Source organism: Bacillus nitratireducens (assembly GCF_036320425.1).
Taxonomy (GTDB): domain Bacteria; phylum Bacillota; class Bacilli; order Bacillales; family Bacillaceae_G; genus Bacillus_A; species Bacillus_A nitratireducens.
On record NZ_JAUMJO010000001.1, the window covers coordinates 1052941 to 1110611 of the forward strand.

Annotated in this window: 61 protein-coding genes and 2 pseudogenes (2 of these 63 only partly in view); 17 read left to right on the forward strand and 46 right to left on the reverse strand. The window is 35.0% G+C overall.

Annotated elements, in window-relative coordinates; genetic code table 11:
• Both rocD and Q3V31_RS05575 read left to right on the forward strand, forming a co-directional pair.
• Positions 1-943, forward strand: the 3' portion of a protein-coding gene (rocD, locus tag Q3V31_RS05570; protein WP_000616664.1) for an ornithine aminotransferase. The gene continues 248 nt to the left of window position 1, outside the view; 943 of the gene's 1191 nt are visible here — the last part of the coding sequence; its start codon lies beyond the left edge, outside the window; it ends in the stop codon at positions 941-943.
• 106 nt (positions 944-1049) lie between these two features.
• The gene (locus Q3V31_RS05575) at positions 1050-1334 is read left to right on the forward strand and encodes a hypothetical protein (RefSeq protein ID WP_000925334.1); all 285 of its coding nucleotides are present in this window, start codon (positions 1050-1052) and stop codon (positions 1332-1334) included.
• Between the two features lie 34 nt (positions 1335-1368).
• Here Q3V31_RS05575 and Q3V31_RS05580 read toward each other — a convergent pair whose 3' ends face one another.
• Positions 1369-2268, reverse strand: coding sequence for a fumarylacetoacetate hydrolase family protein (locus Q3V31_RS05580; protein ID WP_001213088.1), 900 nt, complete (start codon positions 2266-2268; stop codon positions 1369-1371).
• A 246-nt stretch (positions 2269-2514) separates the two neighbouring features.
• Between Q3V31_RS05580 and Q3V31_RS05585 the strand changes: the two genes are divergently transcribed.
• The 7 genes from Q3V31_RS05585 to gerPF all read left to right on the forward strand — a co-directional run bounded on the left by Q3V31_RS05585 (position 2515) and on the right by gerPF (position 4772).
• Positions 2515-2694, forward strand: coding sequence for an aspartyl-phosphate phosphatase Spo0E family protein (locus Q3V31_RS05585; protein ID WP_000462854.1), 180 nt, complete (start codon positions 2515-2517; stop codon positions 2692-2694).
• 96 nt (positions 2695-2790) lie between these two features.
• Positions 2791-3012: a spore germination protein GerPA gene (gerPA, locus tag Q3V31_RS05590; RefSeq protein ID WP_001111190.1), complete on the forward strand. Its 222-nt coding sequence runs from the start codon at positions 2791-2793 to the stop codon at positions 3010-3012.
• Positions 3013-3026: 14 nt separating this feature from the next.
• A complete protein-coding gene (gene gerPB, locus Q3V31_RS05595) occupies positions 3027-3233 on the forward strand; it encodes a spore germination protein GerPB (protein WP_001012507.1) in 207 nt (68 codons plus the stop codon).
• Between the two features lie 64 nt (positions 3234-3297).
• Positions 3298-3912, forward strand: a complete 615-nt coding sequence (gene gerPC / locus Q3V31_RS05600; protein WP_001070768.1) for a spore germination protein GerPC — start codon at positions 3298-3300, stop codon at positions 3910-3912.
• A 6-nt stretch (positions 3913-3918) separates the two neighbouring features.
• Positions 3919-4113, forward strand: coding sequence for a spore germination protein GerPD (gene gerPD, locus Q3V31_RS05605; RefSeq protein WP_001052805.1), 195 nt, complete (start codon positions 3919-3921; stop codon positions 4111-4113).
• Between the two features lie 14 nt (positions 4114-4127).
• Positions 4128-4514, forward strand: a complete 387-nt coding sequence (locus Q3V31_RS05610; protein WP_000944043.1) for a spore germination protein GerPE — start codon at positions 4128-4130, stop codon at positions 4512-4514.
• A gap of 42 nt (positions 4515-4556) precedes the next feature.
• On the forward strand, positions 4557-4772 hold the full coding sequence (gene gerPF / locus Q3V31_RS05615) for a spore germination protein GerPF (protein WP_001141566.1): 216 nt from the start codon (positions 4557-4559) through the stop codon (positions 4770-4772).
• Between the two features lie 55 nt (positions 4773-4827).
• On the opposite strand, the gene Q3V31_RS05620 is transcribed toward gerPF, so the two are convergent.
• The 8 genes and pseudogenes from Q3V31_RS05620 to Q3V31_RS05655 all read right to left on the reverse strand — a co-directional run bounded on the left by Q3V31_RS05620 (position 4828) and on the right by Q3V31_RS05655 (position 16468).
• Positions 4828-5535 (reverse strand): DNA alkylation repair protein, encoded by a 708-nt coding sequence (locus tag Q3V31_RS05620; protein WP_000345251.1) that lies wholly within the window; start codon positions 5533-5535, stop codon positions 4828-4830.
• A gap of 150 nt (positions 5536-5685) precedes the next feature.
• A pseudogene (locus Q3V31_RS05625) lies at positions 5686-5964 on the reverse strand (RNA polymerase alpha subunit C-terminal domain-containing protein).
• Positions 5965-5987: 23 nt separating this feature from the next.
• Positions 5988-9713 carry a helicase-exonuclease AddAB subunit AddA gene (gene addA, locus Q3V31_RS05630; RefSeq protein WP_329762722.1) on the reverse strand — a complete coding sequence of 1242 codons (3726 nt, stop codon included), beginning with the start codon at positions 9711-9713 and terminating at the stop codon, positions 5988-5990.
• Positions 9710-13225 (reverse strand): helicase-exonuclease AddAB subunit AddB, encoded by a 3516-nt coding sequence (gene addB / locus Q3V31_RS05635; protein ID WP_329762724.1) that lies wholly within the window; start codon positions 13223-13225, stop codon positions 9710-9712. The genes addA and addB overlap by 4 nt, the downstream gene beginning before the upstream one ends.
• Positions 13226-13341: 116 nt before the next feature.
• A complete protein-coding gene (gene lepB, locus Q3V31_RS05640; protein ID WP_000751912.1) occupies positions 13342-13905 on the reverse strand; it encodes a signal peptidase I in 564 nt (187 codons plus the stop codon).
• Positions 13906-14113: 208 nt separating this feature from the next.
• Positions 14114-14707, reverse strand: coding sequence for a TVP38/TMEM64 family protein (locus Q3V31_RS05645; RefSeq protein ID WP_000347513.1), 594 nt, complete (start codon positions 14705-14707; stop codon positions 14114-14116).
• A 338-nt stretch (positions 14708-15045) separates the two neighbouring features.
• On the reverse strand, positions 15046-15642 hold the full coding sequence (locus Q3V31_RS05650) for a DUF4306 domain-containing protein (RefSeq protein WP_329762725.1): 597 nt from the start codon (positions 15640-15642) through the stop codon (positions 15046-15048).
• Between the two features lie 244 nt (positions 15643-15886).
• Positions 15887-16468 carry a competence protein ComK gene (locus Q3V31_RS05655; protein WP_000444433.1) on the reverse strand — a complete coding sequence of 194 codons (582 nt, stop codon included), beginning with the start codon at positions 16466-16468 and terminating at the stop codon, positions 15887-15889.
• A gap of 282 nt (positions 16469-16750) precedes the next feature.
• On the opposite strand from Q3V31_RS05655, the gene Q3V31_RS05660 reads away from it, so the two are divergent.
• A complete protein-coding gene (locus Q3V31_RS05660) occupies positions 16751-16936 on the forward strand; it encodes a hypothetical protein (protein WP_000391586.1) in 186 nt (61 codons plus the stop codon).
• A gap of 26 nt (positions 16937-16962) precedes the next feature.
• Here the strand turns inward: Q3V31_RS05660 and Q3V31_RS05665 are convergent, their stop codons facing one another.
• Complete coding sequence (locus Q3V31_RS05665; RefSeq protein ID WP_329762726.1) at positions 16963-17238, reverse strand: hypothetical protein; 276 nt, start codon at positions 17236-17238, stop codon at positions 16963-16965.
• Between the two features lie 104 nt (positions 17239-17342).
• Entirely contained in the window at positions 17343-17546 is a 204-nt protein-coding gene (cspA, locus tag Q3V31_RS05670; RefSeq protein ID WP_000218989.1) for an RNA chaperone/antiterminator CspA, read from the reverse strand.
• A gap of 280 nt (positions 17547-17826) precedes the next feature.
• Between cspA and Q3V31_RS05675 the strand changes: the two genes are divergently transcribed.
• Positions 17827-18321, forward strand: a complete 495-nt coding sequence (locus Q3V31_RS05675; RefSeq protein ID WP_098425784.1) for a DUF6584 family protein — start codon at positions 17827-17829, stop codon at positions 18319-18321.
• A 39-nt stretch (positions 18322-18360) separates the two neighbouring features.
• On the opposite strand, the gene aceA is transcribed toward Q3V31_RS05675, so the two are convergent.
• The 10 genes and pseudogenes from aceA to Q3V31_RS05725 all read right to left on the reverse strand — a co-directional run bounded on the left by aceA (position 18361) and on the right by Q3V31_RS05725 (position 28274).
• Complete coding sequence (aceA, locus tag Q3V31_RS05680; RefSeq protein WP_000787339.1) at positions 18361-19638, reverse strand: isocitrate lyase; 1278 nt, start codon at positions 19636-19638, stop codon at positions 18361-18363.
• 25 nt (positions 19639-19663) lie between these two features.
• Positions 19664-21253 carry a malate synthase A gene (gene aceB / locus Q3V31_RS05685; RefSeq protein ID WP_000107312.1) on the reverse strand — a complete coding sequence of 530 codons (1590 nt, stop codon included), beginning with the start codon at positions 21251-21253 and terminating at the stop codon, positions 19664-19666.
• Positions 21254-21439: 186 nt separating this feature from the next.
• The gene (locus Q3V31_RS05690; protein WP_329762727.1) at positions 21440-22099 is read right to left on the reverse strand and encodes an S-layer homology domain-containing protein; all 660 of its coding nucleotides are present in this window, start codon (positions 22097-22099) and stop codon (positions 21440-21442) included.
• A gap of 325 nt (positions 22100-22424) precedes the next feature.
• On the reverse strand, positions 22425-23075 hold the full coding sequence (locus Q3V31_RS05695) for an S-layer homology domain-containing protein (RefSeq protein WP_000728371.1): 651 nt from the start codon (positions 23073-23075) through the stop codon (positions 22425-22427).
• A 489-nt stretch (positions 23076-23564) separates the two neighbouring features.
• Entirely contained in the window at positions 23565-24236 is a 672-nt protein-coding gene (locus tag Q3V31_RS05700) for an S-layer homology domain-containing protein (RefSeq protein WP_033656532.1), read from the reverse strand.
• 83 nt (positions 24237-24319) lie between these two features.
• Entirely contained in the window at positions 24320-25216 is an 897-nt protein-coding gene (locus Q3V31_RS05705; RefSeq protein ID WP_000469101.1) for a DMT family transporter, read from the reverse strand.
• Positions 25217-25312: 96 nt separating this feature from the next.
• Positions 25313-26578 (reverse strand): M48 family metallopeptidase, encoded by a 1266-nt coding sequence (locus Q3V31_RS05710; protein ID WP_329762728.1) that lies wholly within the window; start codon positions 26576-26578, stop codon positions 25313-25315.
• Positions 26579-26839: 261 nt separating this feature from the next.
• A complete protein-coding gene (locus tag Q3V31_RS05715; RefSeq protein WP_001006056.1) occupies positions 26840-27139 on the reverse strand; it encodes a hypothetical protein in 300 nt (99 codons plus the stop codon).
• A pseudogene (locus tag Q3V31_RS05720) lies at positions 27136-27335 on the reverse strand (hypothetical protein); the annotation flags it as partial. The pseudogene Q3V31_RS05720 and the gene Q3V31_RS05715, both read right to left, overlap by 4 nt.
• Before the next feature lie 90 nt (positions 27336-27425).
• Positions 27426-28274 carry a CPBP family intramembrane glutamic endopeptidase gene (locus tag Q3V31_RS05725; RefSeq protein WP_329762729.1) on the reverse strand — a complete coding sequence of 283 codons (849 nt, stop codon included), beginning with the start codon at positions 28272-28274 and terminating at the stop codon, positions 27426-27428.
• Between the two features lie 143 nt (positions 28275-28417).
• Between Q3V31_RS05725 and Q3V31_RS05730 the strand changes: the two genes are divergently transcribed.
• Both Q3V31_RS05730 and Q3V31_RS05735 read left to right on the forward strand, forming a co-directional pair.
• Positions 28418-29119: a response regulator transcription factor gene (locus tag Q3V31_RS05730; protein ID WP_000274573.1), complete on the forward strand. Its 702-nt coding sequence runs from the start codon at positions 28418-28420 to the stop codon at positions 29117-29119.
• Between the two features lie 9 nt (positions 29120-29128).
• Positions 29129-30865: an ATP-binding response regulator gene (locus tag Q3V31_RS05735; protein ID WP_329762730.1), complete on the forward strand. Its 1737-nt coding sequence runs from the start codon at positions 29129-29131 to the stop codon at positions 30863-30865.
• 132 nt (positions 30866-30997) lie between these two features.
• Here Q3V31_RS05735 and Q3V31_RS05740 read toward each other — a convergent pair whose 3' ends face one another.
• On the reverse strand, positions 30998-31900 hold the full coding sequence (locus Q3V31_RS05740) for an AraC family transcriptional regulator (protein ID WP_000446859.1): 903 nt from the start codon (positions 31898-31900) through the stop codon (positions 30998-31000).
• 137 nt (positions 31901-32037) lie between these two features.
• On the opposite strand from Q3V31_RS05740, the gene Q3V31_RS05745 reads away from it, so the two are divergent.
• Together Q3V31_RS05745 and Q3V31_RS05750 are read left to right on the forward strand one after the other, a co-directional pair.
• Complete coding sequence (locus Q3V31_RS05745) at positions 32038-32523, forward strand: RNA polymerase sigma factor (protein ID WP_329762731.1); 486 nt, start codon at positions 32038-32040, stop codon at positions 32521-32523.
• 5 nt (positions 32524-32528) lie between these two features.
• Positions 32529-33653: an anti-sigma factor gene (locus tag Q3V31_RS05750; RefSeq protein WP_329762732.1), complete on the forward strand. Its 1125-nt coding sequence runs from the start codon at positions 32529-32531 to the stop codon at positions 33651-33653.
• 42 nt (positions 33654-33695) lie between these two features.
• Here Q3V31_RS05750 and Q3V31_RS05755 read toward each other — a convergent pair whose 3' ends face one another.
• The 4 genes from Q3V31_RS05755 to Q3V31_RS05770 all read right to left on the reverse strand — a co-directional run bounded on the left by Q3V31_RS05755 (position 33696) and on the right by Q3V31_RS05770 (position 36389).
• Positions 33696-34673 (reverse strand): HD domain-containing protein, encoded by a 978-nt coding sequence (locus Q3V31_RS05755; RefSeq protein ID WP_329762733.1) that lies wholly within the window; start codon positions 34671-34673, stop codon positions 33696-33698.
• Positions 34674-35041: 368 nt separating this feature from the next.
• Positions 35042-35458 (reverse strand): YvaD family protein, encoded by a 417-nt coding sequence (locus Q3V31_RS05760; RefSeq protein ID WP_016093106.1) that lies wholly within the window; start codon positions 35456-35458, stop codon positions 35042-35044.
• Entirely contained in the window at positions 35455-35817 is a 363-nt protein-coding gene (locus Q3V31_RS05765) for a DMT family transporter (protein ID WP_329762734.1), read from the reverse strand. Before Q3V31_RS05765 ends, Q3V31_RS05760 begins: the two co-directional genes overlap by 4 nt.
• A gap of 14 nt (positions 35818-35831) precedes the next feature.
• Positions 35832-36389: a TetR/AcrR family transcriptional regulator gene (locus tag Q3V31_RS05770; protein WP_329762735.1), complete on the reverse strand. Its 558-nt coding sequence runs from the start codon at positions 36387-36389 to the stop codon at positions 35832-35834.
• A gap of 577 nt (positions 36390-36966) precedes the next feature.
• Between Q3V31_RS05770 and Q3V31_RS05775 the strand changes: the two genes are divergently transcribed.
• On the forward strand, positions 36967-37857 hold the full coding sequence (locus tag Q3V31_RS05775; protein ID WP_329762736.1) for a CPBP family intramembrane glutamic endopeptidase: 891 nt from the start codon (positions 36967-36969) through the stop codon (positions 37855-37857).
• Between the two features lie 74 nt (positions 37858-37931).
• Here Q3V31_RS05775 and Q3V31_RS05780 read toward each other — a convergent pair whose 3' ends face one another.
• A complete protein-coding gene (locus Q3V31_RS05780) occupies positions 37932-39038 on the reverse strand; it encodes a metallophosphoesterase (protein ID WP_329762737.1) in 1107 nt (368 codons plus the stop codon).
• A gap of 297 nt (positions 39039-39335) precedes the next feature.
• On the opposite strand from Q3V31_RS05780, the gene Q3V31_RS05785 reads away from it, so the two are divergent.
• Entirely contained in the window at positions 39336-39881 is a 546-nt protein-coding gene (locus Q3V31_RS05785; protein WP_329762738.1) for a TetR/AcrR family transcriptional regulator, read from the forward strand.
• 46 nt (positions 39882-39927) lie between these two features.
• Here the strand turns inward: Q3V31_RS05785 and Q3V31_RS05790 are convergent, their stop codons facing one another.
• The 19 genes from Q3V31_RS05790 to lplA form a co-directional block, all read right to left on the reverse strand.
• Positions 39928-40773 (reverse strand): hypothetical protein, encoded by an 846-nt coding sequence (locus Q3V31_RS05790; protein WP_000676008.1) that lies wholly within the window; start codon positions 40771-40773, stop codon positions 39928-39930.
• 98 nt (positions 40774-40871) lie between these two features.
• Complete coding sequence (locus Q3V31_RS05795; RefSeq protein ID WP_329762739.1) at positions 40872-41801, reverse strand: hypothetical protein; 930 nt, start codon at positions 41799-41801, stop codon at positions 40872-40874.
• 341 nt (positions 41802-42142) lie between these two features.
• Positions 42143-42580, reverse strand: coding sequence for a hypothetical protein (locus tag Q3V31_RS05800; protein WP_090812997.1), 438 nt, complete (start codon positions 42578-42580; stop codon positions 42143-42145).
• A gap of 280 nt (positions 42581-42860) precedes the next feature.
• The gene (locus Q3V31_RS05805) at positions 42861-43022 is read right to left on the reverse strand and encodes a hypothetical protein (protein WP_170959280.1); all 162 of its coding nucleotides are present in this window, start codon (positions 43020-43022) and stop codon (positions 42861-42863) included.
• A gap of 352 nt (positions 43023-43374) precedes the next feature.
• Positions 43375-43794: an Imm44 family immunity protein gene (locus Q3V31_RS05810; RefSeq protein WP_090812996.1), complete on the reverse strand. Its 420-nt coding sequence runs from the start codon at positions 43792-43794 to the stop codon at positions 43375-43377.
• A gap of 564 nt (positions 43795-44358) precedes the next feature.
• Positions 44359-44823 (reverse strand): DUF6882 domain-containing protein, encoded by a 465-nt coding sequence (locus Q3V31_RS05815; protein WP_329762740.1) that lies wholly within the window; start codon positions 44821-44823, stop codon positions 44359-44361.
• A gap of 260 nt (positions 44824-45083) precedes the next feature.
• Positions 45084-45362 (reverse strand): ribonuclease E inhibitor RraB, encoded by a 279-nt coding sequence (locus Q3V31_RS05820; RefSeq protein WP_329762741.1) that lies wholly within the window; start codon positions 45360-45362, stop codon positions 45084-45086.
• 53 nt (positions 45363-45415) lie between these two features.
• Positions 45416-46267 (reverse strand): leucine-rich repeat domain-containing protein, encoded by an 852-nt coding sequence (locus Q3V31_RS05825; protein WP_329762742.1) that lies wholly within the window; start codon positions 46265-46267, stop codon positions 45416-45418.
• A gap of 438 nt (positions 46268-46705) precedes the next feature.
• Entirely contained in the window at positions 46706-48373 is a 1668-nt protein-coding gene (locus Q3V31_RS05830) for an outer membrane protein assembly factor BamB family protein (protein WP_329762743.1), read from the reverse strand.
• On the reverse strand, positions 48361-48618 hold the full coding sequence (locus Q3V31_RS05835; protein ID WP_329762744.1) for an HNH endonuclease: 258 nt from the start codon (positions 48616-48618) through the stop codon (positions 48361-48363). The genes Q3V31_RS05830 and Q3V31_RS05835 overlap by 13 nt, the downstream gene beginning before the upstream one ends.
• Before the next feature lie 446 nt (positions 48619-49064).
• Complete coding sequence (locus Q3V31_RS05840; RefSeq protein WP_329762745.1) at positions 49065-50138, reverse strand: sulfate/molybdate ABC transporter ATP-binding protein; 1074 nt, start codon at positions 50136-50138, stop codon at positions 49065-49067.
• 12 nt (positions 50139-50150) lie between these two features.
• A complete protein-coding gene (gene cysW / locus Q3V31_RS05845; protein WP_000433836.1) occupies positions 50151-51008 on the reverse strand; it encodes a sulfate ABC transporter permease subunit CysW in 858 nt (285 codons plus the stop codon).
• Positions 51009-51019: 11 nt separating this feature from the next.
• Positions 51020-51847 (reverse strand): sulfate ABC transporter permease subunit CysT, encoded by an 828-nt coding sequence (gene cysT, locus Q3V31_RS05850; protein WP_329762746.1) that lies wholly within the window; start codon positions 51845-51847, stop codon positions 51020-51022.
• A 21-nt stretch (positions 51848-51868) separates the two neighbouring features.
• Positions 51869-52924: a sulfate ABC transporter substrate-binding protein gene (locus Q3V31_RS05855; protein WP_000816070.1), complete on the reverse strand. Its 1056-nt coding sequence runs from the start codon at positions 52922-52924 to the stop codon at positions 51869-51871.
• Between the two features lie 219 nt (positions 52925-53143).
• Complete coding sequence (locus Q3V31_RS05860) at positions 53144-54169, reverse strand: S-layer homology domain-containing protein (RefSeq protein ID WP_097810045.1); 1026 nt, start codon at positions 54167-54169, stop codon at positions 53144-53146.
• Between the two features lie 89 nt (positions 54170-54258).
• Entirely contained in the window at positions 54259-54510 is a 252-nt protein-coding gene (locus Q3V31_RS05865) for a hypothetical protein (protein WP_000435462.1), read from the reverse strand.
• Positions 54511-54694: 184 nt separating this feature from the next.
• A complete protein-coding gene (locus Q3V31_RS05870; RefSeq protein WP_001055205.1) occupies positions 54695-56227 on the reverse strand; it encodes a fatty acid--CoA ligase family protein in 1533 nt (510 codons plus the stop codon).
• A 164-nt stretch (positions 56228-56391) separates the two neighbouring features.
• Entirely contained in the window at positions 56392-56817 is a 426-nt protein-coding gene (locus tag Q3V31_RS05875; protein ID WP_000832595.1) for a hypothetical protein, read from the reverse strand.
• A gap of 170 nt (positions 56818-56987) precedes the next feature.
• Positions 56988-57671 carry the 3' portion of a lipoate--protein ligase gene (gene lplA, locus Q3V31_RS05880; RefSeq protein WP_000897293.1) on the reverse strand. Its footprint extends 306 nt past the window's final position, so 684 of the gene's 990 nt are visible here — the last part of the coding sequence; its start codon lies beyond the right edge, outside the window; it ends in the stop codon at positions 56988-56990.

The window sequence follows — 57671 nt, forward strand, 5'->3', positions numbered from 1 at the left end:
ATTAGGTCCTTGGTACGAAAAAGTTGCGAAACTAACAAATAAAAATATGGTACTTCCTATGAATACAGGCGCAGAAGCTGTTGAAACTGCAATTAAAACAGCTCGTCGCTGGGCTTACGATGTGAAAAAAGTAGAGGCAAACCGTGCAGAAATCATCGTTTGTGAAGATAACTTCCACGGACGTACAATGGGTGCTGTTTCTATGTCATCAAACGAAGAGTACAAGCGTGGCTTCGGTCCGATGCTTCCTGGCATTATTGTAATTCCTTACGGTGATTTAGAAGCGTTAAAAGCTGCGATTACACCAAATACAGCTGCATTCATTTTAGAGCCGATCCAAGGTGAAGCAGGAATTAACATTCCACCAGCTGGTTTCTTAAAAGAAGCTTTTGAAGTATGTAAAAAAGAAAACGTTTTATTCGTAGCAGATGAAATCCAAACAGGCTTAGGCCGTACTGGTAAAGTATTTGCTTGCGACTGGGACAATGTAACTCCTGACATGTACATACTTGGTAAAGCACTTGGCGGCGGCGTATTCCCAATCTCTTGTGTTGCAGCAAACAGCGATATTTTAGGCGTATTCGAGCCAGGTTCTCACGGTTCTACATTCGGTGGTAACCCACTTGCATGTGCTGTTTCTATCGCAGCTCTTGAAGTATTAGAAGAAGAAAAATTAACAGAGCGTTCTCTTCAATTAGGAGAAAAATTAGTTGGGCAATTAAAAGAAATTGATAACCCAATGATTACTGATATTCGTGGTAAAGGTTTATTCATCGGTATCGAATTAAACGAGCCAGCTCGTCCTTACTGTGAACAACTAAAAGCAGCTGGTCTATTATGTAAAGAAACACACGAAAATGTAATTCGTATTGCACCACCTCTAGTAATCTCTGAAGAAGATTTAGAGTGGGCGTTCCAAAAAATTAAAGCTGTACTATCTTAATCATAGTGGGGTTGTCCTAAAATATAGGACAACCCCTTTCTTTTTTTAGTAATTTACCGTAAAATAAAATTGAATATTCCGTCTTCTTAAAAAAGGGGGTAACTGTATGCTGTTGAAATACGGTAAACATATTAACTATTTAGCTACAATTTTTATTTCTATGACATTCATCGGCTTCATATTATCTACAACTTTACTCAGTCATTATTCAACTCCTAATACATTCACACTACTTAAAACATTATTTTGGACTGCTGTTTTCCTTACAATTATCGGTTTTGGCCGTGAGAGAAGCGCACTTGCAGTTATGCTAATTGGAATTTGTACTCTAGCATTGATTGGATTGTATATTTTCGCTATTATAGATTACTCTATTAATCCGCGACCATAGGAAAGAGCTACCTTTTCACAAGATAGCTCTTTTTTCATTTCACAATATTTCTAAGCGTACCAATTCCCTCTACTGTAATAACAACTTCATCACCAGCGTGCAAAAACTTCGGCGGTGTAAAACCTTTACCAACACCAGCTGGTGTCCCTGTTGCAATGATATCTCCCGGCTCTAATGTCATGCCTTTACTTATAGTTGAAATAATTTCTTCTACTGAAAAAATCATTTCTCTCGTATTTGAAGTTTGCCTTACTTCTCCATTTACCACCGTTTCAATGTGTAATTCATTCGGCGTTCTAACCATCGATTTATGAATTAAATACGGTCCCATTGGACAAAATGTATCGAAACTTTTCCCTAGGAAAAATTGTTTATGTTTCCTTTGAATATCCCGAGCAGTTACATCATTTATAACTGTATATCCAAAAACATGGTCAAGAGCTTTTTCTATTTTTATTTGTTTCCCTCGCTTACCAATAATGATTGCTAGTTCCCCTTCATAGTCCAGTTCATTCGTTGCATGAGGGTGACCATTAATTTGCTCATCAATTCCGATCACTGTTGTTGGCGCTTTTGTAAAGATCATTATATTTTCAGGGATAGACTCTACTCCGCCCATTTCCACCGCATGCTCACGATAGTTCTTTCCGACACAAAGAATATTTTTTCTCGGCCTTGGAATCGGTGCTAATATTTTCACTTCTGCTAACGGATAATACGCCGCTTCCGCATTTTCCTTCGCCCAATTTACAATATCGTACACCTTCTCAAGGCATTCACTTCCTCTTTCAATACACTCTAACATAGTAATCGGGATCGTAACCTTTTCCCCTTTTTGTCTTTGCGCTTCTCTTAAATGTAAGACTCTATCTTCCTCTTCAACCACAATACCTACAAATACCTTTTCTTCTTTCTTAGCCGTTACAAAACGCAATATTTCCACTCTCCATCCTAAAACTCATACCCTTTAATTGTATTCGCATCCTTAAGAAAAAAACCTTCTTATACACGCCAATTTTTACAATATTCACCCATAATTATATTTGTTCCTCATCCGTTATTTGACATAAAATGTAGAAATTATACTTTTTTTAGCGAAGACGTTTCTTTTTTATGGGATTTTTGTATAATATGTACTACATATATACATAAAATTTATGGAGAGATGGAGCCGATTTCAATGTTTGAGCAAGCTATCGAAAAAAAACGCGAAAAAATGATCTATTTTGCTGAACGCTACGGAATGACTTCTCAAAAAACAGTGGATTGTAGCCAAGAACTGGACAGGCTCTTAAATGTTGTTTGGCATATACACACAGATTGCACACACACTCAAATGTTCGAAACACATACGCAATAACGTATGTGTTTCTTTTATTTCAAAAAAATACACATTTTATTGAAAACGCCCATACAATAGTAGAAAAGAAAATTTTAAAAACGAAAGGTGTTTTGTATGCCAGCTATGGTCGGACATATTCGTATCGTTAATATTGGATCAAGTGGTATTTTTCATATTGGAGATGTATTTGCGATTAGGCCTATTAGTTATTCACGCGCTTTTGCTGGGGCCGGCTCCTTTAATGTTGGGGATAACGTCTCTGTCTACAATTATCAAAGTTCAACGACTGTCAATGATTCAGATGTAATCGATCAAGCAATAATTGGTTCGAACTAAAGGAGGCGATTGCTTTGAATTTTTATGTGAACCAAAGTATCATCATTAACAGCATTAAAATCGATAGCATTACGACCTCTTCCGTTTTTCAAATTGGAACTGCAGGTAGTATTAAGGCTCTTTCTAAATTCTCAAATACTGGCGGATTTACAGAACCTCTTCGCCCTTTACATGCGAAAGGACAAATTATTTCCATTAAGCCTTCAACTAGTTCTTCTTAGACCAGCATTATCATAAATATATAGCAGTAATATACCCTCCCTATTGAAAAGGAGGTTTCACAAAATGAATCAAGATATATATACTTATCTAAACCAACTTCAGCAAGCTCTTCAAATACAGCAGCAAACTATTCTAAATCTTGAAGAACAAGTTCGCCTACTACAAGAAGAGCTTAATGAGTTAAAAAGTCGTCCCTCCTCTTCTATAGGAAAAGTGGAATATAAATTCGATCAATTAAAAGTAGAAAATTTAAACGGTACTTTAAATATTGGCTTGAATCCATTTTCAACAAAAGGACAACAAATTGAAGATTTTCAAGTGGATACAGAAACATTAAAAGTAAATCCTGAAACAGAAACAAATCCAGACTTTTATCAAGGTATCCTTCAAGAAATGCATCGCTATTTAGATGAAGAAGCATATAGTCGAATTCTCCATTTTGAACAAGAAGAGAGAACGCCGCTTGATGAGATGTATCGACAAATGATGGTGGATGACATAAAAAAACAGATGGAACATAGACTTCCGTACTATTTATCACAAGTTCAATCGTATGAGGGTATTTCCACAGATCCCGATTATTTACGAGACATCATTATTCAAGCGATGAAACAAGATATTGACAAGGCGTTCCTTTCCTTTATTCAACACATACCGGGCAATTTCCGAAAGGAGTGAGTATGTATGAATTTAAATGTTGTAAACCGCGAGTTAAAAGTAGGCCAGATTAAAATGAACGGGGTTTCTTCTTCTGCATTATTTTTAATTGGAGATGCAAACCTTCTCATCCTTTCTTCTATTCTTGATACGCCATTCGAATCCGTTACAGAGGGACCATTTGTACCATTAGTAACAGATGTCCCTCCGACTCCAGGTTGAGGAGAGGAAAAATTATGCTCCGTCATACTTCAATTGTACAAAATGTTTCTATCATTTCTATGGGGGTTGCAGCTGTCTTCCAGGCCGGGGATGCTAATCAAATAGAATTAAAAAATAGAGCGCTTATCGTTCATCGAGAAATCCCTTGTTATATAAAAGGTGAAGGTCGTTTTAATGCGTTTGAAATCTTTACAGATGAACACATTACAATTCCAAAGCGAACAACAGATGTAAAAATGAATATTGTAAATGAGTGCCCTTTCATTGAAGTAAATGATGTTCACTTGCGAACAATTTTAAATTCCGCGTGCTTCCAAATTGGCAATGTTGACTATGTTTTTAATAATTCTCGTACGCTACAAATCCGCCAATTTATTACTGATGAACCTTCCTCTAAATAATTCATATAGTAATTAAAAAGCTTAGTAAAGTAGGTGGATGGTATGCCCTCGGTTGTAGGAAATCTCGTCGTTCAAAACAGTAACGGTTCTTTCAACTTAGGAGATTTTTATAACGTGTCTCCGAAAGAAAATACGAAAGCTTATAACGGGTCTGGAGCTTCCAATGTCGGATTTGTCGTCAACACTTTTAACGGCGTTAGTGCAACAAATACATTCGATTCGGACGTTGCAGACCAAGATCAAATTGGAACAGCGTAAAAAAGAAACAGCTTTAGCTCTATTTTGTGTAGAGCTAGGGCTGTTTCTTCTATTTTTAGCATCTTACATATTTACGTTTGAATCCGAGTCTTCCTCTATCAAGTTCTTTATGAATACTTTCGTAAGCATTTAGAAAGCTGCTTTTCTTGTTGTCCCGTTTTAGCTCCACTATGCCTACTTCCTTTGCCGTTTCAACTGCCTTTTCATGTAGCGGCACATATGAAATCCCCACGGTGTTTAGAAAATTATTCATAGCGGATTTCGTACGTTCTGGCGCATCGTGAATTGTATTTTTCACAACTTCTAGCATATTGGCAATCTTACTTTCGGAAAATTCATGGTCTTTTCGATTCCCTAAAAGCCAGCAGTAGCAACTCCAACCCGCTGACATTCTTAGTTCGTCACCACTTGCAATCCATTTATCAGCCACGTCTTGTGCAAACTCTGACTCTGATAAAGTTACTGCCACCACATAATCGGATAGCATATAAAAGTACGCCCCATCCATCCAACGATCAAAATCCGATTCGTTCATAGTTTTTGGATCTGCAATAATGCCTGCAAAGTACATCGCATCATAGTTACCTGTAGCATAAAGCTCTTCAGCTAAACTTTGATTGATTTTTATTTTCTTCGCAATTGGTTTCATAGCACCTGTTGCTACACCAAAAAGTGGCTCCTTTGCACCATTGGATATGTATATTTTTTTAGTCCGCTCCTTGCCGAGAGTTTCAAGCTCTTGCATTACTGTTTCGAAATCCATAGTATTGCACTTCCTTTCTTACTATTATAATCAATTCACTTATATTCTTTATCAAGTTCTCTACACTTCATAAATTCATCTGTTAAAGCGTTTTGTCCATCGATTTAAGATTTTCAAAATGAGATTTCGTTATATGAGTTTAGTTTTTCTTTATTTAAATGATAATCCCTTATCTGCTAAAGCCGCTCTCAATTTAGGTAAAGATGCTGGCCCTATACCGTGCAGTTTCAAAATTTATTTTTCACTATACTTTGAAAGTTCTGCTTCAGTCGTTATTCCATGGTGCTCTAACGCTCGCCTTGCTGGTGCTGAAAGCAGAGAAAGAAAGCCTTCTTTTGGCTTTCTCTCTTTCTCACAGGTTGGGCAAGTTGGACAATCGCTACTTTTGTAGTACTCGTGTCCTTGATCACAGGTTCTTAACGTCGCCATAATCCATAACCCCTCTCTAAGCTCTATTCCTCAATATTTACAACATGATTCCCATCAAAGAAGTATAAACACTTCTCTTTCACAGGATGTTTTAAGCTTTTCTCTAGTGCTTTTGCATATAGTGAAAGCTGTACTTTGTATCGGTCTTCTAAAGTTGGTTTCGCTTGATCAAATCCGCCTGGAAACTTTCCTTCAATCGTATCTGTTTTAAAGTCGATTAAAGTAATTCCGTTTTCCTCTTCGATCATACAGTCGATAACCCCTTGGACAAGTATTGATTCGCCTTTCTTCCCTTGCCAATCTTGGTACGCTTCTTCTGCTGAAAGCATCATCGTAAATGGTACTTCGCGCTCAACACTTTTTGCTGCTAATACCCTTTTACCTAAGTCACTGTCAAAGAATGAAATTACCTTTTCAATCGCTATTTCTTCAGCTTGTTCAAATGTTAATAGTTCTTTATTTACCATTCTTGCAATTTGTTCTTGAAGAACTTCAATCGTAATTGGTTTCTTCAAATCTACATGCTGCATAACGGCATGGACTGCTGTCCCTCGCTCTGCGTACGTTAATCCTTTTTTCTCCATAAAGCGCGGACGTGTTTTAATTGGTGCACGAAGTTTTTTAATAAAGGCATTATCGCTACCTTCTTCAGATTGATAATTTCTCTTTATTTCTGTAACAGATTGTTTCGCACGGTGCGATGTTGCGTCCTCATGCCCGTATTCCCACATTAATCTATCGTACACTTCTTCTTTCCGTTCACTTTCTAATGGAACAGCCTTTTTCTCACGAAGCGCTTCTAACAATTCTTTTTTCTCTTCTTGAACTGGTTCTGGTGCAAGCAAATCTTTTCCGTCAACAACTTCTACTTTCCAGCTAGTGTCATACTCATAAATGTCGACTGGAATATTTCCTTGTCCTAATTCAAGAAGCATTTCACTATCACGATGTCTATATAATGAAGGTGCAATCCAGTCTAAATAGCAAGACGCTCCGGCACGTATATGGTCTGGTAATAACCATTCACCATGCTCTCTTGCATCGAGCCATTTTTCCATTTCCTTATTTGCATCTTTAACTGTTCCGATTAAAATTAACTTCTCTTTTGCACGCGTTAACGCTACGTATAGTACGCGCATTTCTTCCGCAATTAATTCCATCTTCATTTTACGCTTAATCGCTAGTTGTGATAATGTCGTATATTTAATTCGTTTACGAGGATCGATAAATTGTGAACCGAAACCGAAATCTTTATGAAGTAAAAAACGCTTCATTAAATCTTGTGTATTAAAACGGCGACCAAGTCCAGCTACAAATACGACTGGGAACTCTAGCCCTTTACTTTTATGAATCGTCATAATGCGAACAACGTCTTCTTGTTCACCGAGAGCTCTCGCCGTTCCCATATCATCTCCGCGTTCTAAAATACGCTCAATAAAACGTAAGAAGCGGAATAATCCTCTAAACGATGTTGCTTCATATTGTCTTGCGCGGTCATATAGTACGCGTAAGTTTGCCTGCCTTTGCTTTCCGGCTGGTAAACCGCCGACAAAGTCGTAATAGCCTGTCTCACCGTACACTTTCCAAATTAAATCGGAAAGGGATTGTTGTCGCGCAAATTCACGCCACCCTTGCAGTAAGTTATAAAACCACTCTAATTTATCATGCAGTTCTTGTTCTTCTTCAAGCGGTGCTCCTTTTAAGAATGAACTCATCACTTCATAAAATGAACCTTTCTTTCCATGAGCACGAAGCGTTGCAAGTTCTTCGTCGTTTAGTCCAACGATCGGTGAACGAAGTACAGCTGCAAGCGGAATATCTTGCATCGGATTATCAATAACACGGAATACGTTCATCATAATATTTACTTCTGTCGCTTCAAAGTAACCAGTCGCAAGGTCAGCATATACCGGAATTCCTTGTAATTTTAACTCTTCCATAATTTGCGGCGCCCACGGCATGGAGCGAAGTAAAATAACGAAATCACGGTATTGTACTTGGCGCATACTATCAGTTTTACGATCATACACTTCATAACCTGAATCGACCATTGCTTTAATACGCTGCGCCATAAGACGAGCTTCAAGCTGTGCTTTTTCTACTTCGGCACCTTCTTCTCCGTCTTGCACTTCTTCTTCTGTTTGCTGAATACATAATAGCTCTGCCGCTACATCTTCACCTTCTGGATAGCTAGCACCTAGCTTTAATTCAGCGTCAGCATCATAATCAATTTCTCCGACTTCTTCGCCCATAATTTGTTTGAAGATAAAGTTCGTACCAGCCAGTACTTCATGACGGCTACGGAAGTTTTTCGCTAAGTCAATCTTCATTCCGCCGCCCGATCCTTCTTGTGTGAATCGTTTGTATTTCCCTAAAAACAGTCCTGGTTCTGCTAGTCGGAAACGATAAATTGACTGTTTCACGTCACCTACCATGAACAAGTTACCTTCACTCTCAGAATCTTTCGTTACGAATTTAATAATTGATTCCTGTACGAAGTTCGTATCTTGATATTCGTCGACTAGTACTTCAGCAAATTTATTACGATATTGAAGTGCTACTGCTGATGGCTTCATTTCACCGTCTTCACTTTGCTCACTTAAAATTTGCAAACAGAAATGCTCTAAATCTGTGAAATCGACCATTCCTTTATCTCGCTTAATCGCTTGGAAACGCTCTGTAAATACTTTTACAAGCTTCACGAGTTTTTCTAATACAGGATGCATATCTTGAAAATCTCGTAAGAAACTTTCAGGTCTGCGGCTAAATAGCTCTTCTTGTAATTTCTTCACTTCATCTTTCGCTTTATTACGAAGAGAATCTACTTGTTTTACAACATCTTCGTTGTAATCACTTTTCTTAATACGCTTTAGCGTTTGCCACGATACGTTTTGCATCGCTTCATACACACTTGTCCACGACTCACAAGCAGCCGATGACAACGTTCCAAGTAAAACTGCATCTGCTTGCAGGGTTTCAACGCGGGGCGCCGGACCGTCAGGAAGCATTGCGAGTTCAGTCGCTTTACGAATATGCTCTTCCGCTGTTTCCAGCTGGAATTTCACATCTTCTAATAAGTAAGAAGCGTACACTAAATCTTCAATCGTCTTTCCTTCAACATCGTATGCTTCTACTAATTTATCAAGCCATTTTTCCGGGTTTGGATGTGCTCTTGATTCTGTATGAAGCGCTAAAATCATTCGTTGTAAGTCATCGTCACTACGGTCACTCGTATAACGATCAACTAATTCAAAGAAAATACTATTATCTTCGATTCCATACTCTTCTTCTAATATGTCATCTAGCACTTCTTCTTTTAACAATTCATTTTCTGTTTGGTTCGCAATACGGAAACGAGGATCGACATCAAGCATGTAGTAGTATCCTCTAATCACTTGTAAACAAAATGAATGAATGGTAGAAATGGAAGCTTTATTTAATAAGCTAAGCTGCTTTCTTATATGCTGCGATCCTGGTCCATCAATTAATACTTTTTCTAACGCTTCCCCAATTCTGTTTTTCATCTCTTGCGCTGCTGCATTCGTAAATGTTACAACGAGCAGGCGGTCGACATCGACTGGATTTTCCTCACTTATAATCTTTTTAATAATCCGTTCAACTAATACTGCTGTTTTCCCTGATCCAGCTGCTGCTGCGACTAAAATATCACGTCCGTTCGCTACAACTGCTTTCCACTGGTCATCTGTCCATTGACTACCTTCTGGTTTTTTAGGCCAATTTTCTATCATTCTCCGCCAACCTCCTCTCTAATTTTCTCCATTGCTTCGCTATCTTTCATATCTTTTAACGTACGGAATTGATTATCTTCAAGTGATTCATCAAACTGACAAACAGATTTAAAGTTACAGAACGTACAAGCCGCTTTATTCCCCTTTTTGTAAGGAGCAATATCGATAACACCTTCTGTGATGTCTTTTCCGATATTTTCAAACGAGTGGTGTACATATTTTTGAAGTACGTTAAATTCTTGTTCACTTGCAATGCTAGAACGCGCACTAAAACTACCATCTTTTTTCAGACCAGCAGAAATAATATCAGAGCTTCCTGTTGAAAGTTTATTATCCATTAAACGAACAACGTCAGCATCTCCTAGTACGAGCCCTTTCATTTTAAATTTCTTTAAAATTTCTTTCTCAATTTCTTCTTCAGATGCATCGCCTTTCATCTCAACAATCGGGTTATGAATATGGAAATACAATACACCCGCCGGTGATGCAGTGCCACCCTTTTTCATCCACGTATGTGCATTTGAAGTAACAACATCTAAATACGTTAACATTTGAAGCGCTAGTCCGTAATACACTTCTGTTAAATCTAACGCTTTCGAACTTGATTTATAGTCAATAATACGAAGGAACGTACCACTCTCATCTTCCGCCTTATCAACACGGTCAATACGGCCCACTACTTCCATCTTCACACCATTTGGCAACGCAAATTCCATTGGCGGAAGCGATCCAGTCCCGCCCATACCGAACGGTACCTCTAAATCAACTGGTACAAAACCACTAGACTTCGCATGTTCACGAAGAATAAGTGATGTACGGAAAATGATTTGTTGTAGTTTTTGTTTTAAATAGAAATGACGGTTTGAACTTAATAAAATTTGTCTTTGTAATAATGGTGCAATTTCTTCTATTACTAAAGTAGAAAGATGCTCACACTCTTTTATTGATAAATCTGCCCAAGTACGGTTTTCACGTAATAGCCTGTCTGCAATTCTTTTCAGCGCTGCATGGAATAGTTCACCGATATCTGGCGCATCAAGTTTGAAAATATCACGCTCTCTTAGCGATAAACCGTGCTGCGCGAAATGAGCGTACGCACAACGGTTAAATAATTCCATACGAGAAACGCTTCCCTTAATTGTATCTCCATATAAATCCCTACTTACAGCTGTACTTAATTTCTGTGCACGATTTCGGTAGAATAAACTTGATAACACGCGGCTACTTTTTTGCTTCCATTCATCGGAAGTAACGTAGAAATTATATACATCCCACCAAAAGTCTAAATTACCTTCAAATCCGTATCGCTTCCATGTTTGCAGCTGCTGCATGACATAAGACAATGTCACTTCTGGCGTTGCTACGTATGAAATTTGTTCCGAACGTGATAAGTCATTTACGTCATTTGTAATAAATGATTCTTTTACATCAGGGAACATTCTTTTTATTTTCTTAATAAAGCTAGACGCAAGTAATGTCTTCCCTTCCTCATCTGCAAGCGGACAAGAAATGTATAACTTCTCAGATGCTCTCGTCACCATTTGATACATAACGAACTGTTCTTCTAATAAAGTTTGTCTCGTCGTTGGTGCTAATTCGATACCTGCAGCGGTGAGAACATTTCTTTCTTCATCAGAAAGCATACCTTCATCCATAGGCGCTGCTGGAATCACACCTTCGTTTACTCCAATAATGAACGTCGCTTTAATATTTGATAATCTAGAATGATCAATATTAGCAACTAACACTTGATCTAGTGACGGCGGAATGTTCGCAAATTGAAGTGCCTCAAGACCTGTCGACATAACCTCCGTGAACATAGATAGTGACATTTTCTCCTCACCAAGCATCTCAACGAACGTATCAAGAAGATTCATCACTTCTTCCCATACTTGCTCATGGTCTGTCGCAAATAAGAAATCTCCATTTTCTTCTGCCCGAACACGTAATTCTTCTAGTTTTTTCGGAACGTCAAGCTCCTCTAAAAATAAATATACCGCTTCGCACATTTGCATAACTGTTCCAGCACGCTTCAGTCTTTTTTGCATACGAATAACTGGCGTTCTTACAACGTCGCGAAGTCGATTTATTTTCTCTTCCATTTCACGCTCACTGTCTGTTATCATTTCGCTCGCATCATCAAGAGAACGATAACGACGATACATCCACGGATCTTCAGAAGTCCATCTCTTCCCTTGTACACCATACGCTAAACAGTAGTTTTCAAACTCATCCATCTCTTCGCGCATCTCTTCTTTTCTTACGTCTAATGGATATAAAAGCTCTGTTTTCACGCAGCGGAACACTGCATCATAACGCCAATTCCCACTAATAATTTCTAATGCAGAACGAATGCATTCTACTAACGGATGATGTGACATTGGGCGTTTTTCATCGATGAAATGCGGGATATTATAATCCGTAAATAACGTTCGCATTACATCGTAATAACTTTCTCCGTTACGAAGAAGGACTGCGATATCTCGGTAACGATAGTCTTCATCCGCCACAAGTCTTCTAATTTCACGAGCTACACCTTCTACTTCAGCTCGTAAATTAGCTGCTGTACTGATTGTCACACTCGCTTCACCATGAAATTTTTCATTTGGACGTGCTTCGTAGTACGTTTCTAAATGTGCTAATGCTTGCGAATGAAAACGCGGCTGTTCCATCAGCGGAATTGTTTTTTCAATTTCTATTTTCTCTTCACGCGCTACTTGTTTTATTCGTTCATACGTTAACGTCGTTTCATAAAATAAATCTAGTTCATTCACTGGCTGCGCTAACGTTTTTTCATCTATCGTTAATGTTATTGTTACTCTAGTTCCTAATTTCATTAACCCTCTAACAATTTCTAGCTCTTGAGGGGAAAACGAATGGAATCCATCTATATAAATTTCCGCGCCTTTTACATACTCAGAGTCTGAAAGCTTCTCAATTAATAATTGTAAGTAGTCTTCTGAATCTAAATATTTTCCGATTAAAGCACGTTCGAAATCATCATATAATAACTGTAAATCATACACTTTATTCGCTAGCAGCTTTTGCTCTGCACTACTACTATGCGCATCTAATTGTTGCCACATTTCATATACGTTAGATGGCGTCACATTATAACGTTTAAACTCCGCAATCATACTACCAAGATGTTCAAAGAAACCGTTTTGCTCCGCTGCTTTTTGAAACACCGATAATCCATCTTTACGAGATTCTACAATTTTACGAAGTAACATATGTACACCGGCTTCATCAATATGAAGACGACTCGCTCCGCCAACTTCTTGCAGCACCTTCCACGCTAACCGTGAAAAACTAAAAACTTGTGCCCGAATAGAACCTCTAACATCCTCACTACCAATTAACGCCTGCTGCGTTTGGAATGTCATCTGTTCTGGCACAAGATATAATATTGTTTTCCCTCTTGGGCGCTGCTTTAACTCTTCTTGCACTTCGTGTAAACAAAGTGTACTTTTTCCACTTCCAGCTCTACCAATCACAAATCGAAGTGACATGTAACCCCACCTTTCACTTACATAACGAACGTTAGTTTGCTACCATAATTGTATTATAGGACACGAAAAAAGACAAACTGAGCTGTTTGTCTTTTCCTATACTTCACTTTATTATATCAACCTTTTGAAAAATTCGTTTGCACCTCTCGAATCGGCCAATATCGTAAATCAACTTTACCGACAACTGTATCAGCTTTCACAAAACCGAAGTGCCTACTATCCCAGCTACCGAGGCGGTTGTCGCCAACTACAAAAATAGAACCAGGTGGTACAAACTTTTCTTTCGTTAATTCTTCTAATTTAAAATCACCTGTTAATTGCCTTCCATTTATCTCTTTCTTATACGCCTCTAAATAAGGTTCCTCCACGAATTGTCCGTTTATATATAGTTTATCATGCTTATATTCGATATGATCCCCAGGTAAACCGATAATTCGCTTTACATAGTCCTCTTTTTTATTCGCATGAAAAACGACGACATCAAATCGATTCAAGTCCCCTACTTGATAACTCACCTTATTCACAACGAGCATATTGCCATCTTGCAATGTCGGCATCATTGACTTCCCCTCTACAACGTACGTTGAAAAGAAAAACGTTCGAAAAAATATAGCTAATAGTACACCAATTAAAATTGTTCTTATCCACTCTAGCCCTTCTTTTTTCAAAGTTTTCTTCATTCGCTTCTCCCCTCACCCTTTAATAATGAAGCTTGTATTTATAAAGTGAAACTTAATCGGTGGGGGTTTTGTTCATCCCCCACCGATTATTAGTTGAACCAATCGGGCATTTACGGGCAGTTTGATCTCCCACCTAACTTCTTTACTTCAGTCGAATTTTTTGGTGGGAGTTTTACTGCCCGTTAATGCGGGACAAAGAAGACTTTTCCTAATGTAGTTCTAACTTTACTTCAATTTTTTTACCTACATACCATAAAATAAAAATAACAACGCCCACAATAACTGATTTCAACGGCTTATGAATAAACGACATTAAATCATGACCGATATACGTTAAAATAAAGATCATAACAAGCTTTCCGAATGCTAATGCTAGTCCAAACTGTTTTACGCTAACGCGAGACAAACCAGCTACAACGTTTATAAGCGCAGATGGTGTGAACGGAAAACAAAATATAACAAAGATTGGCGCGAATCCTTTTCTTTCAATCCATCCCATCGCTTTTCGCACTCTCTCATGCTTATTTACAAAAGAAAAGAAACGACTTCTTCCAAAGCTACGAATGATGAAAAATACAAGCATTGCACCAATTACTGATCCAAGCCACGAATAAAGAAAACCGAACCAAAAACCAAATGCAACAGCATTCGCCAGTACAAACACAATGAGAGGCAATGCTGGAATAAGCGCCTCTATCATCGGTAAACCAATCCCAAGAAGCGGCCCGAATGCTTTATAACTTTCAACAATGTGATCCATATTTTCTGGTGAAAAATATTCTTTGATTGTCTGAAAATCCATTCTACACTTTACCCCTTTACTCTAATTACTACCCCTACTGTATCATTGCTTATATGAAAGAGGAAATGGTAGATATGACATATGGAGATGTAATTATTAAGTTTCCATATCTTCCTCTAGAATTCCTTCATTATTATGCTATGATAATCTTTCAATATTCGACAAGACATGAGAATAGTTTAGACACCACGCTCAGATTATAACTTAACGGTTACATATTATAAAAAAGAAGAAACTACAGAAAGTGTCAATCTGTAGTGTCAAAAAAATCTCCTTACTACCTGTATGGAAATGAGTAATGACAAATAATTGTTGTACCTTCAAATAATTATCCTTTTCTAATGACTAGTTCTTACAAGAAACCTTTTTAGTAAGCGAATACTATCAATCACGATAAGTATTAATAAATACAAGAAAGATAGTATTAGTACTGTACTCGGAATAGTTAACATTCGAAATTTGTATAAAAACTTATCAATCGTATATATATCTTGCTCATCAGTTATCGTGCTAGGAGTGAATATAAGGTAATCCTTCCAATTATCTATCCAAGTTAAACTAACCGCGGAAAATTGCATTATTCCAAACCACAAGTAAATAAAAATTGGTATAAGAATCATATATTGCAAACTATGTAATATCTTTCTTTTCTTCTTACATTCAATAATTTGAAAGACAATAAGTGTCAGTACGTACACAATCGATAGCAGAAATACTATGGTGACAACTGGCTGAATTGAAAAAGCAAATAGCAATTTATCAATTTCACTAATTTGACTATATTCTGTTGCATTTTGAGGCGTAAAAATAAAATGTTGTTTATCAGCACCTATCATTAACTGACTACCAACGAAACCAGTAAACATAAAGGTAAGAAATAATATAGGCAAAACAAGGATATATTGCGCCCAAAATAACATAGTCCTTTTCAACATACCATCTCCTTCTTTATACAATAAGGTAAGAAATATCATGTATACCGCAAATGTTAAATGATGCATATTAACATCGCGATAAATATATGTAGTAAAATTACCCTTATATTGTAATTTTACACTCCTTTAAGCTATTAAAGAACAAAAAATCCGTAAATTTTTCTCGTTTTATTTATGAACCTTACAGCGTAACGATATATATAATGAAATCAAAAAAAGGATGAGTCCCCCCATCCTTTTCCTCTCAAACTTCGCCTTCCCTTACAAAATACACTTTCTCATAGGCTGGCGTTAATTTAGATTCATCCCTTTTATCAATCTCTTTAAAACAAGGACTTCCTTGTTTTTTCTTACGGTCTTCATACTCTGTCCGTAATTTTGCTGTACGATTTTGCTGATTTTCAAAGCTGCTTTTGGATATTTCTAATTTCACAGCGAAACCATTTATAAATCTAATAATAAGATTTCCATCTTTTAATTCTTTATTATTTTCAATATGAAAATGAGACAACCACGCACACTCTTTTCGAGAATAAGAATACGTAGGGAAAAAATAAAGTTGATCTGTCGGGCTAATTGCAATAGGAGCTTTATGTGTAATACGAGTTAACTCCTTCGTTCCTTCTTTTCTTCCAAAAAAACTAGAACCATGTTTCCGGCAACTTCTCTCTATAATATCGAGAGGTTTTTGAAATACGAAAAAAGAATCCTCCATTTCAACAATTCGCGTAACCACTTGCTTTTCTCCTAGAACAACAGGAAGTAAGGCCATCGTTTTTTTACTTACAACATAATTTTCGACATAACGTTCTACTTTACTTTCCATATTCTACTATCTCCCTTTTCTATTTATAGTAGCAGCTGCATGTATAATTTTAGCACCTATGAAAAGGAAATGCTTTACAGATTTCCCTTTTTTACAATACTTTATCATTTATCAAATATTTATTAAATTTAAAAGTAACTATATGATAATAAAATAATTCAAACCTGTACAAAAAATATTTATACTATCTATAAATATTTATAATCGCATCCTCTTTTCACATCATTACAACAATTAACTTTGCTATAATTAAAATATAAATCAAATATACGGAGGTCTCTCATGGAAGAAAAGCAAGATCATCCAACAATTCAAATGAAAAACAGTAGCATTGTTATCGTAAAAAATTCAGCGAGTATTATATTCGGTTTATTTTTTATTTTACTGTTCTTCGCGAAGCCTTTTCGTAAATCTAAATGTCCAGAATGCAAGAAACGCGCAAAGAAAAAAGTTGGAAAAGAAGAGTAAAAGGCCTTCCTTTTTTGGAAAGTCTTTTACTCTTCTTCATCTTCAAAAAAACCGACTATTTTTTCTTCTTCATATTCATACTTTCTTCCGAGATTTTCTGTATCTCTTTCAATTTGTAATGTGATTATATATTGTTCTTCATCTAAAACATGAGAATGAGATTTTTTCAGATCAATTAACGTCACTTTATCATTTTCATAAGTTTTCGCGTACGCCTTTATCTCTTCAATTGTATTTTTTAAGTCCTCTTCATTACCTCTACGAACATCGAGTATTACTTCATTTATATACTTTTCCATCATATATATCCCCGCCTTCTTCCCCAATATAATCGTTATGTTTGTATATTTCAACAACAAAAAAAGGATGGCATAAGCCATCCTTTTTTCTATAATAAACTATAAAATTATAGTTTGATTACGTTTTTAGCTTGAGGTCCACGGTTGCCTTCTTCGATTTCGAAGCTAACTTTTTGACCTTCTTCTAAAGATTTGAAACCTTCAGTTTCGATTGCAGAGAAATGTACGAATACATCGTTTTCGCCTGGAACTTCGATGAAACCGAAGCCTTTTTCGTTGTTAAACCATTTTACTTGTCCTGTAACTGTCATAATTATTTCCTCCTAAGAAAATACATTTTATTATTTAGTCTTCATGTATAAAAAAAGAATCCACACATTATCAAATACGAAACATAAACTAGTTCTCACATACTTTTTCTCGTTCGTTTTCGGCACTTGATAATATATGGATTGCTTAATTTAATTATTCAACTGGTATTATCATAGCATACTTAAAATAGAATGTACAATCCTTTTTAAAAATAAAATTTCTAAATTTTATTATTTCTTATAAAATATAACCACACCTATTCTAATAAAGGAGGATTACATGGTAGAAATAATCCCTGAAAAAACATTAAAGAAAATTGAAAAAGATATTGAAAATAACAACCTCGGAAAAGCAAGAGATAGAGTACACGGATTAATCGCTACTTATCCGAATGAGTTAGAACTTAGAAAAAAACTCGGTGATATTTACTTTACATTACAATACCCCGAAATGGCTGGACGATATTGGTATCTTGAAAAAGAGAAAACAGATGTTATGCACGCGGCATGTCGACAGTTTGAAAAATCGATGGGAAATGATCCTTATCATATTGTACGTGCTTTAAAATTCAAAGGAGATCATGACATTATTACAGGACTACATACGGAACATCCATTACAGAAAAAAGTGGTAGAAAAACTCATTGATGATGATGATGATGATGAAGAAACATGGAAAGACAAGCTATTTGTATGGGGCTGTCTAGCATTATTCGCATTCCTTCTTTTTACTGCTACTATTGGTATATTCACTATAGTGAATTGGATATTATAAATAAAAGTGGGTGCCTATTATAGACACCTACTTTTATCTTTATTTCGTAAACTGTTCTTCTTCCGTAGATCCTTTTAGTGCAGTCGTTGATGAAGTACCGCCTGTAATAACTTGTGCTACTTCATCAAAATATCCTGTTCCTACTTCGCGTTGATGGCGCGTTGCAGAGTAACCATCTTTTTCTGCTGCGAACTCTGCTTGCTGTAATTCAGAGTACGCTGCCATGCCGCGCTCTTTATAACCACGCGCTAATTCAAACATGCCGTAATTTAATGAATGGAATCCAGCAAGCGTTACGAACTGGAATTTATAACCGTATGATGCAATTTCTTTTTGGAAGCTTGCAATTGTTTTTTCATCTAGTTTTTGTTTCCAGTTAAATGAAGGAGAACAGTTGTAAGCTAGTAGCTTCCCTGGATATTTCTTATGAATTGCATCCGCAAAGCGTTTTGCATCTTCTAAATTTGGCTCCGACGTTTCACACCAAACGAGATCTGCATACGGCGCATACGCTAAACCACGTGCAATTGCTTGATCAAGACCTGCTTTCGTACGATAAAACCCTTCTGGTGTTCTTTCACCTGTAATAAACTCTTGATCAACCGGATCGATATCACTCGTAATTAAATCTGCAGCATCTGCATCTGTTCTTGCGACGATAATTGTTGGTACACCCATTACATCCGCAGCAAGACGTGCCGAAATTAAATTACGCACCGCTGTTTGCGTCGGTAATAATACTTTTCCGCCTAAATGCCCGCATTTTTTCTCTGAAGATAATTGGTCTTCAAAGTGTACGCCAGATGCACCAGCTTCAATCATCCCTTTCATTAGTTCAAATACGTTTAATTGTCCACCAAACCCCGCTTCAGCATCCGCCACAATTGGTACAAAATAATCCGTATCACCATTTCCTTCCATATGCTGAATTTGATCAGCACGTTGAAGCGTTTGGTTAATTCGCTTTACAACAGCTGGTACGCTGTTCGCTGGGTATAAGCTTTGATCAGGATACATATGTCCAGAAAGATTCGCATCTGCCGCTACTTGCCAACCACTTAAATAAATTGCTTTTAATCCAGCCTTCACTTGTTGCATCGCTTGGTTTCCTGTTAATGCGCCAAGTGCATTAATATAATCTTCTGTATGAAGTGATTTCCAAAGCTTCTCTGCACCGTAGCGCGCTAACGTATGTTCAATATCAATCGATCCGCGCAGACGAATTACATCTTCAGCTGAATATGGACGTGTGATCCCTTTCCAGCGTGTATCTAACTCCCAGCTTTCTTGCAATGTATCAATTCTTTCGTTTTTCATATGTTCCATCCCCTTTTCTTGTTTTTTATAAAATTTCATAACCCGGTAATGTTAAAAACGGCATGAACTCGTTATTGCGAACAAGGTTTGTAAACAGTTTTGTAGCTTCTGCAAATCTCCCTTTCTTAAACGCTTCCTTACCAATCTCTCTTTCTATTTTTGCTAGCTCTTCTTCTTTCAATTCTTCCATCAATTTAAAAGTGATATCACGGCCATCACTTAACTTTCCACCCTCATGACGAATCCACTGCCATACTTGTGCTCTTGATATTTCCGCTGTTGCTGCATCTTCCATTAAGTTATAAATTGGAGCTGCTCCCCGCCCGCTTAACCAAGATGCAATATATTGAATACCAACGTTAATATTCGTGCGAAGACCACTTTCTGTAATCGTTCCCATCGGTACTTCTAATAAATCCTTTTCTGTTACACGTATTTCTTCACGCTTTCTAAAAATTTGATTTGGCGTTTTCATTATGTGATTAAATACTTCCATTGCAACCGGTACAAGTCCCGGGTGGGCAACCCAAGTCCCGTCATGTCCATCTAAAGCTTCGCGCTCCTTATCAGCACGCACTTTTTCAAAAGCTGCTTCATTCGCTTCTGGATTGTTTTTAATCGGAATTTGTGCTGCCATTCCTCCAATAGCTGGTGCATTACGGCGGTGGCACGTTTGAATAACTTTCAAAGAATACGCGCGCATAAACGGTGCTGTCATCGTGACTTGCGCTCTATCTGGGAGTAAAAATTCATTATGATTTCGGAAACTCTTTAAGAAACTAAATATATAATCCCATCGCCCGCAGTTTAAACCAGCAGAATGATCTCTTAGTTCATACAAAATTTCATCCATTTCAAATGAAGCGTGAATCGTTTCTATTAACACAGTCGCTTTAATCGTTCCGTTCGGAATACCGATATACTTTTGAGCAAATACGAAAACGTCATTCCATAATCTTGCCTCTAAGTAACTTTCCATTTTCGGTAAGTAAAAGTATGGACCACTTCCTTTTGCTAAAAGCGTCTTCGCATTATGGAAAAAGTACAATCCAAAATCCACCAAACTGCCAGACATGTTCTTGCCGTCAACTTGCATATGCTTTTCTTCTAAATGCCACCCTCTCGGACGCACAATTAAGACAGCTGTTTTACTATTTAAACGATATTCTTTTCCGTTCTCATTTTTATGTGAGATCGTTCCCCTAGTAGCATCTCGTAAGTTAATTTGACCTTCAACAGCATTTCTCCAAGTTGGTGCATTCGAATCTTCAAAGTCTGCCATAAAAAGATGTGCTCCTGAATTTAAAGCGTTAATGACCATCTTTCTATCTACCGGTCCAGTAATCTCCACACGGCGATCCTCTAAATCTTTCGGAAGCTCAGCGATTGTCCAATCCCCTTCACGTATATGCTTTGTTTCTTCTAAGAACGTAGGAAACTCCCCTGCATCAATTCTTTTTTGTTTCTCCACACGCTTTTGTAAAAGTTCTGTGCGGCGTTCATTGAAATTTCCATGTAGTTCCTTTAAAAAGCTAAGCGCCTCAGGTGTCAATATTTCGTTGTACGCTGGTAACATTTCTCCAGGCAATGTAACCCGTGAAGTTTGCGTCGACATATTAGCATCCCCTTTTCAAACTGTTTTATAACAGATTTGATTTTATGTTTTATATTATATAACAAATCTTCAGAAAAGGAAGTTTTTTTTGGAAATTTAATGATTTTTTTACAAAACTGTGTTTATCCATTATGATTTCAACAAAAAAAGAGTCAGTGTTATATAACACTGACTCTTTTTTATTATTTATTCAAAAATTGTCTTAAATAAGAACTGCGCATATTGTTCACGTGTTACTTTCATGTTTGGAGCAAAGTTTCCAGTTCCATCTCCTACAGAAATACCATTTGAACCTACTGCATTAATCGCATTGTATGCCCAATGTCCTTTCGGTACATCTTTAAATCCTTGTGTTCCTTTTACTTCTAACTCATATGCTACTGTAAGCACTTGAGCCATTTCTGCACGTGTTAGTGTATCTTTCGGTCTAAAGTTTCCAGTTCCATCACCGTTAAAGATACCTACCTCTGTTAATACTAAAATTTCTTCTAAGAACATTGTTGATTTTTCATTAATATCTTTGTATGGATTCTCAAGGATATCGCCTTCCTCGAATACTTCACTGAAATCGATAGTACGATAAATCAAAGCAGCTACTTGTTCACGAGTTATGTTATGTCCAAAACCGAACACGCCATTTCCATAACCAAGCATAATTTCTTCTTGTGCTAAAGTTTGAATTGCTTCGTAAGACCAATGTCCTGCTGGTACATCTTTAAAGATAGCTGGACTTGCTTGTTGTGGCTTTGCAGCTAATTCAGCTTTTGCTGTAGTACCTTGTGCGCTTAATCCAATTCCCCCCATAATTGTTAAAGCTGTTGCTATTTTTAAAATCTTTTTCTTCACTGTATTCTCTCCCTAAAAAAACATATTTTTTTCTAATATAAAGAATTAACGGAAAAGTAACAATACACTTATCCATATAAGTTTTGTCTAATTTGCGAACTGTATTTTATATACTTATCTTTATACTTAGTGAACAATGAAGTTACTAAACCATACTTTTTAAACATAAAAAGTAACTAAGATTATCCTATTTTTTTCATTCTATACTATTCACCCCACTGTTAACATCAGAATAAATATACAAATAAACAATTTAAAATAAGAAAAAAGCGCGTTATCTTCGCGCTTTTTTTCAAAAAATATACTATATCAATATAATTTATTGTTATTCATTTTTTAAATGAAAGTTAATAATAGCTTTATATAAAAATGTTGCATATTGCTCACGTGTTACAATTTTATTCGGTTCAAACTTTCCATTTCCTGTTCCTACTATGACATCATTAGATTGCAAGGCACTAATTGCATTTTTCGCCCAGTAATTATTTGGTACATCTTTAAATGTATGCTGTTGCTTCACTTCAAAGGAATATGCCTGTGTAAGAACTTGCGCTACTTCTGCACGTGTTATTGTTTCTCTAGGTCTAAAGTTCCCCTTCTCATCACCTTTAAAAATACCGCGTTCTGTTAATGCTAAAATTTCATTTGGAAACATTGTTGATCTTTCAGAAATATCATTATACGGATTTTTTAACGGCCCTTCATGTTTTATATTAAGTGCGCGATATAGTACTGCCGCCACTTGTTCACGTGTTACGTTATCACCTACACCAAACTTTCCATTTCCATAACCTAGCATAATTTTATTATATGCTGCATCTAGAATATAATCATATGCCCAATGGTTTACTGGGACATCGTCAAATACAATCATTTCAGGATATTCTTCTGCTTTTATGTTAGGAACATTTGCACTTACCAATAATCCCCCCATAATAGTCGCTGCCGCCATTACACGGAACATTTTTTTCTTCATTGTCCTCGCTCCTTCATTTCCACTTTATTAAAAGTGGAACATAATAGACTAAATTCTTTCCCCATATTACATATGCTGTATTTGCAAGCCCTATGTAATATATTGCATTTTTAATATCTATTATTTTGAAGATTACTAGGAGAGCCAATTCGCTCTCAATTCCAATTGGTATTCTGAATTGCATGCAAATCATTTGAAGATATATTCTCATCTTTTCGCTCTAGTTTCTCTGTTTGATTTTCAAAAAGGATAAACAAAAGCTTTTGCAAAGATGTTATATATAAAATATTCTACTATCTACTAATCAAGTCCTTCACTTATAAAAATTTCACTTTCTAGACAAAAAAAGCGCAAATATCATATTTGCGCTTTTTCCAGCTTCATTGATTAATCGTTTAAATAGAATCTAAAAATTGCATTATGTAAAAACTTTACCTTTCAGACAAAAAGCACAAGTATAATCTACTTGTACTTTTTTTATACTCTTATTTATTCCCATTTCCCTGGTGAATTATCAATTGATCGCTGTAAAAACTTCGCAAATTGCCCACGTGTAACGAGCATTTCAGGCTCGAACTTGCCATCTCCCGTTCCTACCGCAACTTTATTAGACTGCAATGCGCTAATTGCATCTCTTGCCCAATGGTTTTCTGGTATATCTGTAAATGTATGTGGACGCTTCGCTTTTAACTCATATGCTTTCGTTAAAATTTGTGCTAATTCTGCACGAGTCAGTGTATCTTTCGGACGGAAATTTCCATTTTCGTCCCCTTTAAAAATACCGATATTTGTTAAATGAAGAATTTCATAAGGAAACATTGTTGATTTCCCACTAATATCTCCATATGGATTTTCATTAAACACACTTCGCTTTAAATGAAGTGCACGATGTAGCACTGCCGCTGCCTGTTCACGTGTTATATTATCTTCTACACCAAACTTACCATTTCCATATCCATACATAATTCGATGATATACTAAATTCGTAATTTCATCATATGCCCAATGACCTGTTGTTACATCATCAAACTCTATCATAATATCAGGACCAGATTTTTGGATAACATCTGTATTTGCAGATACACCATTTGCACTTACAAATATTCCCCCCATTAACGTTAATGATGTAGCTACTTTTAATAACTTCTTCATTTTAGTCATCCACCTTTTTTCTTTATTCACCTCTTTTTCGATTATATTGAACACTCTAAATATTTACAATATTATTCAATTATTGGAATAAATCATGCTTCTGAGCATACTTGTACTCTTTCATCTCGCGGCTTCCGAAAAGTAAATGCCATTCCTACAAATATAAGGATAATCCCCACTACTTGCATACTAGTCGGTCTAAATCCGGTAAAGACTGTATCTAATAGTATTGCAACCGCAGGATCTAAAAACACTAATACCGAAATTAATCTCGTCGATAAATCTCTTAAACTGTCAAAAAATAAGTAATATACAAATCCCGTATGTATAAGTCCTGTCGCTGTGATCATCATCCAGTTCATCTCTGTTAATCCTTGAAACTTCCCGAAGTCTACGAATGGTAGCAATAAAAATATACCTAAAAACGTTTGTAAAAATGTCATCGCATATGCACTTGTATGCTTAATTCCTTTTCCGAGCAACGTTGTAAATGCATAAAATAAAGCTGCAAGAAGCGCCCACACCATTCCAGACGACATAAGTTTCTCAAGCGACATACTTCCATCTACCCCAGCTACTAAAACTGTACCGATGAAACATATGGCAATGGACAGAACCGCAAATGCTGTTAACCTCTCTTTAAATACAATACTACCAATTATTAATACGATGATCGGTGCAAGATGATACACAGAAATCGCAATTGTAATCGACATGACTTCAAACGCTTTAAATAAAAATACCCAGTTAAAAACGAGAAATACACCACAAGCTAATATTTGTATGGTCTCTTTTTTGTTCCATTTCTCACTTTTGTATTGCCCTGTTACGAACCAACATAATGCTAAAAATAAAGTCGCACAAATACAACGAACGAATACTAATTCAAAAGACGGTAAACCTGTCTGAACAGAAAAAAATCCAATCGATCCGAAAATAGACATCGAAAGAATCATTTTTATAGCCGGCATTGATTTTGAATGAAACAAAATATTAACCTCCTAAACATTTCACTGAATATTCCATATATTATACACTATAATTTTCCAAAACTCGAATGACCCATGAAAAAAAGAAGCAGTACACTACTGCTTCTTTTCTTTTTCATATTGTTCAAACGTATGAATTCTTTCGAAAATTGGTGGATGGGTATATAAGAAAAACTTCACTAACGCAGGTGGATTTACTTGGCTTAAGCTCGTTTTTGATAAATATTGAAAAGTTTTTACGCCAGATTCCCCATCTTTTGTCATATCTAAAGCGTATTGATCTGCCGCTCGTTCTTCTATACGAGAAACGTAGTTTGTTGCTGGTTGTGACGCAAACGATAATACAGAGGAAATTAAGAAAAATAAAGGTAAAATTGAAAAACATGCCATTTTGGAAATTTGCAGCGTATCTCCCCATTTTTGAATACACATATTTAAAATACGACTAATTAAATACATACCTATAAACGATATGAAAATATAACTCGCAACGCCCCAATATATATGTTTCATTACGTAATGTCCCATTTCATGGGCCATAATAAATAAAATCTCTTTATCTTTTAATTGCTGAAGTGTTGTATCCCACATTACAATACGAAGGTTTTTTCCAATTCCTGTTACATATGCATTTAACGCATTTGTTTTTTCCGACATATTTACTTCATATACATGTTCAGATGGAATATCAGCTTTATCTGCGATTGCTAAGATTTTCGTTTCTAATTCCTTATTTTTCAGCGTTGAAAAATCATTATAAAGTGGATCAATTACAACAGGTTGCACGAACGTTAAAAAAATTGTAAACGGTACAGAGAGTGCCCACCCTGCTAGCCACCATCTCTTCGGGAATTTACGGATGAGCCATAAAAGAACTGTAACAATGAGTAACATAGTCGCATAATTCACCCAAAAATCGATAACATGATCTTTTATCCAGCTTTGTGTACTTTGCGTGGAAATACCGTAATCAACCGACACTTTACGCCCAATCCATTGCATCGGTAATGCAAGAACTGTTGTCAGTAATGATAAATAAAAGAAATAAATCGCAACTTGTAAGACATTTATTTTGGTCGTTTCCTTCGACCATTTCTCAAACTTTTTTGAAATACCGAGCACAAGTACAAACAATAAAATAATCCATTCAAGAGGCGTCGCTAAAAAGTACAGTAAGTTTTTCACGCGCGAATAATCTTGGCTTAGCGTAAGCTCCCTCGCATTCATAAAAGTCTCTGGATCTGCCCTCGTTCCTTTATACATGTCCGGAATGAGTTCATGATTCCATCCAAATAAATACCAATATATAAGTAACGCAAACCCAACGTACAAAAAAAGCGACCATCCAATAACTTTCCTCACGCTATTCCCTCCTCTATGCTGCCTGTCTATTATTATTGTAAGTTCGTACTTTCAAAATTAGAACAAGCTAATCGTGAGAATTGTTCTAGCTCGTTCCATTTACATAAAAAAACTCTTCTATTACAAGAAGAGTTTCACCTGTTTTTAAATATTTTCTTCGGCTCATAATCTGGTATAGGAAATGTACTTACAAACCAGCGCCTTTACATACCTTATATATTCATATTCCTTAAAAAACTAGCGTCGTTATAATAATCCGCCTTAAGGAAGCACATCTATTAATAAACTAAAATCTTGCAAAGAAAATGAACTATATTTCATAATACCTTGTACAGTTAAAAGTAAAATAAGACCCATCACACACATATAATTAATACTTTCTTCATGCTTTTTCTCAGCAACTACTCCGCCCGTTATGCATAAAATCCCTAATAAATGGAGCGCTAAATACATAAAAAAGTAAGCTTCCTCCCAGCGAAGAACAACATTTACTGTCGTAATCAATACTAAACTCAGTACAATCAAATAAAAAAACTTATTTGACGATATTGTTTCATTCATATAATTTTATACATCCCTTTCAAATTTCGAATTAATGATGATTTAGTTTTCATAAAATAAAAGTCCCCACTACTTTCTCAAACATTTTATGAGCCCTAACATAATTTTCTTCGTTCTTTACATACTTTCTGAAGATACGCCTCATCATTTCTTCCACAATAAAGCTAACTATTATTAATGTCCCTAACACGATAAGATGAAATCATTATTGATGGAGAAGTACTTACGTCTAATAAAGGTGGAATCTATCATTTCCTTCAATATTTCCTCAAACATCTTCTCTACCTTACTTATCCCCCACTATGCTCGAAAAGCTCTTTTGCTTCTCCTCATATATAACAGGCACTTCTTTACTCCAATATTTGCGATTCACAAATAAAAAGATGAGTACTAAGTTTAATCCTGCTATAAAAATAATTAATCCTGGAAAGAATGTCGTATAGTTCGAAAAATCGGCAAAACTCATTATCTTTTCTCTGCTTACTAAAAAAGAAGCACTAAGCACAAACGCATTGTTTAACATATGAATGGCAATTGGCATGAGTAAGCTTTTCGTACGAATATATACAATTGATAGTACGATGCTAAACACAACTGCACCAAGGAAATCAACATGTAAGCACGCAAATAAAAGTGCTACAACGACCATTGCTATACTAGTACCCCATTTCGCTGCAAAACGCTGTAGTAAAAATCCTCGAAAAACAAATTCTCCGACAATAGGCGCGATAAATACGACCATAATAAATTGATATACATATCCCCCGGTACTATCTATAATCGGTTCATGCAAGGCATTCATAATAAAATCTGGTGTAATCCATGCAAAGCTGTACATATACAGAATAAGATAGCCGTAACTAAAAATACATAGCATAATTGCGATATACAAAACTTGCACTAGGTTAAATGTTTCGTTTCGATTAATAAATAATGAAAATGAAACACGATGCTTTCTATATCCGTAAAACAGCCATATTATTGGAAGGATATAAAATATAAGAATATTTATTAAAGATGAATTCTGTATATGAAATGTATTTTCTAGCACTTCATTACTACTTCGTGCTACTAAAATTAATAATGCAAATACAATTAAAAAATATCTAGCTCGCATCGTTTGAAACGGATTCACATTCATCTCCTCCCCATGTTACTTTTATCATATCATTTGAATCTTAATTTTTTGTGAAAGAAAACCTTAAAATTTCCTTAAAAATTCCATAAGTTACAAAAAGATGATATGATATTCGAGGAAATTAGGAGGGATTCATATATATGTATCACGCAAATATTTTACTTGTTGATGATGAAACAGCAATTTTACAATTACTAACCACCATTCTTAAAAAAGAAGGTTTTTCTCATATTACAACTGCAACATCTGCGGAACTAGCCTTATCTCTCACCGAGCAAAACAATTACGATTTAATCATTTTAGATGTGATGCTTCCTGGACAGTCCGGTTTTGACATTTGTCCAATCATTCGCCAAAAAACGGATTGCCCCATCTTCTTTCTAACAGCGAAAACTTCTGATTTAGATAAAGTATCTGGATTTTCATACGGTGCGGATGATTACATTACGAAGCCATTTAATCCGCTAGAAGTAGTGGCTCGTATGAAAGCCCAACTTCGAAGACATATGCAGCAAAGCGTACAAGAACAAAAAACGCACTCCATTTCATTTGGGAGATTTGAAATTGATCAACATTCTGCGGAACTAACAGTAGATGGAAACGTTGTCGAATGTTCGGCTCAGCTCTTTCAACTACTACTCTTCTTTTGTGAGAATCCGAACTACGTATTTTCGAAAGAAGAAATATATGAAAAAGTTTGGGGAGCACCTGCCTATAATGGAGATGATAATACTGTTATGGTTCACATTCGAAAGCTACGTGAAAAAATTGAACAAGATCCAAGTAAACCAGAATACATAAAAACAGTTCGTGGACTTGGCTATAAGTTCATTACAAAGTAGGTTAACGATATGAATTTTAATAAACGACTTATAATACAGTTTATTTTACAACACGTTTTTGTCTTAGTTACGTTACTTATCGCAGTAGTCGCTTCTTTTTCTTATTTAATTTTTCTTCTTAATAGTACTTTATATGAACCTAATATTTCTGATTATGATACCTTTACAATCTCCGAATATATTTCTTCTGAAGACAATAACATTACTTTAAAATCTAAGGTAAAAGATTTAATAAAAGAAAAGAGTGATTGGCTTCAAATTGTAGATGAAGATGGAAAGGTCCTTTACAACTTTAATACGCCTAACGATGTTCCTACCTCTTACACAAAGACATCCTTACTTACGTATTTACAGAATAGCAGCAACAGTATTTATAAATTTAACTATTGGGAAATTAAATTAGAAGAGAAACCAGTGATCGTTATTTACGGTGCCAAACTAAAAAGTAATGCTTTACTAAAAACGATACAACAAGGGCATCCTTCTTTATCATTAACTGAATTTGCACTAACTGAACAAGAAAAACAATTAATTTCTAAAGAAAAAGCAACACTGCAAGTATTTAATAACAATGGCGAAGAAGTTTTTTCCTATCCAACTGGGAAGAAAAAAACATTTTCGGCTATAAAAACGGCTCTTAATGAAAAAGAACCGTGGAATTATAAAGAAAATACATCTAGTTTTTACGATTCAAATAGTGGTCAGCTCGTCGTTGTATCCGCCCCAAACGCTCATTATTATCCAGATGATGAATTAGATGATATATTTACCAAAAAACTTCTAATCGGATGCAGCTTAATCCTCCTTATTGTGTTTGTTTATTTAGTCATTCTTTCAATTTGGTATGGAAATAAGTTTGGAAAGCCTTTATTACACACGATGCGCTGGCTTAAAAACATAGCCGGAGGAAAATATGAAGAACCTGTTAGTAAAAAAGGCAAACCTGTTCGATTCCGGCGCTCCGGTAAAGAAAAATGGTCGTTCCGTATATTTAAAGATGTTACAAACTCACTAGAGCACCTTTCTATTACTTTGAAAAAGAACGATGCAATGAGAAAAGTACTGCAACAAACACGTGAAGAGTGGATTAGCGGCCTGACGCATGATCTAAAAACACCGCTTAGCTCTATATACGGCTATGCACTATTACTAGAATCGAAGCAATATAATTGGACTGATCAAGACATTCAACAATTTGGCCATGTAATGAAAGAAAAATCTCAATATATGACTACATTAATTGACGACTTAAGCTTAACATATCAATTAAAAAATGATACTCTGCCTGCGCAACACGTAAATGTTGAAATTAATCAGTTCGTCCAAAAAGTATTATTACAATTTATTAATAACCCGACACTACAAAATCAAAACATTGAATTTGTGCCAAGTTCAAGCAAAATCCAATATTTTATTGAAGAAAAATGGTTCCAACGTATTATCGAAAACCTACTCGCAAACGCTGTAAAACATAATAATGAAACAACAAACGTAATCGTAAAACTTTCGCAAAATGCAAATTCATTTACACTATCTATTTCAGATGATGGAAAAGGTATGGACGATAAAACGAAAGAACTTCTATTCGAGCGGTACTACAGAGGAACGAATACAGAAGAAAGCAACATCGGAACTGGACTTGGCCTCGCCATTACAAAACAGCTCGTTCATGCTCATAACGGAACGATCTCCATTGATAGTGAACTTGGAAAAGGAACGACGATTATACTTGTGTTTCCAGTGTAGCATGCTAGTAAATGAAATGATATCGTACACAACTCTCATTATATCGACTTAACTACAAAATACGACAGTAGTAGCAACCTATTAATAAAAGAAGACCGTCCAAAAATACCTTTTGGACGGTCTTTCTTTCTATTATTTCTTCTTCACCGGTATCCAAAGTTCGATTTGAGCGAACTCACTTTTATCTGCATGGGAACGTTCATCATATAGCTCAAACTCATTAACGCCGCAATGTTCGTATCCTGAATGCGGGAACCACTCTGAGAATACAGCATTCCACGTTTGATGAATAGACGATACCATTTCTTCATGAGGAACTTTCGGCGTTGTAAATACTGCATATGTCGCGGCTGGGAATGTACGCTTTGCAACTGCATTTGGTACATTTTCAAAGTCTGTAACTTCCATTCCAATAATATAAGTGAAGTCCCCTGTTTCTAAATTAAAATCAGTACATAATCCTAGCTCTACCCATTGGCTCGTATCTTTACGATTCGGAATCGTCGTTCCAAGATCTTTTTGTAAATATTCTTGCCAAAATGCTGGGATATCTTGATGGTTTTTTCCTTCTTTACTTGTCGTCTTCAGCTCATAACCCGCCATTAAAAATTCTGGTTTATTTACAATACGATATTCCATTTGTATGCCCCCTAAATATGGATTTAACTTTCTTTGTTTTACATTCACTCTATAATACATTGGTGTTTCAATTTCTTGTTTTCGATATTCACTTGGTGTCATTTGAAATAATTTTTTAAAGGCTCTCGTGAACGTTTCGTGAGATTGAAAGCCATGCTCAAATGCGACATCAATAACTTTTTCATCCGTATGAGAAAGTTGATAAGCTGCCCGGGCTAACCTCCTCTTTCGAACATACTCCATTACTGTATCGCCTACTAACGCCTGGAATACACGATGAAAATGCGACTCAGAAAAACCTGCAACACGTGCTAAATTACGCAGCGTTTGTTTTTCCATTACATCTTCCTCAATATAATCAATTGACCTTTGAATTTGTGTTTCATAGCTTTCCATCTCTGTTCACCCGCCTTATATGTATTATGATAAAAGAGAATCCTATCCAATTCTTGACGTTTTTTACTATAATTCCATAAAAAATTGTAACTTTTTTATATGTATTTCGTTGTTATGTATGAAGGGAGGGAAATGTAGTGAAGCGCAAACAATCATTAGAAGAAATTTACTCAGAGCATATGCAAGATTTATTTCGCTATCTTCTCTCCCAAACCGGAGATTCTCATAGTGCTGAAGATCTCATGCAAGAAACATTTTACCGAATGCTCGTCCATATTGACTATTATAAAGGAGAGGAAATTAGGCCATGGTTATTTACAATCGCCTACAACGCCTTTATCGATTGGTACCGAAAAGAAAAGAAGTATAAAACAACGCAAATTGAAGAATTCCATTTACCAAACGTGCCAAGTACAGAACACTCTTATTTCGTAAAACATGAGATTACTAGTTGGTTACAAAGTATATCCTCACTTCCGCTCGAAAGACGAAATGTGTTGCTACTACGAGATTACTACGGATTCTCCTATAAGGAAATAGCAGAAATGACTAACCTCTCGTTAGCAAAAGTAAAAATTGAATTACACCGAGGACGAAAAGAAACGAAAAGCATAAAGGAGTGATACAGATGGGTTGTACAGAGTTTAAAAAACTGTGGGAGAAATACGAAAAAGGAACTCTCACACATGATGAACAAGAACGGTTAGAAAGTCATATTGAGACTTGCGAAGAGTGTGAAGTGCACTTGGATGAATTGCTTGCGAAGAGTGAACCAGTAAAGAAAAGGTTGCCTCCAAAAGATCTTAAAGTTCCATTTTGGAGGATTAAGTGGAAACATCGATTACAAACGGTTGGTTTTATACTAGCAATTTGTATCGTTATATATATGATTGGCGGAGCATTATCTGTCTTTTATTTTCAAGCTGATAATGATAAACGACTAAAAGAAATACGAGATGTTCCTTCTCTTGCACTTGAAGCAACTATCCCAAATAGCCGCGTCATGGGGGGCGGAACAAGTGTAGAGGCTTTCTTTCGAACAAACAGCCAATTTGATTTAGTCAAAACGATTGGTAAAAAAGAAATGCCACTCGGTACAATAGAAACAAGCAGCTTCTTATCTTCTTTAAATATCACACATAAATCTTGGGTGAATATGCACTATCAACCGAACATCCACTTTGTTCATCCAAAAATCAAGCAAGGTGATTATTTGAAAGATGCATCTAAAAAGGTTTGGGATACACTCGCAAAGGTACATGAGGGAACCGTTGCAGAAGTAGCAATATCTTTTGACAAACCTTACACTTTACAAGAATTAGAACCACTTTTATATAGCGTATTTGAAGCACAAGAAATCCCTCCAACTCCTGTATGGTACGCTTTAGATACGGGACAAGAAAGAATAAACGAAGAAGATTTCATCCTATCTGGGGGCGACTTTATAGGATTTCCAGAACATATAGGATTCCTTGATGATGAAACAGAAAATCTGAAAACACAAGAGGCTAAAGTAATTGAAATGATGCGTATTCTTTCTACGCATGAAAAAACTGTAAATAAAGTTGCTATGCTTCCTGAGGATCAGCTGAACTTAGATAAACGTTATAAATATGTAAAAGATAACGGCGTAAAAGTATACGGAATGGTCATTACTGGCCCATCGAAAGAGTTATTAAAATTGCAAAACTCGCCGCACGTACGCTATGCGACTCTTGGAGATATTGAGGTTTGGAATTGGTTTGATCATTAATGAGAAAAAGGTAGAGCATCCCTATTGGATGCTCTACCTTTTTTACTCAGAAATCACTTTCACATACATCCCTCTTACTGCTTTTTCATAAGCGATATCGCTCATCTGTCTTATTTTTTCTGATACGACAGACGCCTGAACGATTTTCCCTTCACGAAGTAAGGGCGGGTCAATGAGACGCACTTTATTTTTCTGATGTAGATCATACTCATCTCTATCTTCTTTTACTTCTATACTTGGATGAACTTTTCTTAATAAAGCATCTACTTCTTGAACTTTACATAGCTGCAATTTCGTAATAAGCTCATGATCTTCAAGAAGAAAATCATCTGGATGGATTATCTTTTTATGAAGGGCTAATTTTAACGTTTTAGCTAACATATCGTTTCCATAAATATTCATTGGTTTCATAAAGAAATCAATTACTTCTTTGTAATACGTCTTCGTAAACCATTCTGCAATTTCAATATTTTGAAGAACCATTTTTCCATTCACTTCGATTAAATCATCTAAAAAATTTTGAGCTTCTTCTAAAGAAATATATCCATATGTATACATATCTCTCAATGTGTAATCCACTCGGTCTGCACATAATTCCGGTGCGGATCTTTCAAGTAATGTCCACTTCGAATCATCTAACAAAATATCTTCATAGTTATAACCATGTTTTGAAAGAATCGCCGGGATTTCCGAGTTTTTCACGACAGAACTAAATATTTCTTCATGATAACTTTCATTTTCGTTATCAAAAACATAATCAATCACATGAGAAAAAGCAGTATGCGATACGTCATGCAGTAAACCAGCAATCTGTTCTTCTACTGAACCACCAAGTTTTTTAATTAACAACATCGCACCAACTGAATGATCAAAGCGCGTTACATTCCATTTCTCATTCATTAAGTAACTTGCTCCGGCTTGATGAACCCCTTTCAGCCTTTGCACAGGTTTACTTAAAATTAATTCTTCTAACACTTTATCTACTTTAAACTCACCGTATATGACATCTGATATGATCACTTAAAATCCCCCTTCATTTCAGCAGAGTCTTCTAATCGTACCTTTTTTATAAAATCGATATCAATATAAATAGTAAATTTAAATATATTGATATAAAATTATCAATATTGTATATTATACATGTCTGTTATTTGTTTTAATTCATTTGTTTTTATTGAGTGCTCCTTATGTGGGACCTTTTTTTATTGAAAAATGTGGGGCCTTTCATTTCTACCAAGCTAAGATATTAAAGTATCCCAAAAAGAAAATTTTATCTCTTCATAGTTGTCCATGGGAATTCAGTTCGTTTTTTTATTTTGAGAAACAATGTACTTCTTAACTTGATGGCGATGTGGCCAGTTCCTTTTCTTCCTCCACTCCGATTATACCTATTGAATTTTCTTCTCTCTTATCTCATGCCAGCCACACTCTCTCCAAATAATTTTTAAATAGAAACATGGATAAACTAATAAATATAAATTAGGAATCCACCAAGAAATATCGAAATCTAAACGTATTGTCCAAAATGCTAGAGCTTGTAATCCTGAACAAAAAGTTAAAATTAATGATACGAACGCAAAATGGCTCCAAATAGGATTTTGTTTAAAGTGCAAATACAAACTTAAAAATCCCGTCAACGAGATTAATAAATCTAAAGGTAGAAAAGACCAATTCCATGCCACTAAAATAGGATTTTGATAATCTTTAAACAAATATTCTTGTGGAATCATATGAAAAATTGTTATGAACCAATACATAACGAACCCAATATCAGTAATAAGGAAAAAATATTTTAAACGGTTCAATGTACACGCTCCTCCACCACTTCTTTTTTCTTCTCTTCATGTGCTGCACTATTAAAATTTAAGATTACAACTCCAATTAAAATAAAAAGAATCGCTAGTATCTTAATTACATTGATACTTTCTCCAAAATAAACAAAACCAATTATTGTAATCGTTACAATTCCCATACCTGACCAAACTGCATATGCAACGGACATCTCCATTCCCTTTAATGCAAATGACAGAAATGAAAAACTTACTACATAAAATACAAAAATAAAAATACTTGGGACAAGTTTCGTTAATCCATCAGATAGTTTCATCGCAGTTGTACCAGCTACTTCAAATAAAATTGCGAAGCATAAATAAATCCACTGCATTATTCTCCCACCTTCTATTTCGAATTGGAAATTCCATACAACAACATGTCCATAATTGATTCAAGCATACTTCCTAATGTATAATCACTCTTTTCAATAAACATAGGATCATATATGCGATTCAGTGCTCCTAAATATACTTCAATAAAAAACGGAACTTGAATTTGTCTAATACTCCCTTCCCTCATTCCCTCCTCTATTAACCGTATTACAGTAGACCAACCTTCACGTAAAAATTGATCTAATTTCAACCATTGATTATAATGGTGCTTTTTTAGTTCTACTAATAAACGTGCATCCATGAATTTAAATTGTTGTGGAATGCAAATTAAAATGCTTCTTATTTTTTCAACTGTTTGTAACGTATCATCTTCAGCGATATTTTTTTCCTTTTCTTGAATACTTTCTATAACATTGAGAATAACTTCATCTACTATTTCATCTTTTGAAGAGTAGTGCTCATAGATTGTCCTCTTACTCACAGCTAATTGTTTTGCTAAGTCACTAATTGTAAATGTAAATCCCTTCGTTTGAATTTGATAAATTGTTTCTGTTAATATTCTTTGTTTCATAATCCGCCCCCTAAACCTTTGGTACCCATTCAGTTTTATTGGTACCATTTTATTTTACAATATTTAACACTATCTGCACAACCAGTATTTCACAAACTCTCTTTTATTTAACGAATTAAAATCGCGTCTGTTAGTTCTCCTAGTTCAGCTATTTAATATCTCAATCGTTGTTTCAGTAAACCAAAAAATGGTAAAATATAAGGTTACTGAGGACGATAAAGGTACATTTATAGTATCTTGATCACATAAATTTAAGAAATTAGGTGTGGAAAGTAAAAAACTACATGCACAGTTACAATTTGTTTATGCAGAGGTTTATGAAAAATAAGGGGCCATACCCGACTGTTCAACAATCGGGCTAATTTGCAGGGTAATACTGATACATGAAGCTCTAGATAAAGTTAAACGCAACTCTATAGTTTTTAGGAATTACGTCGCATACTGTTAGAAATTTGATAACATAAGCATATTATTGAATTTCATCAAAAAATATTGCCTAAATAATGATAGGTACAATGCAGCGGACGAAGCCACTTGGAAACTAATTTATAATTATAGTATGAAAGGTAGGATAACTATGAGTAGTTATTTTCCAAAAGTGGGGAAGTTAATTGGTGGGATAATTATGCTTATTATTTTTCTTTCATCTCTTTGGCTTATATGGACTGGAGAAACAAACATTCGTTATAGTGGAGATCATAAGGGCACGATGCCTTTTTGGAACAAGTGGATCCCTGTTATTGTCGGTATACTCCTTGTCCGTTTCTTACCATTTCATCATAAAAACTATAATCCCCTTCAACAGTCTGAACCAAGGCGCATCATGATTCAAGCTATTGTCTTATTCTTGAGTGGATCCCTCTTCACGATTAGTCTTCTCACCACGAACTTTGAAGAGATGGCATTACAATTGTGGTTTATGATATTTAAAATTATTTTATTATTATTCACCCCATTAATGCTTCTTTTGTTTTATAAAAGTAACCCTAAAAAAGAGCGACCAAGATCTGTAAAATCAATAGAGAATAATAGATGGTATCGTTTTACACCACTTATTGTCATTATAATCTGGGGTTACTTCAACTTCTTTTCTGCATTCTCTACACCATTTGTTTCAGCGAGAATGGAACCCACGGTTTTAATCTTAATTTTACTCGTAGGGTTTCTTATAAATAGTGTACTTGAAGAGCTTTTTTATAGGGTTTGGTTGCAAACACGTTTGGAATTATTACTAGGTATTTGGCCGGCTATTCTTCTTACTTCATTGTTATGGGCGAGCTGGCATATCGCATTACACGGCTCTGGTCATTGGGATGTTGATACAGCTACGGTCATTGCAAACCATGGTATCGTAGGTCTATTCCTAGGATGTTTGTGGGCACGTTATCGCAAGGTATGGGCAATTATTATTGTCCATGGACTAATTAATGCACATCCACAACAACTAATTGAGATTATATTCAAGTAAAGGGCGCGATTGCGAAATAAAAACTAAAATGGGCTATACATATTAATCATGTATAGTCCCTTTTATATATAACCCTATGCAAAAGTAACCTCCACCTGTACAATTTCCGACCTACTTCCAAGTCTTAATGGTGGTCCCCAGAATCCAAATCCAGAAGAAACAATTGCGTGGAATGCACCTTTTTGTGCGTATCCCCAGTCTAGTTCGTACATTCTTCTCGTCACAATATGGTTCGGCGCCATTTGTCCGCGATGCGTGTGACCGGATAGTAGTAAATCAACGCCAGCATCCGCTGCTTGTTTCAATTCAAATGGTTGGTGATCCATTGCGATAACAGGAAGCGATTTATCTACCGTACTCATTAGATTTTCAAAACTCTGACGATCACGCTCTGTTTTATCTCTTCTTCCAACGAGATAAAAATCATCTTCAATTGTAATCACTTCATCTAACAGAATACGAATATCAATCTTATCCATCTCTTGTAAAAACTCAGGAACAGCTCGGCCGTAATACTCATGGTTTCCTAACACACCATATACGCCTAATGGAGCTTTCATTTGTTTCATAATTGGTCCCATATTTTTTTGAATGAACACACCTGGATGATCATCGATAATATCTCCTGGCAATAAAATAATATCCGGCTCCATCTCATTTACATGACGAACGAGTCTCTTTAAATGAGCAACTCCAGACAGTTTACCGAAATGCATATCAGAGGCCATCGCAATGCGTAAACTTTTACGCCCTTCTACTTTTTTCGGTATGTGCACTTCGTACTTTCTTACTACTGGACTATATGCGTTGAATACTCCATACGCAAAAATTAAGATGAACGCAAGTAACACGGCCGATCCTGTCCAAATAATTGCCGCTTCTTTCTCCACTGAAAACTGTAAAAGAAAGACCATAATATCAGCTAACGGTAATAACATAAGTGCGTATTGTATGACCGCAAACCAAATTGAACCGACCGTTCGTAAAAATGGCAAGAACTTAAACACTTGTACGAGAATATACGCATATGAAATGAAGCCAACTACGAAAGCGTAATATCCCCAAGATTCCCAGCCGAACACCGTACTGAGCCAAACCCATCCGTTCCAGCCGATGTAAAACATGAGTAGTGTGTATACAATTAAAATAGTGAATATATTGAGATAACGAAAATTTTTCACTGCTAGCCTCCTTATTGATTTCTTCTATTATAACTTGTTATGTGCCTAGAACGTAAATAGTAAGCAAATCAAAGTGATTTTCTTCTTACTTGTAATCTTCCCGCATTATCATACACTTCTCTTTGTAACCGCTATATTCAAAGCACCTTTATTTTTCTGTTTTACACTTGTGAGAGTTAATACTCACGTGTATATTTATAATAAAGTGAGCATGAATCCGTTTCAATGACCACATTTAATTATTCGAGTATTAATACACACATTACAAGATTTGTGTATTAAAGAACGGAGGAACATATGGAGAAAATCGATAGAAGAATTATAAAATCACAAACCGCAATTCAATCTGCATTTATAGAAATGTTAATTGAAGATGGCTTTGACGAAATTACAGTAAAAAACATTACAGAAAAAGCAAACATCGGGAGAAAAACCTTCTACCTACACTACCTAGATAAATACAATTTATTAGACAAAATTGTGGACGACCATTTAAATCAATTAAGAGAAATATGCGATATAAAACAAACAAAAGGTTATATAGAAGGAACTGTCATATGGTTTGAATACTTCAAAGAACACAAACCATTTTTCGCAGCGTTATTTAGAAGCAACAGCACATTATTATTTCAGAAAAAGTTACTAACTTTTATCATGGGTGAACTAGAGAAAAAACTAAATACAAATACGTCAGTGAATAAAAACATTGATAAACACATCGTTTTAAAGTTTTTAGGAACAGCTGTTATGGGCATTTTGGAATCTTACGTATTGGATGAAATTGATAATGATGTTGAGTATGTTGCGACGCAAGTTGGGGAATTGATGAAGAGGAATATATAACGGTTATGAAAAAGTGCACCCGAATTGTTGGGTGCACTTTTTATATTTATTTAAGTAACTCAACATAATACAGCGTATCATCCGTCTGAAAATACATAACAGATCCGCGGCTATAATAAGTAACAAATTGAATCGGTTCTCCTAGTTCATTACGAAGATTCATATCATGCACATGATTATTATTTAAATCATAAACAACCAACTTTTTATCTCGAGTAATGAATACTACTTTATCTTGAGCGACCGCAAAACTTTCCGACCATATTTCCTTAATTACATTTATTTCATTCCATGACATATGAATTTTTTTATCTTTCATTTGAACTAAAGGAAATTCTGAATAATAATAGAGCCAAACGTCTCCATCTATAACGTTCATTGCGTAACAATCATCTATAGGAGGTACATTAAACCTTTCTACATATTGATCATAACTATCAAAAATCAATTGACCTTTAGAGTCAAAAGCAACTATACCATTCACTCCAATTGGGCACTCTCCGAAAACCCCTTCATCACAATAACTAACCCATATATCTTCATTCACATCAACCTGACAATCTTGAATCCCTTCTCCGGCATAAAACTTACAATGTTCACTTCCGTCCGAATTATAAATAACCGCATTATCTTCTTCATAATTAAATATAAGTAACCATCTCTCTCCAATTCGTTGCATACATTGGACAGATTCAACATCGATATCTACGTTTAAATTGAAACTCTTTCTATTTACATTATTTTTATCCAAATAAATAATACAAGGTCGATTCTGCTTGTCTTGTACTAGTAACATTACATTTTGTTTATAATCCAAACTCATTTTTTTAAACTGATAGGCTTCAACAATAGACTTAAAACTTATTAACTCTTTACATATAATACCTTTCATATAGATGAAAATCCTCTCATTGATTCTAAACATAAAAATAAGCGTCAAACTTCTATACTTTTAATAAGTTTGACGCTCGCTCTCAATCACTTCTCTATTTATTCTCCCTCTTCTAAAATCCCATATTGCTCCCAACAAAATATTCGTTTCCCTTTAACAGCATATATTGTTTGATCCCTTGAAAAAATATACTCAAATTGAATAGGATTTCCATCGCTATCTACTGTTAACAGAGTTGCTAATTTTTTAATTACAAGTGAATATGCATGTATCTGATTGTTATCTACACCAAAGATAATATTATTTTGTACTTTTAAATATAGTGATGTATGATTCAATGTTGTTTCATACAGAATAACTTGTTCGCATCGTTCTTTATTAATCTGTGTGAATGAATACGTTCCTTGCTCGTTATAGTAAGACATTAAAATATCACCTGTCTTCTGTATATGTATTGCTGTACAATCACAGACAGATCTCTTTATTAAATTATTAAATTCATTAGTAATTAAATCGCCATTCTTAGAAAAAATAGCTAATCCGCTCTTTTCAAATTTATTAATATTATATATATTTTCCCAATCTATCGAATCAAACTCTTCATCTGAAATAAACAATTCCTCTACAGAAGTAAATATACCTTCTTCACTATACCCAACCAATAAATGTTCTTCTTCATCAACTTGAAAATATTTTATTCCATTTCCTAAGTAATATGAAGCAACGATGTTTCCTTTTTTATCAAAAATTGTAGCCGTTGTATCTTCCTTTTTCTCAACGAAACTTTTAACCAAAATCCAATTTTCTCCTAAAGGTTGAATGAAGTTAAAATATTGATTATTTTCTATAGTATATTGTTTCAAAACGCCAGATTTCAACGAGTGTATAATTTTATAATAATAAATGTCTGTAACCTTTTTATCCAATACTAAAATTATAATATCTTGTTTATTTCCCGGTGTAATACAGAGAATTTCCCCTTCTACACATGAAAAATCCATCCGCTGATTAAATACAATTTTCCCCACAACTAACAAACCTCCAATGAATCAATAATAATCTAATTCCTATCACTCCTGGAAACCTTCTTTTTATTTATACTTTTACAATCGATCCAAGCTGCTTCCCATCACTGAATGTTGCTGTTACAGAGTTTATTTCTTTTCCACTCTCTACAACTTTAACACTTGTACGGTTTCTAAAACTATCCTATATGCAAGATTCACTTCTTCCCTCTTGTAATGTCGTGTTTAAAACGTTAGTGCATTGGATCATAATCCATAAAAAAAAGAAGAACCTACGTCAGCTCTTCTTTTTAGAAATCACGTTTCTATTATGAATTTAAATATTCAGCTGAACATCCACTTTTTCATAAATTCTCTTTTATATACTTTTTAGCTACTTCATTATTTGGGTCATCTTTTAATATTTCTTTTGCCCAATTCATAGCTGATTTCTCTTCAAAAACATTCTCTGGAATACCAGCAAAAAACAATAAAAACTCTCTATATTGCATATTATTAGGCTCCAATTCTATACACCTCTTTGCATGATAAAAAGCAGCTAAATATGCACCTTCCAAATGACATAGTGGGTGACATAAAATATATGATGCTAGTGAATGTAATCTAGCATCACTTCGACTCTCTAAATAACTAGTCAAGAACGTGTATACAATAATATTAGGTTCATTAAAAGACCATTCCATTAATAAGTCTTCTAATTCCTCAATACTTATTTTATTTGCATGTGCTATCGCATTTTCAATATCTCCTCGATAAATTTCATCTTTTAACAAATCATGCATTATTTCACCACCCATTCGATATATATCTTCTCTTCTTCACATACGTAACCGTTACCTGTTTCCCTTTTACTTTCATTTATTTTTATTAATAATAAGACGAGGCTCTATTTCTTTTAAGTTTTTAGAAAGATATTTAAAACGATAAAAAAAAGCGTAGTAGTTACTACTACAACACTTTTAATACATTCAAATCTATTTCATAAAAAATAAGCACATTAGTTATCTAAATAATACTGTGATGCACTTATAAATAGTTCTAATTTTATACTCCTACTGCTATTTATTCCATAATACGTTCTTCCGCATAACAAACAAATACTTGCTTTTCCGAACGTAAAGATACTATATAATACTCATTTTCAAAATTATCATGTTCATCTAACACTAGAAAATATTCGTTATTTTCCGTTGCAGGTTTGTGTATTTCAATGTATGTGTCCATGGTTTCTCCTTAAAAATAATTTTTTACATCACCATGACATATATAAAGAGAGAAGAGCTTATATAAGCTCTTCTTTCTAAAAATCATTTCTCTATTTATTTCCCCTCATACTTCACACCTTCTCACGAAAGTTCTCCAGTAAAGAATAAATAAACTATTATAACGCCTAAACCTATCGAAAATATTCTAAACAAATAATAACTTATAGTTAGAATAATTGGAAACGCACTTGTCAAACTGAACAATGCAATAAACATACGATTTTCTTTATAAGTCTTTTTATCTATTTTTAATCCTAACCATATAAAACTAATACCTATAAAAAAAGCACACAAATCTAAAAGAAAATCTATCATAATTCGAGAAAACTCGCTTTAATATCAAAAACTTGTAAAATATCTTGTTCTAACTTTATTGCATTAAAATCAGACTTTGCCCTCTTACCCAATATCCTAATAGATTGAATAATGTTTTTGATTATTAATATTTTTCTCCCTGAATAATCTGCCAACAAAAATGTTTCATAATCAATCCTTAATCTAAAATCTGCTTCTTTACTCTTCCTTTTAAAGAGCTTTCTTTCTTTATGAAAACCCGCATCTTCATATTCCGGAGTTATGTTAACTACTATAGGGATTATAGCTATTTCTTCTACTTCGCTACCATAATTATTACTATTTAATTTTTCAAGGTCACTACTGATTTCTGAAATTATATTTATAAATTCCTCAGCAATGTCCCCTTCTAATTCACCACTTAAAAAAAACCTCATAATCACTCACCCTTTTCAATAATCGCTTTTATTTAGCGGGGGACGATTTCCATTTTAACACTAGTACGGTTTCCAAATCCATCGTATGTGTATGATTTACTTGTTCCGTTTTGTAATGTCTCGTTTAAAATTTAATTCATTGAATCACGAACCATAAAGAAAGAAGAGCCACTTTCAGCTCTTCTTTCTTTGTAAATCCTTATATTATCATCAATAATTATTTTCTTCTTAATCTCTCAAGTACTTACACAATAAGTTATAATCCAAAATTACTATATACATCATAAAAAATCGAATATAATATAGCTGCTCCTACACCAATCGAAAATATCTTAAACAAATAAAAACTGAAAGACAGTACGATTGGGAATGGTGTTAATAAAGAAAATAGCAGTGAGTTAACACGCTGCTTTTTAAAAGTTTCTTTATCTATTATAATTCCAAAAATTATAATTCCACAGGCTATAAAAAAACACAGTACCATAAAAAAATGTCTTCCATATATCTCTCCTACTTTATTATTATTTTTTAAAGAGCCTTATCCATATTTTTAGTAGGCTCTACTTACAATCCATTCGGTAACATAACAGCCATAAACAAGTCACTTCTCTCACCTGGTGCTATATATATTCCTTCTGCATCTAAATATTCAATGGAAAAGGCTGCTAGCTCATACGCCATTTCTTGATCGCATTCAAAAAGTGAATTTATAAAAACCTCACTTCCTGTAATCTTTTGTAAATCTTTCAAACAGTTAGACTTACTTCTTGCATAATCAGCCACATTCTCATTAGCCCAAGACCACATCCAACTGTTACTCTTTCCAGACCAAGAACCTATAAAAACAACACTAAATTCAAGTAACACTTGACCACTTTTTTTAAACTGTAATATACATTGATCTTGATCATACCAATACTCATCAAAGTTATAGATATTATAATCCGAAATGAATTTTTGCTGTTTACTTTCTAACTTGTCATAACACATAACAAGATAATTCTCGAATTGTTCATTTGTCATTGCCACTTATCACATGCTCCTTTACTTCAAGATTCCCGCTACAAACAATATATCTTACTCTCTCAAAACCTATATAAAGTGAAACTTTAATCAGCCCTCACCAATTGGGCTTTTACGGGCAGACTGTCCCCCACATATCATATACGTTTCTACCACTAAGCTATCTTAATATATACAAAGAAACAAGAGCTTATATAAGCTCTTGTTTCCATAAATAGTTTCTTTACTCAGTCTAATTTATTTTATCACGATAAGTAAATTCACTATTACACAAATGCACCCCAACCATCTGTATATCCACCAAACTCTTCACCCCGTTTATTCAATTCCTTTTGCATCTCTTCAATATCCTCATAAATTAAGAACATTTCTTTAGAACAAGTACAAGTCCAATCTTCAAATTCTTCATTATAATCTAATTCACAATTTAAGCCCTGCTCTTGTAATTTGCCAATTATTTTTTCTCCATTACCTTGATCAGGAATTGCAATAAAGAAATCCACTATATGTTTTTTATTAAAATCTATACCTTGTTTATATAACATATTTAATACTTATCCATCTTCATCTTTTGGGAATTTCATTTTTTCTCCTTTCATTATACCTTTTTAAAAGATAACTTTTTATTTGAATAATGTTTCTTATCTGTAAAGCTCACATATTCTATTCCTTCACAAAAACTTAAATCTCCATCGACAACAGTACTACCTACAAAAGAAAAACAATTTAGTTCTTTTAATTTTTTTATAAAACCTATTGTTGGTATATCTCCGCAGTCTAATAAACGTAATATTTCTAGAGACTCTAAATATTGAATACTACAGAATGTTTCTATATTTTTACACATCTCAATTTCCAAACTAGTCAATTTTTCACTTGTATATTTTAGAGATTCTATTGATTTTAATGTACGAAGATAAAATAATTGTAAAGACTTTAAATTTCCGAAACTTTCAATTCCACTAAGTGAATCAATTTTTGATTGAGTAATTTTAAAGTATTCTAGCCCTCGTAATTTTTCTAATTCCTTCAAGTCTCTATTTTTAGGATTGTATTTCCATAAAGAAAGTGATTTTAAATTCGTTAGTTCCTCTAAGCCTGTCACTTTTTTATCACAGTACATCGCCAAGCTCTCTAAGTTTGTTAATTTATTTAACTCTAATTTAAAATTAGAGTCTATTACTGCTATATCTTGAAGTTTATTCAAATTATATATACTAGATACATCTTTTAAAAACATGTTATCTAACATTAAATGGGTAATATTTTCACACTCACTTAAAAAGTTAATATCTTCCAATTCGTAGTACATATCAGATATTTGCACTCCAGAAATATTAAACATATTAATATATTCTATACATTCACCTAAGTTTTTTTGAGATACTAATACAGTTTCCCCATGTTCATCTTCTCTTACATAAAAACCATTTTTGTATTTTAAGTTCATCTACTACTCCTTAATATCATGTTTATGTGTCGTATGTTCTATAAAAAAATAATTACTATACAAATGAGGTTATTCTCCTCATTATACTTATTTTCACAAATAGAATGGCATATTAATTCATTTTATATCATCTTAATAGCAATAATCCAAACACCTATTTTCACAATAAAAAGACTATCTAAAATTTAATTTAAAATAGTCTTTCATTATATATTACCCTACAACTTGCGTTCCTCATCCATCATAACTAACATATATATAGATTTAGAATAGGGTGATAACACTTTTATTTTAGAACTTACTCCTGATTTCAAGACATTCATTAACAATCTATATTAACTATTGCTGATAGATATTAGTTCTCACCGTTTTTTTATTTGTAAAAAGAGAAGCTGCACAGTTTGAACTATACAGCTTCTCTTTTTTCTAAATACCTTGTTATCTTTCGCGTACTTCAAACACATTTCCACTAATACAAGTAAAATACAATAAGTTATTTGTTTTAATGACCTCATATATGGAATCAGAATCCAAAATAAACTTTGGTAAATATAATGTGAATTCTACCTTACCAGATTTTATGTCTAAGCATTTTACTTCAAGTTCATGTGAAGACATATAAACCTTATCCTCCACATATCTCGGAGCTCTTATCACGTCATGTTCAAACCTTGTTTCCCACTTAATTTGGTTATGTACTAAATCTATACAATATACTCTTCCATTATCCATAACTGCAACACACATATTATCAACTAAGTTAGGTTCAAGTTGTATTTCACCTGATAATAAACATTGATATATTTCCTTACCATCGTCTACTCCAAAAAATTGAAGACATATTTTCGTTTCTGCATCCTCCATATCATATATAGACCTAACCAAACCTATCTTTAAGCTATCAGCTACCACATATAAATAATCCTCTTCTTCAATCTCTATCTCAAAGATTAATTCTGGTGATTCTTTTTTCAAATCCCACCTTTGAACACGCTCCATTCCCACTATTAAAGCCATATGATTTTCTATATATGTAGGAGTATTGGGGCGACAATCAATATTTTCTCTCCATAAAATATTACTATTAAAGTCAACAGCTGTCATACAAACTATATAGGGATCAATTATTTCTCCGTCTTCATAACATTCTCCTATCAGAACATAATAATCAGAAAACAGTCGCATCTTCAAATTTTCTCCACCAATTCCAGTATATACAGTCTGTTTCTCTTTTCCTGTTTGAATATCTAATATGATGTTCAAACCGTAATCCATCACAACCATTACGTCTAATACATTATTTGGTAGGAGATAAACCCCTTTTATTTCTCCTTCCAATTCTAACTCCCATAATTTCTTTCCATCTTTTGCAGACATGCACACAAGTTTTGATTCTTCCTCTTCTCTACTAATATCTCCTACAAAAACCTTATCATCTTGTTGACAAAATACAATTCCACTCTCAACAAAATTGAGATGTTCCGTCCAAAGTGTTTTTTTATTCAACATGTCTATTTTACTAAACTTATGCTCTGGTCCATTTCCAACATATAAACAGTCGTTGTCACTTGAGAATTGAGGAAGAATTTCTATATTCCTTTCATTTTTTAGGTCACTCCAACTTATTTCATAACGACTTTCACTTGAATATTCCCGATAAACATTCAAGTTTCCAGTAGTAATGAAGTCCTCATCTAGCTTTTCTAAGTCAATTATCTGTTTATAAGCGGCATTCAACTTAAAATCTTCTGGTACTTTACTAATTAATTTCTCTATATGCTCCTTACAAAAATCAAATACAACATTAAAAAACTGTACTCTTTCAACTGAAATAATTTCTTTACTACTTCTAATATTGATCATATTTTCTTGTTGAATAAATCTTAAAGTCTTCTCATAGTTATCTAAGAATAATGTAGCCTCTTTATACTTTAAAAGATCTACCCACTCATCAAAAAATTGTATTAAGGGCTCTATGATATTAGTCTCTTCTTCATAAATGATTTTTTCATCTATGAGGAAAATTATTTTACCTCTTAGCATTTCCAACTCGTCTTCATTAAAATATTCCAGTTTTATATTAAATCCTTCTTTTATTTCCCCCATAATGCTCTACCTCCAGTATGGCCAGTTTTTTGATGTGTCCAAGTATTAACTAATTGCATGTCTCCTGGATTTTGATGGTGATGCCACGTATAACTTTTTGGATTTTTTCCAGACCGTATTAGTTTTAACTCAGCTATATTAAACTTGCTTTGATATTTCTTATATGCTTCTTTATTTAAATAATCAAATTGGGATGCATTACTTTTTTCCAATAATATTGCGGAAGCTTCATAAACTCCCTGCATATGTATGCAACAACCTCTCCTGATTGTTGATTCATATTTGACTCATTCTTATACGATTTCGGTAATACAAAGACATCTTCTTTCTTCTCATCTAAGAATTTAATGAATTTTAGAAAGAAACTCAATTAAAAAAATGGAAGATTTTAAAGAAAGATATCAATTCCGACTCTTTATCGACAATTTTCCATTTTCTATTCCATAATTCATTACATTGAATTAAAATATATTTATATACAAATAATCATTAAACAAGGTGTACTATCTACCTTATTTACGTTTAATAAATAAGGGGAATACAAGAAATTAAACCCATAAAATCTCTTTCCTTCATTACCTATTCCTCTTAATATACCGATCAGTAGCATCAATTTTTTCTAAAAATCCTTATCCCAGACACAAAATAATACATCCCCTATACGTACTCATATAGGGACTGCACCTTATTATTAAATAACAAAATCCTCCGGAATAAACACTTTCACTTCTCTCGGATGTACGTATACAAAATCACCTGTTTGAATGCCTAGCTGTCTAAACTGTTCTTTACTAATTTCTGCTTCTAGATACTCATCTGTTCCGTCGCGCTTCAATTCTACATATACGACAGGGCCAACTGCATGAGAGTATGTTACTTTCGCAGGGATGGCATCTATACTTTGTTTCGTACGATCGATTGATAGGTGGTGTGGTCTTACATATCCCACTCCGTCTACGTTTGAAACGTGCTTATGCTCTGGTGCTTCTAGTTCCACTGATCCTACATTTAGCTTACCTTTATGAACGCGGCCGTGAAATAAATTTACGTTTCCTAAAAAGTCGTATACGAACGGGCTTGCCGGTTTTTCATATACTTCTTCCGGTGTTCCCATTTGTTCAATACGTCCTTCATTCATTACAACGATGCGGTCCGCAACGTCTAACGCTTCTTCTTGGTCATGCGTTACGAATACGCTCGTAATTTGAAATTCGTCATGTAGTTTCCGGAGCCATCTTCGCAATTCTTTCCGTACTTTTGCATCAAGTGCACCAAACGGTTCATCAAGTAATAAAATTTTCGGTTCTACTGCAAGTGCCCGGGCTAGCGCGATACGTTGACGTTGTCCGCCAGATAATTGCGCTGGATAACGTTTTGCGAAACCCTCCATTTTTACTAGCTTCAATAATTCTGTTACTTTTTCTTCTATTACTTCTGCTGAGGGCCTTATACTTTTCTTTCTTACTTTTAAACCGAAAGCGACATTTTCAAATACATTCATATGTTTAAAAAGTGCATAGTGCTGAAAAACAAAACCGACTTGCCTGTTTTTCACGTGAATATTTGTTAAATCTTCTCCATCAAATGAAATCGTGCCTCCATCCGCTTCTTCTAATCCTGCAATAATTCGTAATAACGTCGTTTTCCCAGAACCTGATGGGCCTAATAAAGCGACCAGTTCACCTTTTGGAATATCCAAATGAATGTCTGTCAGCGCTTGAAATGTACCATATTGTTTTGACACATTTTGAATTTGAATACTCATCGCACTCACTCCTTATTGTCGTTTTTCCATTCTCCATTCAATCCAGTTTTTTATAACGAGCGTAAAAACTGCGATGAGTGACATTAAAGTCGCCACAGCGAACGCTGCTGAAAATTGATATTCATTGTACAAAATTTCAATATGAAGCGGCATCGTATTTGTAACGCCGCGCACGTGACCAGACACAACGGAAACTGCCCCGAACTCACCAATAGCCCGGGCGTTACATAAAATCATGCCGTATAAAAGGCCCCATTTTATATTTGGTAATGTAACTCGCCAAAACATTTTCCAGCCGCTTGCGCCAAGTGATAGAGCTGCTTCTTCTTCACTTTTCCCTTGCGCCTGCATGACCGGGATTAATTCACGCGCAACGAACGGAAACGTAACAAAGATTGTCGCAATGATAATACCAGGGACAGAGAAGATGAGTTTTATCCCATGTTCCATTAACCATCCGCCAAAGGCTGCACGAGGTGTAAAAAGTAAAACAAATACTAATCCCGCAATGACTGGTGATACAGCAAACGGCAGTTCAATAAGAGATAATAATAGTTGCTTTCCTTTAAACTGAAACTTTGTAATAAGCCAAGCCGCTGCTATTCCGAATATCGTATTCAGCGGCACAACGATTAAAGCAACGAGAAGTGTTAACCTGATTGCCAAAAATGCTTCTTGATCTGTTACTGCGGCAATATATACATCAATTCCTCTTTCGAACGCTTTCATAAAAATTGTCACGAGCGGCAGTAATAGAAAGAGAGATAAAAATAAAATTGTTATCGTAATGAATAAAATTGGTACAAACTTAGATTCTTTTTTAACTGATACGCTTTTTACTATTTTCTTTTCTAATAATGTTGGTTCCATTTTCTCCCCTCCTATTCGCTTTTCAGTTCATGCCTTCTACTCCAAGTTTGAATCATATTAATAAGTAGTAGGAAAAGGAGAGAAATAATAAGCATCACAGCCGCTACAGCTGTTGCTCCTGCATAATCATATTGTTCTAGTTTCGTCATAATCATCAGCGGTGCAATTTCTGTTTTCATTGGCATATTACCTGCAATGAACACGACAGATCCATATTCCCCTAACGCCCGCGCAAAGGCGAGTGAAAAACCAGCAAGTAGAGCCGGGAATATTTCTGGTAAAATGATTTTCAAAAATATTTGGAAGCGTGATGCCCCTAGACTAGAAGCTGCTTCTTCTACTTCTTTATCAATACTTTGCAGCACTGGTTGCACCATCCGAACGACAAAGGGCAAGCCAATAAACGTAAGCGCAACAATAATGCCGAGCTGGGTAAAAGCTACTTTTATATGAAACACATTAAATATTTTTCCGATCCAACCATTTTCCGCATAAAGCGTCGTAAGTGTAATACCAGCTACTGCAGTCGGAAGAGCGAATGGTAAATCGATTAGTCCGTCTAATAACCGCTTCCCTGGAAATGTGTAGCGGACGAGTACCCAGGCAATTAATAAACCGAAAATGGCATTTACGATTGCCGCTACAAGTGAAGTTGTGAGACTTATTTGATAGGAATGCAACACGCGCTCACTCGTTATAACTTGTGCGAACTTCTTCCAGCCTAGCTGCGAAGTTTGAATAAATACGATAGAAAGTGGTATAAGTACGAATAAACTCATATATAGCATTGTAAATCCAAGAGATAATCCAAACCCTGGTAAAACACGCTTCTTCCTCATATAACGTCACCTCATCCCCCCTTATTTTTTATACATTTGATCGAATACGCCGCCATCATTAAAATGCTTTTCTTGTGCTTTTTTCCAGCCTCCAAATAGTTCATCAACTGTAAATAATTGAACTTTCGGAAATTGTGATGCATACTTCTCTGCTACTTTTTCATTACGAGGGCGGTAAAAGTTTTTCGCCGCAATTTCTTGCCCTTTTTCTGAATACAAATATTCAAGATATCCTTCTGCTACTTTTTTCGTTCCTTTTTTATCAACGACTTTGTCTACAACTGCTACTGGCGGCTCGGCAAGTATACTAATCGAAGGTGTTACAATTTCAAATTTATCTTTTCCAAGTTCTTTTTGTGATAATAACGCTTCATTTTCCCAAGCGATTAACACATCACCAATTCCTTTTTCAACGAAAGTTGTTGTTGCCCCACGTGCCCCTGAATCTAGTACTTCTACATTTTTATAAATTTGGCCGACAAACTCTTTCGCTTTGTCTTCACTATTGTCATACTTCTTCAGCGCATATCCCCACGCACCTAAATAGTTCCAACGTGCTCCTCCAGATGTTTTTGGATTCGGTGTAATGACAGACACACCTTTTTTCGTTAAATCATCCCAATCTTTAATTCCTTTCGGGTTTCCTTTCCTCACAAGAAATACAATTGTTGATGTGTACGGCGTAGAATTATCCGCAAGCCGCTTCTGCCAATCTTCTGCTAGTTGTTTCTTCTTACTAATTGCATCAATATCATAAGCGAGTGCGAGCGTTACAACATCCGCTTCTAAACCATCAATAACGGAGCGCGCCTGACTTCCAGATCCCCCGTGTGATTGCTTTACATTCACTGTTTGCCCATGTTTCTCTTTCCAATACTTCGCAAAGTCTTTATTGAAATCTTGATATAACTCACGCGTTGGATCATATGAAACATTTAAAAGTTCGACTGTCTTCTTATCTGCACTTCCTTCAGAATTGTTAGTGGATGTTGCCGAACCACACCCTGACAAAAGGACAAATGCTGATAATAAAACACCTGTACTTTTCATTAATGCTGTCTTACTCCACTGTTTCATATATAAAGCCCCCTTAGTTTGTACAATAGAAAAAGGCACACAATCTATTCACAAAAGTGAACGTTGTGCGCCTTCAGTTTCTCTGATGAGCTTCTATTGTATTCTGTTTGATTTCTTTTCATTTTAATTCCGTAATTCATATGTGTCAACTTGGAATTTATTTTTTCTTAATAAACTAAAATCAGTGAGGATAGTCCCCCACTGATTTTAGTTTCAACTTTATCTCTTCAACTTATCAGTCTTCGCAATAAATTGAGCTGCTTCTGCGCGGCTTACCGATTTATCTGGAGCCCAGCCATTATCTGTTCCAACTGAAATGTTTTCTTGGATTAAAATATTGGCATACTTCGTACCCCAATGATTATTTAAGTCAGCAAATTCTTTTGGGAGTTTAATATTTTCATTTCTTTCTAATTTATATGCATTCACAAGCATAGAAGCCATTGATGCACGGTTAATTAGCCCGCTCGGATTAAAGTTACCCTTATCATCACCTTTTACAATGCCAGCTTTTTCAACTGCTGCGATGTAAGGTGTAGCCCAATGATTTTGAGCATCGCGGAATGATGGCTTCGCATCTTTATTAATTTCTAACCCTAAAACAGTAGCTAATATTTTTGCTGCTGAACCACGATCGATATTTTCAGCGGGTGCAAATGTACCATCTGGCTTACCGTGTACTGCCTCTTTCTCTACTAAATATTGCACTGACTCTTGTGCCCAAGTCGGTACATCTGAGAACTTAGGTTTCTTTTCAATTGCACTCGCATCGATTTCAAACTGCACTTGATATTTATGATCATATTTAATTGCTGGAATTAATATATGCATTTGCATATTATATTTTTTCGAGAATTCACCGATTTCAAATTGAACCACTTTCGTACCATTATTCGCTTTATCTTCAGAAATTACTTTTACATCATGGAATGTCCCTAATTGATTCTGATCTTCTACTCTAAGATACTGGAAATAGCTACTATCTTGCACTGTTAACGTCACGATTTTTTTATCGCCTTGTATTGTTACTTTTGCATTTTTTAAATATGTTGAAGCAACCGATGTTTCATTCGTTTTATCTTTATAAGTTTTTAAAATAACGTCATATGTACCATCTGCATGTTTGCTATTTGCTTTCATTTCAACCGCTGCATCTGCTTTCGCAATAGGTGCCATAATACCGCTAAATGGAACTGCTAAAGTTGCTGCTATAACGAATGCATTAATATATTTTTTTTTAATCATTATCAATATGACATCTCCCTTTATATGAATATACCCAACATAACTATCATATTGATAATGATTATCAATGTCAAATAAAATTAATAATACTATTTCCTACATAAGTACGCCTTCCGCTCGTTTTTAAAAAGTAAATAATGCGCCGTGTGAACTTTTCTTTCCAAATAATCAATAGAATACGAGCTTGATGGATCAACTAAATCACCTATCGCCCCTGAAAGGTGATCAATTACCTTTTGCAATATTTCTAAGTTCTTCTTTTCACTCTCCATATTCATTTCATCCATAATGTCACAAATAAGATATTGCACTTTCCGTAAGCGTAATTCCTTCTGCTCCACGTATATCTCCTCCTTATTAGTCATATTACGGTTTAAATATATGGGCTTATAGCTTAACCAATTCTAAAAATAACGTGAAACTTTAATCAGTAGGAATTTTGTCCATCCAAACTAATCCAGCTTTTTTGGGACAAAAAGATATCCATCTCTATACATGTAGTCATAGTGATGGATATCTTTATTTTTATACTTGCAATGCCTTCTCTCTCAAAGCTCTTCGTAACAACTTACCCGTTGTATTCTTCGGCAATTCTGTTAAAAACTCAATGCTCTTTGGCACTTTGTATTTCGCTAAATGCAGCGTGCAGTAATGCGTAAGCTCCTCTTCTGTTACGTTCGTTTGCTTCAGAACGACGTAAGCTCGCACTGCTTCTCCTAAGTTTTCATCCGGTACACCAATTACGACAACTTCAGCCACAGATTCGTGAGTATATAATACTTCTTCTACTTCACGAGGGTATACGTTATAACCACCAACTAGGACGATATCTTTTTTGCGATCGACGATATAGAAGTAACCTTCTTCATCCATTTTCGCTAAGTCACCTGTATATAGCCAGCCGTCTTTAAGTGTCGCAGCTGTATCTTCTGGCGCATTATAGTAACCCTTCATAACGTTAGGTCCGCGAACAATTAACTCCCCAACTGCACCGACAGGTACTTCTTCCCCAAGTTCATTCACAATTTTATTTTCTACATGCCAAATATTTGTACCAATCGAACCTGGTTTACGAGGACGATCTAACGGATTAAAACAAGTAACTGGTGATGCTTCTGATAAGCCGTATCCTTCTGAAACAATCACATCAAAACGTTTTTCAAAGTTTTGCAGAAGGGCAACAGGCATTGACGCACCACCTGAAATACAGAGACGAAGCGTCTTTACATCTTCTGCGCTTGCTTCTTCAAATAAATATAAGTAATTGTACATCGTCGGCACACCAGCAAAAATCGTTGGTTCATACGTACGACAAATACGGAATACTTCTTTCGGACTAAACCTCGGTACCATTAAAATCGTTGCCCCGTTCACAATCGGCGCATTTACTGCAACTGTTAAACAGAACACATGGAACATCGGCAATGCCGCAACGACGCGATCATCAGCAGTATATTGTAAATATGACGCAACATCGCTTGCATTACTATATAAGTTTTTATGTGTTAACATAGCGCCTTTTGGCTTTCCAGTTGTACCTGAGGTGTATAAAATAACAGCTACATCTTCTTCATCTAGTTCAGGACCTTCGTAAGTTATATCTCCAGTTCCTATAAAACTAGTAAACGTTTTCATTTTTTCAGTTTCTGTATGAGTAAAATCTGATGAGGTTTCACATATGATGATGTTTTCAAGTGAAGGAAGTCTTGTTGTAAGAGATTGTATAACAGGTAGAAGGACGTCGAGTACAATGATTGTTTTTACATCTCCATTTTGTAAAATATAATGTATTTCGTCTGCTGTATAAATTGGATTAATCGGAATGACAGTTGCTCCGGCTTTCATCGTTCCGTATAAACCGACTAAAAAATGTGGTGAATTTCCAACAGCTAATGCGACATTGTCCCCTTTTCCAATGCCCATTTTTGCTAAATTGCTAGAAAACCTAGTGACCACTTTGTTTAATTGGTCATACGAGACCGACTGATCCATAAATATGTATGCCGGTTTATCCCCCTTATTTTTTGCCGTTTCAGCCAAAGATTGAACGAGATTCACACAAATCCCACCTTTATAAAATTTAGAATATTTAAAAATTCTAAATTAATTATATTAAAAGAAAATTAAAGTGGCAAGTGATATTCCATTAACTGCATATACACGGAGCATCTTCTGTTGAATTTATTTGGGAGGATAAGGGAATTTCACTTACCAGCAAATTATTAAACGAGGACAGAAATCATTTTAGGATAATATGCGCTCATCTTTTCACTAAGTTTTTTTAGTTCCTCTTTATTCAAGCTCGTATGCTCCCCATACAAGTTGATTGCCTCCGCTCCGTTTTCATGAAAGAACAATGTAACATACAATGTCGGTAACCCGCCATTGCCCTCATCTATTGACAAGACAAGATCTGGTGTTTTATTCACAGTACTAAACGTTTCATTCCTTTTCCATTTCTTATTTTGAAACATAGTTTGTATATCATCTATCTTTCGTTTGTTATCTGTATGCGTAAAATATATGACATTATCCTTCGCAGGCTTTCCAATCGATAAAAGTGTGCGACTTGAGGACGTTTCATCGTTACAAGCTGTCATTCCGATGACGAAGCTGAGCAATAATACAACGCACATTACTCTTTTCATTTCGATTCGCCTCCTTTTGAATATATATATTCCTTTACGAGGGGCAAATGTCCTGTGATTTTATGGTGAATGAAATTATATAAGCGATTTTTAAAATATATCGACTTACCGATAAAACGTGACAATCTACGCAAAAAAGAGGCTGCCCGTTACGGCAGCCTCCCTCATTTTTAGAAGAATAAATGTAAGAAATCTTCTGTTGTAATATTACCAAAGTAGCGCGCGATATCTACGCCTTCTAAAGCTACAGTGAATGCATCTTTATCAAATTGTACGCCTGTTAGACGCTCTTCAATGTCATGAACATCTAGTGATCCGAAGAAGTCACCGTAAATTTTACATTCTGTTACTGTTCCTTTTTTCACTTCAAGACGAACGTCAACTTGTCCAACTGGGAAGCGATGTGAATGTTGTAAGTTGAACTTCGGAGATTTTCCGTAGTTCCAGTCCCAATTTTGGTAGCGCTCTTCAGAAAGTTTATGGATTTCTTTCCAATCATTTTCTGTTAATTCGTACGTTGGAATTTCTGTCTCACCTTCGAAAATTGTTTCTAGAAGAAGTTGTCTAAACTCTTCTGTCGTCATTTTTTCGTTTAAGAACTCTGTAATGTTCGCAACGCGACTACGGATTGATTTAATGCCTTTTGATTGAATCTTATCCATTTTCACTTTTAGTGCTGATACAACGTGATCGATTTCAGAATCAAATAGTAACGTACCGTGACTGAACATACGACCTTTCGTTGAGAACTGCGCGTTACCTGAAATTTTTCTACCTTCAGCTAAAATGTCGTTACGACCACTTAGCTCTGCATTTACGCCTAATTTACCAAGCGCTTTCGTTACAGGCTCTGT

Excerpts from the sequence above, each read along its gene's own strand:
- Q3V31_RS05765 (WP_329762734.1), bottom strand. The coding sequence starts at position 35,817 with ATGCAGTGGATTTATTTATGCTTCGCAATTTTATTTGAAGTAGCTGGT.
- lepB (WP_000751912.1), bottom strand. The coding sequence starts at position 13,905 with ATGAAGAAAACTTTGAAAAAAGAAGGGCTAGAGTGGATAAGAACAATT.
- Q3V31_RS05620 (WP_000345251.1), bottom strand. The coding sequence starts at position 5,535 with ATGGATTTCGAAACAGTAATGCAAGAGCTTGAAACTCTCGGCAAGGAG.
- Q3V31_RS05835 (WP_329762744.1), bottom strand. The coding sequence starts at position 48,618 with ATGCAGGGAGTTTATGAAGCTTCCGCAATATTATTGGAAAAAAGTAAT.
- Q3V31_RS05730 (WP_000274573.1), top strand. The coding sequence starts at position 28,418 with ATGTATCACGCAAATATTTTACTTGTTGATGATGAAACAGCAATTTTA.
- cysT (WP_329762746.1), bottom strand. The coding sequence starts at position 51,847 with ATGAGGAAGAAGCGTGTTTTACCAGGGTTTGGATTATCTCTTGGATTT.
- Q3V31_RS05740 (WP_000446859.1), bottom strand. The coding sequence starts at position 31,900 with ATGGAAAGCTATGAAACACAAATTCAAAGGTCAATTGATTATATTGAG.
- Q3V31_RS05575 (WP_000925334.1), top strand. The coding sequence starts at position 1,050 with ATGCTGTTGAAATACGGTAAACATATTAACTATTTAGCTACAATTTTT.
- Q3V31_RS05675 (WP_098425784.1), top strand. The coding sequence starts at position 17,827 with ATGGTAGAAATAATCCCTGAAAAAACATTAAAGAAAATTGAAAAAGAT.
- Q3V31_RS05785 (WP_329762738.1), top strand. The coding sequence starts at position 39,336 with ATGGAGAAAATCGATAGAAGAATTATAAAATCACAAACCGCAATTCAA.
- addB (WP_329762724.1), bottom strand. The coding sequence starts at position 13,225 with ATGTCACTTCGATTTGTGATTGGTAGAGCTGGAAGTGGAAAAAGTACA.
- Q3V31_RS05825 (WP_329762742.1), bottom strand. The coding sequence starts at position 46,267 with ATGAACTTAAAATACAAAAATGGTTTTTATGTAAGAGAAGATGAACAT.
- gerPF (WP_001141566.1), top strand. The coding sequence starts at position 4,557 with ATGCCCTCGGTTGTAGGAAATCTCGTCGTTCAAAACAGTAACGGTTCT.
- Q3V31_RS05800 (WP_090812997.1), bottom strand. The coding sequence starts at position 42,580 with ATGCATGATTTGTTAAAAGATGAAATTTATCGAGGAGATATTGAAAAT.
- Q3V31_RS05790 (WP_000676008.1), bottom strand. The coding sequence starts at position 40,773 with ATGAAAGGTATTATATGTAAAGAGTTAATAAGTTTTAAGTCTATTGTT.
- Q3V31_RS05610 (WP_000944043.1), top strand. The coding sequence starts at position 4,128 with ATGCTCCGTCATACTTCAATTGTACAAAATGTTTCTATCATTTCTATG.
- Q3V31_RS05855 (WP_000816070.1), bottom strand. The coding sequence starts at position 52,924 with ATGAAACAGTGGAGTAAGACAGCATTAATGAAAAGTACAGGTGTTTTA.
- Q3V31_RS05775 (WP_329762736.1), top strand. The coding sequence starts at position 36,967 with ATGAGTAGTTATTTTCCAAAAGTGGGGAAGTTAATTGGTGGGATAATT.
- Q3V31_RS05875 (WP_000832595.1), bottom strand. The coding sequence starts at position 56,817 with ATGAAAAGAGTAATGTGCGTTGTATTATTGCTCAGCTTCGTCATCGGA.
- addA (WP_329762722.1), bottom strand. The coding sequence starts at position 9,713 with ATGATAGAAAATTGGCCTAAAAAACCAGAAGGTAGTCAATGGACAGAT.
- Q3V31_RS05830 (WP_329762743.1), bottom strand. The coding sequence starts at position 48,373 with ATGGGGGAAATAAAAGAAGGATTTAATATAAAACTGGAATATTTTAAT.
- Q3V31_RS05715 (WP_001006056.1), bottom strand. The coding sequence starts at position 27,139 with ATGAATGAAACAATATCGTCAAATAAGTTTTTTTATTTGATTGTACTG.
- aceA (WP_000787339.1), bottom strand. The coding sequence starts at position 19,638 with ATGAAAAACGAAAGAATTGATACATTGCAAGAAAGCTGGGAGTTAGAT.
- cysW (WP_000433836.1), bottom strand. The coding sequence starts at position 51,008 with ATGGAACCAACATTATTAGAAAAGAAAATAGTAAAAAGCGTATCAGTT.
- Q3V31_RS05660 (WP_000391586.1), top strand. The coding sequence starts at position 16,751 with ATGGAAGAAAAGCAAGATCATCCAACAATTCAAATGAAAAACAGTAGC.
- Q3V31_RS05805 (WP_170959280.1), bottom strand. The coding sequence starts at position 43,022 with ATGGACACATACATTGAAATACACAAACCTGCAACGGAAAATAACGAA.
- Q3V31_RS05820 (WP_329762741.1), bottom strand. The coding sequence starts at position 45,362 with ATGTTATATAAACAAGGTATAGATTTTAATAAAAAACATATAGTGGAT.
- gerPD (WP_001052805.1), top strand. The coding sequence starts at position 3,919 with ATGAATTTAAATGTTGTAAACCGCGAGTTAAAAGTAGGCCAGATTAAA.
- cspA (WP_000218989.1), bottom strand. The coding sequence starts at position 17,546 with ATGACAGTTACAGGACAAGTAAAATGGTTTAACAACGAAAAAGGCTTC.
- Q3V31_RS05750 (WP_329762732.1), top strand. The coding sequence starts at position 32,529 with ATGGGTTGTACAGAGTTTAAAAAACTGTGGGAGAAATACGAAAAAGGA.
- Q3V31_RS05650 (WP_329762725.1), bottom strand. The coding sequence starts at position 15,642 with ATGTTGAAAAGGACTATGTTATTTTGGGCGCAATATATCCTTGTTTTG.
- Q3V31_RS05840 (WP_329762745.1), bottom strand. The coding sequence starts at position 50,138 with ATGAGTATTCAAATTCAAAATGTGTCAAAACAATATGGTACATTTCAA.
- gerPA (WP_001111190.1), top strand. The coding sequence starts at position 2,791 with ATGCCAGCTATGGTCGGACATATTCGTATCGTTAATATTGGATCAAGT.
- Q3V31_RS05695 (WP_000728371.1), bottom strand. The coding sequence starts at position 23,075 with ATGAAGAAAAAAATGTTCCGTGTAATGGCGGCAGCGACTATTATGGGG.
- Q3V31_RS05810 (WP_090812996.1), bottom strand. The coding sequence starts at position 43,794 with ATGAGGTTTTTTTTAAGTGGTGAATTAGAAGGGGACATTGCTGAGGAA.
- Q3V31_RS05700 (WP_033656532.1), bottom strand. The coding sequence starts at position 24,236 with ATGACTAAAATGAAGAAGTTATTAAAAGTAGCTACATCATTAACGTTA.
- Q3V31_RS05860 (WP_097810045.1), bottom strand. The coding sequence starts at position 54,169 with ATGATTAAAAAAAAATATATTAATGCATTCGTTATAGCAGCAACTTTA.
- Q3V31_RS05770 (WP_329762735.1), bottom strand. The coding sequence starts at position 36,389 with ATGAAACAAAGAATATTAACAGAAACAATTTATCAAATTCAAACGAAG.
- gerPC (WP_001070768.1), top strand. The coding sequence starts at position 3,298 with ATGAATCAAGATATATATACTTATCTAAACCAACTTCAGCAAGCTCTT.
- Q3V31_RS05645 (WP_000347513.1), bottom strand. The coding sequence starts at position 14,707 with ATGGATTTTCAGACAATCAAAGAATATTTTTCACCAGAAAATATGGAT.
- Q3V31_RS05655 (WP_000444433.1), bottom strand. The coding sequence starts at position 16,468 with ATGGAAAGTAAAGTAGAACGTTATGTCGAAAATTATGTTGTAAGTAAA.
- Q3V31_RS05585 (WP_000462854.1), top strand. The coding sequence starts at position 2,515 with ATGTTTGAGCAAGCTATCGAAAAAAAACGCGAAAAAATGATCTATTTT.
- aceB (WP_000107312.1), bottom strand. The coding sequence starts at position 21,253 with ATGTCGACGCAAACTTCACGGGTTACATTGCCTGGAGAAATGTTACCA.
- Q3V31_RS05665 (WP_329762726.1), bottom strand. The coding sequence starts at position 17,238 with ATGATGGAAAAGTATATAAATGAAGTAATACTCGATGTTCGTAGAGGT.
- Q3V31_RS05735 (WP_329762730.1), top strand. The coding sequence starts at position 29,129 with ATGAATTTTAATAAACGACTTATAATACAGTTTATTTTACAACACGTT.